This is a genomic window from Streptomyces sp. NPDC028331 (assembly GCF_055565775.1).
Genome location: NZ_JBVHTR010000023.1, coordinates 1 through 56231 on the forward strand (window position 1 = coordinate 1; position 56231 = coordinate 56231).

At 71.0% G+C, this 56231-nt stretch carries 52 protein-coding genes (1 of these 52 running past the window's edge); 32 read left to right on the plus strand and 20 right to left on the minus strand.

Annotated elements, in window-relative coordinates:
- Positions 1 to 205, minus strand: a 205-nt coding sequence (locus tag ACZ4SW_RS28270) for a biotin carboxylase N-terminal domain-containing protein (RefSeq protein ID WP_468251256.1), incomplete at its 3' end; no start/stop codon positions are given.
- Between the two features lie 351 nt (positions 206 to 556).
- Between ACZ4SW_RS28270 and ACZ4SW_RS28275 the strand changes: the two genes are divergently transcribed.
- Positions 557 to 1090 carry a hypothetical protein gene (locus ACZ4SW_RS28275; protein WP_468251258.1) on the plus strand — a complete coding sequence of 178 codons (534 nt, stop codon included), beginning with the start codon at positions 557 to 559 and terminating at the stop codon, positions 1088 to 1090.
- Between the two features lie 12 nt (positions 1091 to 1102).
- Here the strand turns inward: ACZ4SW_RS28275 and ACZ4SW_RS28280 are convergent, their stop codons facing one another.
- The 4 genes from ACZ4SW_RS28280 to ACZ4SW_RS28295 form a co-directional block, all read right to left on the minus strand.
- Positions 1103 to 1723, minus strand: coding sequence for a Maf family protein (locus ACZ4SW_RS28280; protein ID WP_468251260.1), 621 nt, complete (start codon positions 1721 to 1723; stop codon positions 1103 to 1105).
- A 22-nt stretch (positions 1724 to 1745) separates the two neighbouring features.
- Positions 1746 to 1874, minus strand: a complete 129-nt coding sequence (mmpB, locus tag ACZ4SW_RS28285; RefSeq protein WP_468251262.1) for a morphogenic membrane protein MmpB — start codon at positions 1872 to 1874, stop codon at positions 1746 to 1748.
- Positions 1875 to 2102: 228 nt separating this feature from the next.
- Positions 2103 to 2309 carry an acyl-CoA carboxylase subunit epsilon gene (locus tag ACZ4SW_RS28290; RefSeq protein ID WP_468251264.1) on the minus strand — a complete coding sequence of 69 codons (207 nt, stop codon included), beginning with the start codon at positions 2307 to 2309 and terminating at the stop codon, positions 2103 to 2105.
- Between the two features lie 24 nt (positions 2310 to 2333).
- Positions 2334 to 3917, minus strand: coding sequence for an acyl-CoA carboxylase subunit beta (locus ACZ4SW_RS28295; RefSeq protein ID WP_468251266.1), 1584 nt, complete (start codon positions 3915 to 3917; stop codon positions 2334 to 2336).
- Between the two features lie 159 nt (positions 3918 to 4076).
- Between ACZ4SW_RS28295 and ACZ4SW_RS28300 the strand changes: the two genes are divergently transcribed.
- The gene (locus ACZ4SW_RS28300; RefSeq protein ID WP_468251268.1) at positions 4077 to 4970 is read left to right on the plus strand and encodes a biotin--[acetyl-CoA-carboxylase] ligase; all 894 of its coding nucleotides are present in this window, start codon (positions 4077 to 4079) and stop codon (positions 4968 to 4970) included.
- Between the two features lie 289 nt (positions 4971 to 5259).
- The gene (locus ACZ4SW_RS28305; RefSeq protein ID WP_468251270.1) at positions 5260 to 6399 is read left to right on the plus strand and encodes an adenylate/guanylate cyclase domain-containing protein; all 1140 of its coding nucleotides are present in this window, start codon (positions 5260 to 5262) and stop codon (positions 6397 to 6399) included.
- 53 nt (positions 6400 to 6452) lie between these two features.
- On the opposite strand, the gene ACZ4SW_RS28310 is transcribed toward ACZ4SW_RS28305, so the two are convergent.
- On the minus strand, positions 6453 to 7034 hold the full coding sequence (locus ACZ4SW_RS28310) for a hypothetical protein (RefSeq protein ID WP_468251272.1): 582 nt from the start codon (positions 7032 to 7034) through the stop codon (positions 6453 to 6455).
- Between the two features lie 230 nt (positions 7035 to 7264).
- Between ACZ4SW_RS28310 and ACZ4SW_RS28315 the strand changes: the two genes are divergently transcribed.
- The 3 genes from ACZ4SW_RS28315 to hutH all read left to right on the plus strand — a co-directional run bounded on the left by ACZ4SW_RS28315 (position 7265) and on the right by hutH (position 10914).
- Positions 7265 to 8071 (plus strand): enoyl-CoA hydratase/isomerase family protein, encoded by an 807-nt coding sequence (locus ACZ4SW_RS28315; RefSeq protein ID WP_468251274.1) that lies wholly within the window; start codon positions 7265 to 7267, stop codon positions 8069 to 8071.
- A gap of 79 nt (positions 8072 to 8150) precedes the next feature.
- Positions 8151 to 9311 carry a GGDEF domain-containing protein gene (locus ACZ4SW_RS28320; protein WP_468251276.1) on the plus strand — a complete coding sequence of 387 codons (1161 nt, stop codon included), beginning with the start codon at positions 8151 to 8153 and terminating at the stop codon, positions 9309 to 9311.
- Between the two features lie 64 nt (positions 9312 to 9375).
- Positions 9376 to 10914, plus strand: coding sequence for a histidine ammonia-lyase (gene hutH / locus ACZ4SW_RS28325; protein ID WP_468251504.1), 1539 nt, complete (start codon positions 9376 to 9378; stop codon positions 10912 to 10914).
- 241 nt (positions 10915 to 11155) lie between these two features.
- Here hutH and ACZ4SW_RS28330 read toward each other — a convergent pair whose 3' ends face one another.
- Positions 11156 to 12193, minus strand: coding sequence for a LacI family DNA-binding transcriptional regulator (locus ACZ4SW_RS28330; RefSeq protein ID WP_468251278.1), 1038 nt, complete (start codon positions 12191 to 12193; stop codon positions 11156 to 11158).
- Positions 12194 to 12481: 288 nt separating this feature from the next.
- Between ACZ4SW_RS28330 and ACZ4SW_RS28335 the strand changes: the two genes are divergently transcribed.
- The 5 genes from ACZ4SW_RS28335 to ACZ4SW_RS28355 all read left to right on the plus strand — a co-directional run bounded on the left by ACZ4SW_RS28335 (position 12482) and on the right by ACZ4SW_RS28355 (position 19787).
- Positions 12482 to 13876 (plus strand): ABC transporter substrate-binding protein, encoded by a 1395-nt coding sequence (locus ACZ4SW_RS28335; protein ID WP_468251280.1) that lies wholly within the window; start codon positions 12482 to 12484, stop codon positions 13874 to 13876.
- Between the two features lie 94 nt (positions 13877 to 13970).
- The gene (locus tag ACZ4SW_RS28340; RefSeq protein ID WP_468251282.1) at positions 13971 to 14972 is read left to right on the plus strand and encodes a carbohydrate ABC transporter permease; all 1002 of its coding nucleotides are present in this window, start codon (positions 13971 to 13973) and stop codon (positions 14970 to 14972) included.
- The gene (locus ACZ4SW_RS28345; protein WP_468251284.1) at positions 14969 to 15868 is read left to right on the plus strand and encodes a carbohydrate ABC transporter permease; all 900 of its coding nucleotides are present in this window, start codon (positions 14969 to 14971) and stop codon (positions 15866 to 15868) included. Before ACZ4SW_RS28340 ends, ACZ4SW_RS28345 begins: the two co-directional genes overlap by 4 nt.
- A gap of 55 nt (positions 15869 to 15923) precedes the next feature.
- Positions 15924 to 17447, plus strand: a complete 1524-nt coding sequence (gene arfA / locus ACZ4SW_RS28350) for an arabinosylfuranosidase ArfA (protein WP_468251286.1) — start codon at positions 15924 to 15926, stop codon at positions 17445 to 17447.
- A 294-nt stretch (positions 17448 to 17741) separates the two neighbouring features.
- The gene (locus ACZ4SW_RS28355; protein ID WP_468251288.1) at positions 17742 to 19787 is read left to right on the plus strand and encodes an RICIN domain-containing protein; all 2046 of its coding nucleotides are present in this window, start codon (positions 17742 to 17744) and stop codon (positions 19785 to 19787) included.
- A 78-nt stretch (positions 19788 to 19865) separates the two neighbouring features.
- On the opposite strand, the gene ACZ4SW_RS28360 is transcribed toward ACZ4SW_RS28355, so the two are convergent.
- Entirely contained in the window at positions 19866 to 20222 is a 357-nt protein-coding gene (locus tag ACZ4SW_RS28360) for a hypothetical protein (RefSeq protein WP_468251290.1), read from the minus strand.
- Positions 20223 to 20332: 110 nt separating this feature from the next.
- Between ACZ4SW_RS28360 and ACZ4SW_RS28365 the strand changes: the two genes are divergently transcribed.
- From ACZ4SW_RS28365 to ACZ4SW_RS28385, 5 genes are all read left to right on the plus strand, one after another.
- Positions 20333 to 20686 (plus strand): hypothetical protein, encoded by a 354-nt coding sequence (locus ACZ4SW_RS28365; RefSeq protein WP_468251292.1) that lies wholly within the window; start codon positions 20333 to 20335, stop codon positions 20684 to 20686.
- A 238-nt stretch (positions 20687 to 20924) separates the two neighbouring features.
- On the plus strand, positions 20925 to 22175 hold the full coding sequence (locus tag ACZ4SW_RS28370) for a L,D-transpeptidase (RefSeq protein WP_468251294.1): 1251 nt from the start codon (positions 20925 to 20927) through the stop codon (positions 22173 to 22175).
- 166 nt (positions 22176 to 22341) lie between these two features.
- Entirely contained in the window at positions 22342 to 23793 is a 1452-nt protein-coding gene (locus ACZ4SW_RS28375; protein WP_468251295.1) for an ABC transporter permease, read from the plus strand.
- 32 nt (positions 23794 to 23825) lie between these two features.
- On the plus strand, positions 23826 to 24509 hold the full coding sequence (locus tag ACZ4SW_RS28380; protein WP_468251297.1) for an ABC transporter ATP-binding protein: 684 nt from the start codon (positions 23826 to 23828) through the stop codon (positions 24507 to 24509).
- A gap of 193 nt (positions 24510 to 24702) precedes the next feature.
- Positions 24703 to 27999, plus strand: a complete 3297-nt coding sequence (locus tag ACZ4SW_RS28385; protein WP_468251299.1) for a S8 family peptidase — start codon at positions 24703 to 24705, stop codon at positions 27997 to 27999.
- A gap of 152 nt (positions 28000 to 28151) precedes the next feature.
- Here ACZ4SW_RS28385 and ACZ4SW_RS28390 read toward each other — a convergent pair whose 3' ends face one another.
- On the minus strand, positions 28152 to 29075 hold the full coding sequence (locus tag ACZ4SW_RS28390) for a helix-turn-helix domain-containing protein (protein WP_468251301.1): 924 nt from the start codon (positions 29073 to 29075) through the stop codon (positions 28152 to 28154).
- Positions 29076 to 29243: 168 nt separating this feature from the next.
- Here ACZ4SW_RS28390 and ACZ4SW_RS28395 point away from each other — a divergent pair, with 168 nt between their 5' ends.
- The 4 genes from ACZ4SW_RS28395 to ACZ4SW_RS28410 all read left to right on the plus strand — a co-directional run bounded on the left by ACZ4SW_RS28395 (position 29244) and on the right by ACZ4SW_RS28410 (position 33513).
- Entirely contained in the window at positions 29244 to 30284 is a 1041-nt protein-coding gene (locus ACZ4SW_RS28395) for an NAD(P)-dependent alcohol dehydrogenase (protein ID WP_388991389.1), read from the plus strand.
- A 244-nt stretch (positions 30285 to 30528) separates the two neighbouring features.
- The gene (locus ACZ4SW_RS28400; protein ID WP_468251304.1) at positions 30529 to 30915 is read left to right on the plus strand and encodes a VOC family protein; all 387 of its coding nucleotides are present in this window, start codon (positions 30529 to 30531) and stop codon (positions 30913 to 30915) included.
- 266 nt (positions 30916 to 31181) lie between these two features.
- On the plus strand, positions 31182 to 31649 hold the full coding sequence (locus tag ACZ4SW_RS28405; RefSeq protein ID WP_468251306.1) for a hypothetical protein: 468 nt from the start codon (positions 31182 to 31184) through the stop codon (positions 31647 to 31649).
- A gap of 127 nt (positions 31650 to 31776) precedes the next feature.
- Positions 31777 to 33513: a S8 family serine peptidase gene (locus ACZ4SW_RS28410; protein WP_468251308.1), complete on the plus strand. Its 1737-nt coding sequence runs from the start codon at positions 31777 to 31779 to the stop codon at positions 33511 to 33513.
- Positions 33514 to 33601: 88 nt separating this feature from the next.
- On the opposite strand, the gene msrA is transcribed toward ACZ4SW_RS28410, so the two are convergent.
- The 3 genes from msrA to ACZ4SW_RS28425 form a co-directional block, all read right to left on the minus strand.
- Entirely contained in the window at positions 33602 to 34219 is a 618-nt protein-coding gene (msrA, locus tag ACZ4SW_RS28415; protein ID WP_468251310.1) for a peptide-methionine (S)-S-oxide reductase MsrA, read from the minus strand.
- Between the two features lie 132 nt (positions 34220 to 34351).
- A complete protein-coding gene (locus tag ACZ4SW_RS28420) occupies positions 34352 to 35074 on the minus strand; it encodes a DUF2637 domain-containing protein (protein ID WP_468251312.1) in 723 nt (240 codons plus the stop codon).
- A gap of 24 nt (positions 35075 to 35098) precedes the next feature.
- On the minus strand, positions 35099 to 35272 hold the full coding sequence (locus ACZ4SW_RS28425; RefSeq protein ID WP_468251314.1) for a hypothetical protein: 174 nt from the start codon (positions 35270 to 35272) through the stop codon (positions 35099 to 35101).
- Positions 35273 to 35670: 398 nt separating this feature from the next.
- Here ACZ4SW_RS28425 and ACZ4SW_RS28430 point away from each other — a divergent pair, with 398 nt between their 5' ends.
- Entirely contained in the window at positions 35671 to 36276 is a 606-nt protein-coding gene (locus tag ACZ4SW_RS28430; RefSeq protein ID WP_468251316.1) for a hypothetical protein, read from the plus strand.
- A gap of 128 nt (positions 36277 to 36404) precedes the next feature.
- On the opposite strand, the gene ACZ4SW_RS28435 is transcribed toward ACZ4SW_RS28430, so the two are convergent.
- On the minus strand, positions 36405 to 37523 hold the full coding sequence (locus ACZ4SW_RS28435) for a hypothetical protein (RefSeq protein WP_468251318.1): 1119 nt from the start codon (positions 37521 to 37523) through the stop codon (positions 36405 to 36407).
- A 161-nt stretch (positions 37524 to 37684) separates the two neighbouring features.
- Here ACZ4SW_RS28435 and ACZ4SW_RS28440 point away from each other — a divergent pair, with 161 nt between their 5' ends.
- The gene (locus tag ACZ4SW_RS28440; RefSeq protein ID WP_468251320.1) at positions 37685 to 38839 is read left to right on the plus strand and encodes a cystathionine gamma-synthase; all 1155 of its coding nucleotides are present in this window, start codon (positions 37685 to 37687) and stop codon (positions 38837 to 38839) included.
- Between the two features lie 21 nt (positions 38840 to 38860).
- On the opposite strand, the gene ACZ4SW_RS28445 is transcribed toward ACZ4SW_RS28440, so the two are convergent.
- The 3 genes from ACZ4SW_RS28445 to ACZ4SW_RS28455 form a co-directional block, all read right to left on the minus strand.
- Positions 38861 to 39109: a hypothetical protein gene (locus ACZ4SW_RS28445; protein WP_468251322.1), complete on the minus strand. Its 249-nt coding sequence runs from the start codon at positions 39107 to 39109 to the stop codon at positions 38861 to 38863.
- A gap of 88 nt (positions 39110 to 39197) precedes the next feature.
- The gene (locus tag ACZ4SW_RS28450; protein WP_468251324.1) at positions 39198 to 39701 is read right to left on the minus strand and encodes a sigma factor-like helix-turn-helix DNA-binding protein; all 504 of its coding nucleotides are present in this window, start codon (positions 39699 to 39701) and stop codon (positions 39198 to 39200) included.
- A 195-nt stretch (positions 39702 to 39896) separates the two neighbouring features.
- The gene (locus ACZ4SW_RS28455) at positions 39897 to 40412 is read right to left on the minus strand and encodes a MarR family winged helix-turn-helix transcriptional regulator (protein WP_468251326.1); all 516 of its coding nucleotides are present in this window, start codon (positions 40410 to 40412) and stop codon (positions 39897 to 39899) included.
- Positions 40413 to 40576: 164 nt separating this feature from the next.
- Here ACZ4SW_RS28455 and ilvA point away from each other — a divergent pair, with 164 nt between their 5' ends.
- The 3 genes from ilvA to ACZ4SW_RS28470 all read left to right on the plus strand — a co-directional run bounded on the left by ilvA (position 40577) and on the right by ACZ4SW_RS28470 (position 43878).
- The gene (gene ilvA, locus ACZ4SW_RS28460; RefSeq protein WP_468251328.1) at positions 40577 to 41806 is read left to right on the plus strand and encodes a threonine ammonia-lyase; all 1230 of its coding nucleotides are present in this window, start codon (positions 40577 to 40579) and stop codon (positions 41804 to 41806) included.
- Between the two features lie 213 nt (positions 41807 to 42019).
- Positions 42020 to 43030: an ATP-binding cassette domain-containing protein gene (locus ACZ4SW_RS28465; RefSeq protein WP_468251330.1), complete on the plus strand. Its 1011-nt coding sequence runs from the start codon at positions 42020 to 42022 to the stop codon at positions 43028 to 43030.
- Positions 43027 to 43878: an ABC transporter permease gene (locus ACZ4SW_RS28470; protein WP_468251332.1), complete on the plus strand. Its 852-nt coding sequence runs from the start codon at positions 43027 to 43029 to the stop codon at positions 43876 to 43878. The genes ACZ4SW_RS28465 and ACZ4SW_RS28470 overlap by 4 nt, the downstream gene beginning before the upstream one ends.
- A gap of 113 nt (positions 43879 to 43991) precedes the next feature.
- On the opposite strand, the gene greA is transcribed toward ACZ4SW_RS28470, so the two are convergent.
- Together greA and ACZ4SW_RS28480 are read right to left on the minus strand one after the other, a co-directional pair.
- Positions 43992 to 44489, minus strand: coding sequence for a transcription elongation factor GreA (greA, locus tag ACZ4SW_RS28475; protein WP_468251335.1), 498 nt, complete (start codon positions 44487 to 44489; stop codon positions 43992 to 43994).
- Between the two features lie 168 nt (positions 44490 to 44657).
- Positions 44658 to 45056, minus strand: a complete 399-nt coding sequence (locus ACZ4SW_RS28480; protein ID WP_468251337.1) for a DUF4307 domain-containing protein — start codon at positions 45054 to 45056, stop codon at positions 44658 to 44660.
- Between the two features lie 156 nt (positions 45057 to 45212).
- Between ACZ4SW_RS28480 and mca the strand changes: the two genes are divergently transcribed.
- The 7 genes from mca to ACZ4SW_RS28515 all read left to right on the plus strand — a co-directional run bounded on the left by mca (position 45213) and on the right by ACZ4SW_RS28515 (position 55335).
- Positions 45213 to 46085, plus strand: coding sequence for a mycothiol conjugate amidase Mca (gene mca, locus ACZ4SW_RS28485; RefSeq protein ID WP_468251338.1), 873 nt, complete (start codon positions 45213 to 45215; stop codon positions 46083 to 46085).
- A 12-nt stretch (positions 46086 to 46097) separates the two neighbouring features.
- On the plus strand, positions 46098 to 46361 hold the full coding sequence (locus ACZ4SW_RS28490; protein ID WP_468251340.1) for a hypothetical protein: 264 nt from the start codon (positions 46098 to 46100) through the stop codon (positions 46359 to 46361).
- A 181-nt stretch (positions 46362 to 46542) separates the two neighbouring features.
- Positions 46543 to 48591 (plus strand): thioredoxin domain-containing protein, encoded by a 2049-nt coding sequence (locus ACZ4SW_RS28495; RefSeq protein WP_468251342.1) that lies wholly within the window; start codon positions 46543 to 46545, stop codon positions 48589 to 48591.
- A 207-nt stretch (positions 48592 to 48798) separates the two neighbouring features.
- A complete protein-coding gene (locus tag ACZ4SW_RS28500) occupies positions 48799 to 50076 on the plus strand; it encodes a glycosyltransferase (protein ID WP_468251344.1) in 1278 nt (425 codons plus the stop codon).
- Positions 50073 to 51716 carry an ArnT family glycosyltransferase gene (locus tag ACZ4SW_RS28505; protein ID WP_468251346.1) on the plus strand — a complete coding sequence of 548 codons (1644 nt, stop codon included), beginning with the start codon at positions 50073 to 50075 and terminating at the stop codon, positions 51714 to 51716. Before ACZ4SW_RS28500 ends, ACZ4SW_RS28505 begins: the two co-directional genes overlap by 4 nt.
- Entirely contained in the window at positions 51713 to 52915 is a 1203-nt protein-coding gene (locus ACZ4SW_RS28510) for a glycosyltransferase (protein ID WP_468251348.1), read from the plus strand. The genes ACZ4SW_RS28505 and ACZ4SW_RS28510 overlap by 4 nt, the downstream gene beginning before the upstream one ends.
- Entirely contained in the window at positions 52912 to 55335 is a 2424-nt protein-coding gene (locus ACZ4SW_RS28515; protein ID WP_468251350.1) for a galactose oxidase-like domain-containing protein, read from the plus strand. Before ACZ4SW_RS28510 ends, ACZ4SW_RS28515 begins: the two co-directional genes overlap by 4 nt.
- Here ACZ4SW_RS28515 and ACZ4SW_RS28520 read toward each other — a convergent pair.
- Both ACZ4SW_RS28520 and ACZ4SW_RS28525 read right to left on the minus strand, forming a co-directional pair.
- Positions 55332 to 56063, minus strand: a complete 732-nt coding sequence (locus ACZ4SW_RS28520) for a Mut7-C RNAse domain-containing protein (RefSeq protein ID WP_468251352.1) — start codon at positions 56061 to 56063, stop codon at positions 55332 to 55334. The two genes, ACZ4SW_RS28515 and ACZ4SW_RS28520, sit on opposite strands and share 4 nt — an antisense overlap.
- A gap of 25 nt (positions 56064 to 56088) precedes the next feature.
- Positions 56089 to 56231, minus strand: partial view of a TetR/AcrR family transcriptional regulator gene (locus ACZ4SW_RS28525; protein ID WP_468251354.1) — the 3' end only. 496 nt of this gene lie beyond the right edge of the window; 143 of the gene's 639 nt are visible here — the last part of the coding sequence; its start codon lies beyond the right edge, outside the window; the stop codon is at positions 56089 to 56091.

A 56231-nucleotide genomic window follows, 5' to 3' on the forward strand; every position in this document is an offset into this window, starting at 1 on the left:
CGGCCTTCAGGACCTTGTCGATGTCCAGGTAACTGGTGGCCGGGGTGTCACCACCCAGGGCGAACGCCTCGTCCGCGGCGCGGACGTGCACCGCGCCCCTGTCCGGGTCCGCGTAAACGGCCACGCTGGCGATCCCGGCGTCCCGGCAGGCCCGGGCGACGCGGACAGCGATTTCGCCACGGTTGGCGATCAACACCTTGCGCACGTTGGCTCCCTCTCCTTGAAACAAGCCGAGTTTAGGGACTGCCGACACGACGTTTCGACCCGTCCCCAGTGGTGAGCTTGCCCACACGGAGCGTGAAACCAGGCTCACTCATCCTGCGAAGTCCCTTGTCGTGCCGCCGCACATGGGAATCCACCGGAAAACCCTAGCCTTCCGACGTGGCCGAGGTCTCTATGAAGTAGTCCCGCCGCACGTCGTGTTTCTTTGTGGAGTCCCTACTAATGGCCCAACGAAACTTTGCTCCTGCCGGGCCTCTTGTCCGAAGGTTTACCCGTTAGTAGCGTTCGCGATGCTGAAGGAAACCCCAGGGCACTCGAAGGTGGGTGGAGGCCGGTGGTCCGCAGACCGGTGGCATGGTTGCTGGCGATCGTCCTCTTCGCGGAGGCGTTCGGTGTCGCGCTGCTGAACTGGTTCCTCGGAGTGGTCGTCGACCGGCAGCGCATGTCCATGGCCGGCGTCGATCCGCACGCCATGTCGGTGTCGTCGAAGGCGGGCGGTGTCGTCTTCGGGGCCTACTTCGCGCTGTGCGGGCTGGCCGCCCTGCTGGTCGCCGTGCGCGACCGCTCGCCGTCCGGCATCTGGCGCATCCTGCTGATCAGCGCCGCCGTGGTGCACGGCCTGCTCGGGGCGTTCGTGGTCGGCCTGGTCGGCTGGCGCGCGTTCGCGTGTCTGATGGTGGTGCTCGGGCTGATCGTGCTCACCCTGATGACGTACGACCGTCCGGAGGGTCCGGCGGCCGGTGCGCCGCCCGCCGCGGGCGGCCCCGAGGACGGCGACAGGGCCGCGCGGCGCGCCCAGGAGCCCGCGGGGTCCCCGGAGCCGGCCGGGCCCTTGGAGGACGGCGGTCCGGCCCCGGCCACACCCTGAACGACGTCCCGCTCACCGCTCCCGCGGCGCCCACAACTCCGTGATGCCCACGCCCAGTTCGGCGAGCAGCCGGCGGATCAGGGGCAGCGAGATGCCGATCACGTTGCCGTGGTCGCCGTCGATGCCGTCGATGAAGGGCGCCGAGCGGCCGTCGAGGGTGAAGGCGCCGGCGACGTGGAGGGGTTCGCCCGAGGCCACGTACGCGGCGATCTCCTCGTCCGTCGGCTCACCGAAGCGGACCACGGTGGACGCGGTGGCGGACGCGTACCGGCCGCTGACCGTGTCGTAGACGCAGTGGCCGGTCTGGAGCGTGCCGGCCCGGCCGCGCATCGACTTCCAGCGGGCCGTCGCCTCCTCGGCGTCCACGGGCTTGCCGAGGGCCTCGCCGTCCAGGTCGAGCACCGAGTCGCAGCCGATCACCAGGGAGCCCTTGACCTCGGGCTTCGCCGCCACGACCGAGGCCTTGGCCTCGGCGAGCGCCAGCGCGAGTTCGGCGGGGGTCGGGGCGGTGACGGCGTCCTCGTCGACCCCGCTGACGATGACCTCGGGGTCGAGTCCGGCCTGTCGGAGCAGTCCGAGCCGGGCGGGGGACTGGGAGGCGAGAACGAGACGGCGGCGCGGCTGATCGGTCATGCGCTCAGCGTATAGGCGGCCCTCACCTGGTGCCGATGATGATCATCGAAAGCAGCATGGCCAGCGCCATGACGACCCCCAGCCGCCTCAACATCTCCTGCGCCCTGCGGAGTTCCTCGGGCGGTTCGTTGTCGGGGTCGGACCACAGCATGCGTTCCATCGTCCGGCGGTCGGCCGCGGCGGCGCCTGAGTACCCGTACTCAACTTCCGGCGCCGGTCCCCGCGCCGGGCCGCCCGTCCGGCCGCCGCCGACGGCACACGGCTGCGGCGGTCACCCGCACCCGAACGACGCGGGATGCGCGGTGACCGCCGAAGCCGTCCGGATGTGCCGGACGTGCCGGATGTGCCGGACGTGCCGACGTACCGGAGGTGGCGCGGGTCAGCCGGGCCAGTAGGTCCGGGCCCATGCCGTCGGCCCCGGCTGGGGGAGGCGGTGGGCGGCGATGCGGGCCGGGTCGGCCCAGGAGTCCCGCTCGGCCGCGCCGGACGGCACGGGGGCCGCCGCCGCGGCGCGGGCACGGACCACCGCCAGTGCGGCGGCCAGCTCCTCCGGGGTCGGATTGCCCCGTATGACCTTGATGTTCATGACGGCTCCCAAGGGTCCCGGGGGTTACAGGGGGATGTTGCCGTGCTTCTTCGGGGGGAGGGATTCCCGCTTCGTGCGGAGCTGACGCAGGCCGCGGACGATGTGGCGGCGGGTGTCGGACGGCATGACCACCGCGTCGATGTAGCCGCGCTCGGCCGCGATGTACGGGTTGAGCAGCGTGTCCTCGTACTCCTGGATCAGCCGGGCCCGGGTCGCCTCGGGGTCGTCGGCCTCGCCGATCGTGCGGCGGTGCAGGATGTTGACGGCGCCCTGCGCGCCCATGACGGCGATCTGGGCGGTCGGCCAGGCGAGGTTGATGTCGGCGCCCAGGTGCTTGGAGCCCATGACGTCGTAGGCCCCGCCGAACGCCTTGCGGGTGATGACGGTGATCAGCGGGACGGTGGCCTCGGCGTAGGCGAAGATCAGCTTGGCGCCGCGGCGGATGATGCCCTCGTGCTCCTGGCCGACGCCGGGCAGGAAGCCGGGCACGTCCACGAAGGTGAGGACCGGGACGTTGAAGGCGTCGCACGTCCGCACGAAACGGGCGGCCTTCTCGCTGGCGTCGATGTCCAGGCACCCGGCGAACTGCATCGGCTGGTTGGCGACGATGCCCACCGGGCGGCCCTCGACCCGGCCGAAGCCGGTGAGGATGTTCGGCGCGAACAGCGGCTGCGTCTCGAAGAACTCGCCGTCGTCCAGGACGTGCTCGACCACCGTGTGCATGTCGTACGGCTGGTTGGCGCTGTCCGGCACCAGCGTGTCCAGCTCGCGGTCCTCCTCGGTGACGGACAGGTCCGCCTCCTCCGGGAAGACCGGGGGCTCGCTGAGGTTGTTCGACGGCAGGTACGACAGCAACTGCTTGACGTACTCGATCGCGTCCTTCTCGTCCCCGGCCATGTGGTGGGCCACGCCGGAGGTGGAGTTGTGGGTGCGGGCGCCGCCCAGCTCCTCGAAGCCGACGTCCTCGCCGGTGACGGTCTTGATGACGTCCGGGCCGGTGATGAACATGTGCGAGGTCTGGTCGACCATGACCGTGAAGTCGGTGATCGCGGGCGAGTAGACCGCACCGCCCGCGCAGGGGCCCACGACGAGCGAGATCTGGGGGATGACGCCGGAGGCGTGGGTGTTGCGGCGGAAGATCTCCCCGTACGCGCCGAGCGAGGCGACGCCCTCCTGGATCCGGGCGCCACCGGAGTCGTTGATGCCGATGACCGGGCAGCCGGTCTTCAGGGCGAAGTCCATCACCTTGACGATCTTCTGCCCGTAGACCTCGCCGAGCGCCCCGCCGAAGACGGTGAAGTCCTGGGAGAAGACCGCGACCGGGCGGCCGTCGACGGTGCCGTACCCGGTGACGACACCGTCCCCGTACGGCCGGTTCTTCTCCAGGCCGAAGTTGGTGGAGCGGTGCCGGGCGAACTCGTCCAGCTCGACGAACGAGTCGTCGTCGAGCAGCAGTTCGATGCGCTCACGGGCCGTCAGTTTGCCCTTCGCGTGCTGTTTCTCGACCGCGCGCTCCGAGCCGGCGTGCGTCGCCTCCTGCACGCGGCGCTGCAGGTCCGCGAGCTTTCCCGCGGTCGTGTGAATGTCGATCTCTTCCGGCTCGGACATCGGGATGCGGCTCCCTGCCTGCTCAAGTGGGGACGTGAGGGTGAGGTGCTACCTGTACGTGCTGTAAGTGCTCAGAAGAAGGAACGGTTACTCATCCGTAGCGTAGTGGCGCGCCTACCGATCGGCAGTGCGGCGTTTACCACACCTAGGGTGGCTTGCATGATGCCGCGAGATTCCTCTGACGCGAACGACAGGTCGAACGCCGCCGCGGGCGGTGGCGGTCGCTGGTCCGACCTCGACCGCCCGCCGCTGAACGCCGCCGCGCTGCGCCGGGCGCTGGTGCGCGAAGGCGGGCTGTGGACCGGGGTCGACGTGGTGCAGCGCACCGGGTCCACCAACACCGACCTGGTCGCCCGTGCCACGGCCGGCGAGGCCGCCGAGGGTGCCGTCCTGGTCGCCGAGGAGCAGGACGCGGGGCGCGGACGGCTGGACCGCGTCTGGACGGCCCCGCCCCGCTCCGGGCTGTTCTTCTCGGTCCTGCTCAACCCGGCCGAGGTGCCCGTGGCCCGCTGGGGCTGGCTGCCGCTGCTGGCCGGTGTGGCGGTCGCGACCGGGCTCGCGCGGGCGGCCGGCGTCGACACGGGCCTGAAGTGGCCCAACGACGTGCTGGTCACCGTCGGCGAGGAGGAGCGCAAGACCGGCGGGATCCTCGCGGAGCGGGCCGGGAACGAGGGCGTGGTGATCGGCGTCGGCATCAACGTCACCCTGCGCCGGGACGAGCTGCCGGTGCCCACCGCGGGCTCCCTGGCGCTGGCGGGCGCCCGCACGACGGACCGCGACCCGCTGCTGCGGGCGGTACTGCGCTCCCTGGAGGACTGGTACGGGCGCTGGCGCGCGGCGGGCGGCGATCCGGCCACGAGCGGCCTGCAGGAGACGTACGCGGCGGGCAGCGCAACCCTGGGCCGCCTGGTCCGCGCCGAACTCCCGGGCAACCGCTCGATCACGGGCGAAGCGGTGGCGATCGACGGTGACGGGCGGCTCGTGCTGGCGACAAAGGAGGGGGTGCAGGAGCCGGTGGGGGCGGGGGACGTGGTGCACTTGCGGCCGGCGTGACGGAGGGTGCCCTTTCGGTGCGGCCGAGCACTGTCGGCCGGTCCGGCGTTCCCCGCCGCTCGCAGAACTTGGCGAGTCCGAGGAGCGGCCGAAGGCCGAAGGGGGCTCCGGTGGCGGAGCCGCCGGGTGGGGCACCCGGTAGGGGGGACCTCGACACCGGGTGCCCGGCGGACGCCGGTACGCACCGCCCCGCGCCCGCTGACCCCGCTGAGGAGTGAGCTACCGCACACCTGCCGTAGAGTTGACCGCGGTCGATACCTGACCGCGGCAGATCGGAAGGGCAGCACGCGTGACCGTCGACGACACGGGCTCGGGCACGGGCGTACCACCCGCCCCCGACGGTGAACCGGGGCGCGACGCACACGCCGAGTCCGAGGAGAACCCCCTGGCGCTCCGCCTCGAGCAGCTCATCCTGGGGGCCGAGCGCCGTTACACCCCCTTCCAGGCGGCCCGCAGCGCGGGCGTCTCGATGGAACTGGCGTCCCGCTTCTGGCGGGCCATGGGCTTCGCCGACATAGGCCAGGCCAGGGCCCTGACCGAGGCCGACGTCCTCGCCCTGCGGCGCCTGGCCGGTCTCGTCGAGGCGGGACTGCTCAGCGAGGCCATGGCCGTCCAGGTGGCCCGCTCCACCGGGCAGACCACGGCCCGCCTGGCCGAGTGGCAGATCGACTCCTTCCTGGAGGGCCTGACCGAGCCGCCCGAACCCGGCATGACCCGCACCGAGGTGACGTACCCGCTGGTCGAGCTGCTCCTGCCGGAACTGGAGGAGTTCCTCGTCTACGTCTGGCGGCGCCAGCTCGCCGCCGCCACCGGCCGGGTGGTGCAGGCCGCGGACGACGAGGAGATGGTCGACCGCCGCCTCGCCGTCGGCTTCGCGGACCTGGTCGGCTTCACCCGGCTGACGCGCCGCATGGAGGAGGAGGAACTCGGCGAACTCGTCGAGGCGTTCGAGACCACCGCGGCCGACCTGGTCGCCGCGCACGGCGGCCGGCTCATCAAGACGCTCGGCGACGAGGTGCTGTACGCGGCGGACGACGCCGGTACGGCCGCGGAGATCGCCCTGCGCCTGATCGAGACCATGGCGAACGACGAGACCATGCCGGAGCTGCGGGTCGGCATCGCCTTCGGCACGGTCACCACGCGGATGGGCGATGTGTTCGGCACGACGGTGAACCTGGCCAGCCGGCTCACCTCGATAGCGCCCCGCGACGCCGTCCTCGTCGACCACGACTTCGCGGAGGAGCTGATCCGCACGGCCGAGGCGCCGGCCTCCGAGACGGAGGCCGCCGAGGCCGCGGCCGCCGCCGAGAAGGAGGGCAAGGAGCCGCCCGCCTACCGCTTCGCTCTCCAGCCGATGTGGCAGCGGCCGGTGCGCGGTCTCGGCGTGATCGAGCCGTGGCTGCTGACCCGGCGGGACGGGCCGGCGTAGGCGGTCCTTCGGTCTGTTCCTCGCGGTCGGTGCGTTCACGGGATCGATTGCTCTCACAGGCCGTGGACGCACAGCCCCACGAGCGGTACGCACAGCTCCGCAGGGTCCGCGGAGGGCGGCGCCGACGGCGCCCGAGTGGTCGCCGTCGGGGACGGGGCGGGTGGCGGTGCGGCCGTCGTCGTGACCGGGGGCTCTGGCGTCCGGGAAGCCGTGGGACTCTCGGCGGCCTCGGGAATGCCGGTCGCCGGGTCCGTGACGCGCGGGGGCGCGCTGGACGGAGGCCCGGACGACGGGCTCGCGCCGTCCGTCCCGGCCGGTACCGCGCTCGCCCTTCCCTTGAGGGCGGTCGTCGAGGGCTCCCCGTGCCCCTTGGACGGCAGGTCCTCGACCGTCGCCGCGGTGTCGCTGGCGTCGATCCGGGGCTCGGCCTCCGCGGTGCCGCCCCCGCCCGTCACCGACTCGGGCGCCAGGCGTACGAGGCTCAGGGCTCCGGCGGCGAGCGCGAACCCGCCGACGGCGAGCGCCAGGCGCCGGTGGCGGGGCTTGCGGTGCCGGCCCGCCGGGCGGAACCAGAGCGGGCCCGAGTCGTGCCGCACCGTCGTCGTGGTGTCGTCGGTGGCCGTGTCCGTCGTCATGCCCATCCCTCCCCGGTCGCCCGCACTCCCCCGATGTGCCGTAGCGGTGCGCAGATTATGTGGAGGTGGGGGGCGGGTAACGCGGAGATGACTCGAATTCACCCGAACGAGGACAGAGGCCGGTGCATGGCACGCATCCGCCGAAGGTGTGCGGTGGCTTTCGCGGAGCCGCTGCGGCTGCGATGATCGGGGTCGTCGTGTAGTTAACCCGCGTTAACCGGGAGGGTGTCATGGCGGAACAGGGGGACGAGCGGCGGTTCGGCGAGTACGTCGTCGTACGGCGGCACGGGTATGTCGCGGAGCTGGCGCTGGACCGGCCCAAGGCGATGAACGCGGTGTCCACGGACATGGCCCGCTCGATCGCAGACGCGTGCGCGCACCTCGCCGCCGACCGGGACGCGCGGGTGACGGTGGTGACGTCGACGCACGAGCGGGCGTTCTGCGTGGGAGCGGACCTGAAGGAGCGCAACTCCTTCACGGACGCCGACCTGATGCGGCAGCGCCCCCTCGCCCGTGCCGCCTACACCGGCGTCCTGGAGCTGCCGATGCCGACGATCGCCGCCGTGCACGGCTTCGCGCTGGGCGGCGGCTTCGAGCTGGCCCTGTCCTGCGACCTGATCGTGGCGGACACGACGGCGGTGGTGGGGCTGCCCGAGGTGTCCGTGGGGGTCATCCCGGGCGGCGGCGGCACGCAGTTGCTGCCCCGCCGGGTGGGCGCAGCGCGCGCCGCGGAGCTGATCTTCACGGCCCGGCGCCTGGAGGCGGCCGAGGCGCGGGAGCTGGGGCTGGTCGACGACCTCGTACCGGAGGGCCGGGACCGGGAGGAGGCCCTCGACCTCGCCGCCCGTATCGCCGCCAACTCCCCGGTCGGCCTGCGCGCCGCGAAGCGTGCCCTGCGGCTCGGCCACGGCCTTGACCTGCGCACCGGCCTGGAGGTCGAGGACGCGGCGTGGCGCTCGGTGGCGTTCTCCGGCGACCGCGCGGAGGGGGTGGCCGCCTTCAACGAGAAGCGCACCCCGCAGTGGCCGGGGGAGTAGCCGCGGGCGCCGGATCCCCGGCGCACCTGATCGCCGCACCGATGTCTCACATACCGCTGATCGTCCCTAGCCTGGAGTCGTGGCTGAGGACAGTCGGCTGAGGGCCGTGGTGGCGCTGGCGCAGGGCATGGCGGCGGCGCACACTCCGCGCGAGGCCTGGCGGGCCGCCGCGCTGGGCGCGTGCCGGGCGCTCGCCGGGAACTTCGCCGCGCTGTCGGTGTGGGAGCGGGACGCCGGGCGGCTGCGGGTCCTCGTCAACGTGGGGGAGCGGGCGCCGGAGGAAGAGGAGTTCCCCGAGCACGAGGCGTACCCCGTGCACCAGTTCCCGGAGATCACCGAGTTCCTGCACGAGCGCTGGGCGGGTGGCGGCGGCCCGAGCGCCTGGGTGGAGACCGCCGAGGGGCCGGCCGCGGGGCAGGCCGGGTACTGCCACCAGCGGGTCGCGGCCCTGCGCCGGCGCGGCCGGGGCTGCTGTGTCGTCGCGCCGGTGGTGTTGCACGGCCGCGCCTGGGGCGAGCTGTATGTGGCGCGCGCGGCCGGCGAGCCCGTCTTCGACAGGGGCGACGCCGACTTCGCCACCGTCCTCGCCTCCGTCGTGGCCGCCGGCATCGCGCAGACCGAACGTCTGGAGGAGGCCCGCAGGCTCGCCTTCACCGACGCCCTCACCGGCCTCGCCAACCGCCGGGCCGTCGACGTACGCCTGGAGGAGGCGATCGAGGAGCACCGGGCCGACGACGGGGTGGTGGTCTCGCTCGTCGTCTGCGACGTCAACGGGCTCAAGCGGGTCAACGACACGCAGGGGCACGCCGTGGGCGACCGGCTGCTGGAACGTTTCGGGTCGGTGCTGTCGCTGTGCGGCGCCATGCTGCCGGGGGCGCTGGTCGCCCGGCTCGGCGGCGACGAGTTCTGCCTGCTGGCGGTGGGCCCGTCGGCCGACGAGGTGGTGCGGGCGGCGGACGAGGTGTGCCGCCGGGCCGCCGAACTGGAGATCGGCGACGGCGTCGCCTGCGGGGTCGCCTCCACCCAGGACCCGATCGGTCCCGTCCGTTCGGCCCGCCGGCTCTTCCGGCTCGCCGACGCCGCCCAGTACCGGGCGAAGGCGCTGCACGCCGCGAAGCCCGTGGTCGCGGGCCGCGAGGGACCGGACGACCCCGTCGTCCGGCTGGCCGACGCGCCGCCGCCCACCGGAGAGCGCCGCAGGTTCCGCGGCCGGCACTCCGAGCCGCCCGGGGATCGGTAAGGGGCGAACGGCCACCCCACTGGTGACATCTTCGAATTCACTGCGTACGCTCCTGAATATGGATATGCATACTGTGGTGGTGGGGACGTCCGGGGTGACCGCGTCCGACGTTCTCGCCGTGGCGCGCGCGGACGCCCGGATCGAAATCTCCGAGGAAGCCCTCACGGCCCTGGCGGCGGCCCGCGGGATCGTGGACGCGCTGGCCGCGAAGCCGGACCCCGTCTACGGGGTCAGCACCGGCTTCGGCGCGCTGGCGACCCGGCACATCGGCCAGGAGCTGCGCACCCGGCTGCAGCGCAACATCGTCCGCTCGCACGCGGCCGGCATGGGCCCCCGGGTCGAGCGGGAGGTCGTGCGCGCCCTGATGTTCCTGCGGCTGAAGACCGTCTGCTCCGGGCACACCGGCGTCCGCCCCGAGGTCGCGCAGGCCATGGCCGACCTCCTCAACGCCGGCATCACCCCGGTCGTGCACGAGTACGGCTCCCTCGGCTGCTCCGGCGACCTGGCCCCGCTGTCGCACTGTGCGCTGACCCTCATGGGCGAGGGCGAGGCCGAGGGCCCCGACGGCGTCGTACGGCCCGCCGCCGAACTCCTCGCCGAGCACGGCATCACCCCCGTGGAGCTGCGCGAGAAGGAGGGCCTCGCGCTCCTCAACGGCACCGACGGCATGCTCGGCATGCTGCTCATGGCCCTCGCCGATCTGGACACGCTGTACAAGTCGGCCGACATCACGGCCGCGCTCTCCCTGGAGGCGCTGCTCGGCACGGACAAGGTCCTCGCGCCGGAGCTGCACGCCATCCGCCCGCACCCCGGGCAGGGCGCGTCGGCCGCGAACATGCTGGCCGTGCTGAAGGGCTCCGGCCTGACCGGGCACCACCAGGACGACGCGCCGCGCGTCCAGGACGCCTACTCGGTGCGGTGCGCCCCGCAGGTAGCCGGCGCCGGACGCGACACGCTGGCGCACGCCCGCCTGGTCGCCGAGCGCGAGCTGGCCTCGGCCGTCGACAACCCGGTGGTCCTGCCCGACGGGCGGGTGGAGTCCAACGGCAACTTCCACGGCGCGCCGGTGGCGTACGTGCTGGACTTCCTGGCGATCGCGGCGGCCGACCTGGCGTCCATCGCGGAGCGCCGCACCGACCGCCTGCTGGACAAGAACCGCTCGCACGGCCTGCCGCCGTTCCTCGCGGACGACGCGGGCGTGGACTCGGGTCTGATGATCGCCCAGTACACGCAGGCGGCCCTGGTCAGCGAGATGAAGCGGCTCGCCGTACCGGCCTCCGCCGACTCGATCCCGTCCTCCGCGATGCAGGAGGACCATGTCTCGATGGGCTGGTCGGCCGCCCGCAAGCTGCGCACGGCGGTGGACAACCTGACCCGTGTCCTCGCGATCGAGCTGTACGCGGCGACCCGCGCCATCGAACTGCGCGAGGGCCTGACCCCGGCCCCCGCCAGCCAGGCGGCGATCACCGCCCTGCGCAAGGCGGGGGTCGAGGGCCCCGGCCCGGACCGCTTCCTCGCCCCCGACCTCGCGACGGCGGACACGTTCCTGCGCGACGGCCGCCTGCTCGCGGCGGTGGAGTCGGTCACGGGACCGCTGTCCTGAGCACCCGGAGGGGGCCGTCACCCCGGGCGGCCCTCCCGAACACACGCCACCGACCGGTCGGCGCCTGCGCGCGGGTGTCCGGCACCGGCCCGGGGGCCGGGCACCGCACGGCGGGCCCGGCGGGTCGCGCGGCGGCCCCGGCGGGTCGCGCGGCGGCCCCGGCGGGTCCGGGGGCAGCAGCTCCTGGTGACAGGACGGGCGGGCGCGGGGGGCGCGGCGGGGCGAGCACCCCTCCCGTCGGCTACTCCGCCCGCGTCGCCCCCCGCCCCACCGTGCTCTCCCGTACCAGCAGCCGGTGCGGAGCCCGGATCTCCACTCCCGCCACGGGCGTCGCGTTGCCGATGCGTATCAGCAGTCGCTCCACCGCCGTCTCCGCGATCATCTTCTTGTCCGGGGAGATCGTGGTGACGGGCGGGTTGGCGTAGCGGCCGTCCTCGATGTCGTCGTAGCCGACGATCGCGACGTCCTCGGGAACGCGCAGCCCGCGTGAGGCCAGCGTGTGCATCGCGCCCAGCGCCACCAGGTCGCTGTAGCAGAACACCGCGTCCGGCGGCTCGTCGAGGTCCAGCAGGTGCGCCATCGCGGTGGCGCCGTCGGAGCGGTTGAAGCGCGGGGTGGAGATGATCAGCTCCTCCCGGACGGGGATCCCGGCGCGCTCGTGCGCCAGCCGGAAGCCCCGGGTGCGCAACTGGGCCGCCTCACCGGTGCGGTAGGGCTGGTCGCCGATCGCCGCGACCCGCCGCCGGCCGAGACCGAGCAGGTGCTCGGTGGCCTCGCGGGAGGCGGAGACGTCGTCGATGCCGATGTGGTCGAAGCCGCCGTCGCTGACCCGCTCGCCGAGCACCACCAGCGGAAGGCTCGGGTCGCGGACGGCCAGGTCGGACTGGGCGAGACCGAGCGGGCTGAAGATGACCCCGTCGAACAGCAGGTGCTGGGAGCCGCGGCTGAGGAACAGCCTCTCGTGCTCCGCGTCGCCGTCGGTCTGGTCGATCAGCACGTTGTAGCCCTGCACCCGGGCCGCGCGGATGATGCCCTGCAACAGCTCGGCGAAGTACGGCGTGTCGAGATACGGCACGACCACCGCGATCTGGCCGGAGCGCCCGGCGGCGAGATTGCGGGCCAGTACGTTCGGCCGGTAGCCGAGCTCGTCCACGGCCTGCTGGACGCGGGCACGGGTGGCCTCGGAGACCGGCGCGTAGCCGTTCACCACGTTGGACACGGTGCGGCTGGACACGCCCGCGCGGGCCGCGACATCGCGCAGGGTCACGCCTCTTCCCATATCTCACCTTCGTCCGGTGCAGCCGGGTTCGAGCCGGTTGAAGTTTCCGCTGCGTTACCTCTTGCAGCGCGGCAAGTTGTCGGTTAACACTTCTGCAGCGCTGCAAAAGCGTAGCAGAGACGGACTCAACCGAACCCCGGCCCACTCCCGCCCGTCCCTCGTCACAACCTGACGATCGAATGCCGTTCGGAATACCGAACCTTTCTCCTCCCTCCTCCGTTTCCCTTCCTCCCTGCCCTCCCAGGCCTCGGCCTCCGCTCCCCAGGCACCTCACCCAGGAGAATGCGCATGTCCACCAGCAGACAGCATCCGATAGGCGACTCCCGCCGCGTGGCCCGCCGACAGCCCCGCCTCCTCCGCCGGGCGCTCGTGACGGCGTCCGCCGCCCTCGCCGGCGTGCTCGTCGCGGCCTGCGGTTCCGGCGGCTCGGGCGGCGGCAGCGGCTCCGGCGCGGCGGGAGGCGGCCCGGTGCACATCAAGGTGTGGGCCTGGTACCCGGACTTCAAGCAGGTGGTGGACCAGTTCAACAAGACCCACAAGGACGTCCAGGTCGACTGGGTCCAGGCGGGCGTCGGCCAGGACGAGTACACCAAGCTGAAGACGGCCCTGAAGGCCGGTCAGGGCGCCCCGGACGTCGTCATGCTGGAGTTCCAGGAGCTGCCGACGATCCAGCTCACCAAGGGCCTGCTGGACATCGGCAAGTACGGCGCGAACGACGACAAGAAGAACTACGTCCCCTGGGCCTGGAACCAGGTCTCCGACGGCGACCACGTCTACGCCATCCCCGTGGACGGCGGCCCCATGGCCATGCTGTACCGCGAGGACATCTTCAAGAAGTACAAGCTGAAGGTCCCCACCACCTGGGACGAGTTCAAGCAGGAGGCGGCCAAGCTGCACGCCGCCGACCCGAAGGCGTACATGACCGACTTCGGCAGCGACGAGTCCGCCGCGGGCTGGCTGCAGGGCCTGATGTGGCAGGCCGGTTCCCGCCCGTACACCTACTCGGCGAGCAAGCTGCCGAACATCGGCGTCAAGACGAACGACGAGGGCGCCAAGAAGGTGTACGACTACTGGGGCGACCTGGTGAAGAGCAAGCTGGTCGACACCGCGTCCTACGCCACCACCGACTTCTACAACGGGCTCAGCAGCGGCAAGTACGCCACCTACCTGGCCGCCGGCTGGGGCCCCGGCTACCTGCAGAGCGTGGCCAAGAAGACGGGCGGCCTGTGGCGCGCGGCCCCGCTGCCGCAGTGGACGGCGGGCGGCAACGCCCAGGGCGACTGGGGCGGTTCGACCTTCGCGGTCACCAGCCAGACCAAGAACCCCAAGCAGGCCGCCGAGGTCGCCCGGGAGCTGTTCGGCACCTCCGAGGCCGCCTGGAAGATCGGCATCGACCAGGCGTACCTGTTCCCGCTGGCCACCCCGATCCTGAACGGCGCGTACTTCCAGAACAAGAAGTACGACTTCTTCGGCGGCCAGCAGGTCAACAAGATCTTCGGGCCCGCGGCGAACAACATCGGCACCTTCGACTGGAGCCCGTTCCAGGACTACGCCTACAACACGCAGACCAGTGAGGTCGGCAAGGCCCTCCAGGGGCAGACCCCCTGGTCCTCCGTGGCGGACAACATCCAGCAGCAGGTGACGGACTACGCGTCCAAGCAGGGATTCAAGGTCAGCCAGTAACCCTCCGGGGGCTCGCCCCGCCTACCGCCCCCGCCGACCGCCGCGCGCCTCCTCACCGTCGGCGGGGGCCCTGCCCAACGCTCAAGGAGATCTGATGAGCCTGCTCCGACAGGGATCACCGGCCGCCGCCGCGGCCGTGCCCTCGGCAGCGGCGGCCGGCAAGGGCCGTGATGTCCCGGCGGCCGGCCGGAGCGCCGGACCGCGGTCCGGACGGCTGAAAGCCCGGACCCGGCACCGCGGCATGGGTCTGCTGCTGGTCACCCCGTTCACGCTGCTGTTCCTCGCCTTCCTCATAGCCCCGCTCGGCTACGCCTTCTGGCTCAGCCTCAGGACCTCCACCCTGGTGGGAGGGGACCACTTCAGCTGGTTCGCCAACTACAAGCAGGCGTTCACCGACCCGCAGTTCCTGTCCGGCGTGCGCCGGGTGGTGCTGTTCGGCCTGGTGCAGATCCCGGTCATGCTCGCCCTGGCCCTGCTCGCCGCGCTGATCATCGACGAGGTCACCAGCCGCCTCGCCAAGGTCTTCCGGATGACGCTGTTCATGCCGTACGCCGTGCCCGCGGTGATCGGCGCCCTGATGTGGGGCTTCCTGTACAGCCCGACGTTCGGTCCGGTGAACTCCATCGGCAACGCCCTCGGCCTCGGCTCGGTCAACCTGCTCTCGCACAACCTGATGCTGACCTCGCTCGGCAACATCGTGACCTGGCAGTGGACCGGCTACAACATGATCGTCCTCTACGCCGCCCTCCAGGGCCTGCCCCGCGAGGTCTACGAGGCGGCGCGCATCGACGGCGCCGGCCCGATCCAGACGGCGCTGCGCATCAAGGTCCCGATGATCTCCTCGGCCCTGGTGCTCACGCTGATGTTCACCATCATCGGCACCCTGCAGTTCTTCACCGAGCCACGGGTCCTGCAACCGACCGCCCGCTCGGTGATCACCCCGGACTACACGCCGAACCTGTACGCCTACAACCTGGCGTTCCAGTACTCCGAGTTCAACTACTCCGCCGCCATCTCCTTCGCCCTCGGAGCGGTGGTCTTCATCGGTTCCTACATCTTCCTCTTCCTCACGCGCCGAAGGAGCGGACTGAAGTGACGACCGCCGCTGCCACCGCCGTCGCCGTCCCGGCCCCCCGTCGGCGCCCCGCCCCCGCCAAGGGGCGCGTCACCGTCAACGTCGTGATGGTGGCGATGATCCTCTATTTCCTGCTGCCGTTCTGGTGGCTGCTGGTGGCCTCCACCAAGGACAACGACGCCCTGTTCACCACCGCCGCCCTGTGGTTCCGCTCGCCGGGCTCCTTCTTCACCAACCTCCAGCAGCTTTTCACCTACGACGACGGCGAGTACCTGCGCTGGCTCGGCAACACCGCGATCTACGCGGGGGTCAGCGGGCTCGGCGCCACCGCCGTGGCCACCCTCGCCGGCTACGCCTTCGCCAAGTACCGCTTCCCCGGGCGGAACCTCCTCTTCTCCAGCCTGCTCGGCGCCATCATGGTGCCCGCGACCGCGCTGGCCATCCCCACCTACCTGCTGCTGAGCAAGGTGGAGCTGACCAACACCATGTGGGCGGTCATCCTGCCCTCGCTGCTCAACCCGTTCGGCGTCTACCTGGTGCGGGTCTACGTCCAGGAGTCCCTGCCCGACGAACTGCTGGAGGCGGCCCGCGTCGACGGCGCCGGCGAGATGCGCGTCCTGCTGTCGGTCGCGCTGCCCACGCTCAGGCCGGCCCTGGTCACCGTGCTGCTGTTCTCCATGGTCGGCACCTGGAACAACTTCTTCCTGCCGCTGGTGATGCTCAACAACGACAAGCTGTTCCCGCTCACCGTGGGCCTGCAGTCCTGGTACCAGGGCGCGATGGTGCAAAGCGGCGCCAACGCGCTGTTCAGCCTGGTCGTCGTCGGCTCGCTGGTGGCGATCCTGCCGCTGGTCGTGGCCTTCCTGCTGCTGCAGCGGTACTGGCGCGGCGGTCTGACCGTCGGAAGCCTCAAGTGATCCCTCCCAGCCCCCCTCTCCCGGCCACCCCGCGCACCCCCCGGAGCGACCTTCCATGCTGCACGCTTCCCTGACCGTCGACCCCGCCTTCCGCGTCGCCGACGTCAACCCCCGCACCTTCGGCTCGTTCGTGGAGCACATGGGCCGCTGTGTGTACACCGGCATCTACGAGCCCGGCCATCCGCAGGCCGACGAGGACGGCCTGCGCCGCGACGTCCTCGCCCTGGTGCGGGAACTCGGTGTGACCACCGTGCGCTACCCCGGCGGCAACTTCGTCTCCGGGTTCCGCTGGGAGGACGGCGTCGGTCCCGCGGCCGAGCGCCCCACCCGCCTGGACCTGGCCTGGCACAGCACGGAGACCAACGCCTTCGGGCTGCATGAGTTCCACCGCTGGAGCGAGAAGGCAGGCGTCGAGCCCATGATGGCCGTCAACCTCGGCACCCGCGGCGTCCAGGAGGCGCTCGACCTGCTGGAGTACGCCAACCACCCCGAGGGCACGGCCCTGTCCGACCGGCGGCGGGCCAACGGCGCCAAGGAGCCGTTCGGCATCCGGATGTGGTGCCTCGGCAACGAGATGGACGGTCCCTGGCAGACCGGGCACAAGACCGCCGCCGAGTACGGCCGGCTGGCCGCCGAGACAGGGCGGGCCATGCGCATGGTCGACCCCGGGCTGGAACTGGTGGCCTGCGGCAGCTCCAGCTCCTCGATGCCGACGTTCGGCTCGTGGGAGGCGACCGTCCTGGAGCACGCCTACGACCAGGTCGACTACATCTCCTGCCACGCCTACTACGAGGAACGCGACGGCGACCTGGGCAGCTTCCTCGCCTCGGCGGTGGACATGGACCAGTTCGTCGAGGCGATCGTGGCGACCGCCGACCACGTACGGGCCAAGCAGCGCAAGAAGAAGCGGATCAACCTCTCCTTCGACGAGTGGAACGTCTGGTACCAGTCCCGCTTCGAGGGCCAGGAGAAGCCCGCCGACTGGCCGGTGGCGCCGCGGGTCATCGAGGACGAGTACAACGTCGCCGACGCCGTCGTGGTCGGGGGCCTGCTGATCAGCCTGCTGCGGCACAGCGACCGCGTCACGGCCGCCTGCCTCGCCCAGCTCGTCAACGTGATCGCACCCATCCGCAGCGAACCCGGCGGCCCGAGCTGGCGCCAGACCACCTTCCACCCGTTCGCGCAGGCCGCCCGGCACGCCCGTGGCACCGTGCTGAGGGTGGAGCCGGTGGCGCCGGTGTACGAGACGGCACGCTTCGGTGAGGTTCCCGTCCTCGACGCCGTCGCCACGCATGTCTCCGAGGGCGACGGAGCCGACGAACTCACCGTCCTCGCGGTCAACCGGCACCAGAGCGAGGCCGTGGAACTCGCCCTGGACCTGCGGGCCTTCCCGGGCTACACCCCGGTGGAGCACTCCGTCCTCGCCGACCCCGACCTGCGCGCGACGAACACCCTGCACGACCCCGAGAGGGTCCGTCCGCGCGGCGTGGACACCGGCGCGGTCACCGACGGCCGCCTCACCGTGAACCTGCCGCCCGTCTCCTGGAACGTCGTCCGGCTGCGCCCCACCGCCGGCTGACGCACCACCAGCAGCCCCCCGCCGTCGCCGCTCAGTCCTCGGTGACGGCGGGGCCCGCACCTCCGCCGCCGCCCCCGCGGCGGCAGGGCGGCCGGACACGCCGGCCGCCGCCACGGACGCCGGGACGCCGCTCCGCGCCGCGCCGTCCCCCGCACGCCGGCGCCTCCCGTGCGCCCGCACCACCGCCGCTCCGGCATCCCACCAGACGCCCGCCGCCACCGCCTTCCGGTCCCCTCGTGGCGGCGGAGCCCCTTGCACCACCCTTCCCTGCCCCGAAGCACAAGGGAGCCGCACATGTCCACCGTCAGGGAAGGCGCCAGACGCGCCGTTCCACGTCCCCACGCCCTCACGCTGCTGCTCGCGCTGCTCGCGGCGGCCTTCGCCCTGGTCCTGCCCGCACCGGGCAAGGCCCACGCCGTCTCGCGCGCCTCGCAGACGATGTACACCCCGCCGTCGGGCGCTCCGTCGCCGGGCTCGCTCTACCCGCGGGCGGTACGCCTGCAGTACAGCGGCTCGTCCAACGGGACGCTGCTCGCCACCTTCGAGCAGTACTCCTCGGGCACTCCCGTCTTCCCGATCTACCGCAGCACCGACAACGGCAACAGCTGGACCCAGATCTCCAGCATCAGCGACACCCACAACGGCTACGGCATGCGCTACCAGCCGTTCCTGTACGAGCTTCCCACCGCCATCGGCAACTTCCCGGCCGGCACGATCCTCGCCGCGGGCAACTCCATCCCGAGCGACCTGTCGACCACCGAGCTCGACCTGTACGCCAGCACCGACCACGGCAGCACCTGGTCCTTCGTCAGCACCATCGCCACCGGCGGCAAGGCGGAACCGACGAACGGCCAGACCCCTGTGTGGGAGCCGTTCCTGATGGTCTCCGGCAACAGGCTCATCGTCTACTACTCCGACCAGCGCGACCCGGGCCACGGCCAGAAGATCGTGCACCAGGTCACCACGGACGGCCTCACCTGGGGCTCCGTGGTCGACGACGTCGCCACGCCCACCTACGGCGACCGCCCGGGCATGCCGACGATCGCGAAGCTCCCCAATGGCAACTACGTGATGACGTACGAGTACTGGGGCGCGCCCGAGGGCGGTTTCGCGGTGTACTACAAGATCTCGTCCAACCCGGAGGCGTTCGGGTCCGCGACCGGCATCGCGCTGAAGACCACCGACGGCTACGTCCCCACCAGCTCCCCGTACATCGTCTGGCTGCCCACCGGCGGCCCCAACGGCACCCTGGCGGTCAGCGCCAACAGCAGCACCGACATCTTCCTGAACACGCAGAACGGCGCGGCGGGCACCTGGACGCGCATCGCGTCGAACGTCCCCGGCGGCTACAGCCGCGGCATGGTCCCGCTGGCGGACGGCCACAGCCTGGAGATCTTCAGCGGCGGCCATCTGACGAGCACCGGACTCAACCCCGTCACCTACGGCACCATCGATCTGGGCGGCGGCATCTCGGACGGCGCCACCTACACGGCCACCAACGCGAACAGCAAGCTGCTGCTCACCATCGCGGGCGGCTCGACCACCAACGGCGTGAACGCCACCCAGCAGAACGCCGACAACGCCACCGACCAGCAGTGGCGCTTCGTCCAGCAGACCTCCGGCTACTTCAAGATCTTCAACGTGGCCGGCGGCAAGGTGCTGGGCGTGCAGAACGCGTCCACCGCCAACGGCGCCGCGGTCCTCCAGTGGGACGACAACGGCACCCTGGACCACGAGTGGGCCGTCGCCCCCAACCCGGCGGGCGGCTTCACGGCCGTCAACCGGAACAGCGGCAAGTACCTGGAGATCCCGAACGCCTCCACCACCGTCGGCACCGCCGCCGGCCAGTGGGACAACACCGGCTGCGCCTGCCAGCGGTGGACACTCGCCCAGACGGCCCTGCCCACGCTGTCGACCGGCCAGTACGTCCTCGTCAACAAGAACAGCGGCAAGTACCTGGAGATCCCGAACGCCTCCACCAGCGCGGGCACCGCGGCCGACCAGTGGCAGAACACGGCCTGCGACTGCCAGCTCTGGACCTTCCAGTCGGCGGGCGGCGGCTCCTGGACGCTCAGGAACGTCCACAGCGGTCTCTACCTCGACGTGCAGAACGGCTCGACCTCGACCGGAGCCTCGCTCGTCCAGAGCGCGTCCTCCGGCGCCGGCTCCCAGAAGTGGACGCTGACGGCCGCGGGCGGCGGCTTCTACAAGCTGGCCGACGTCGGCAGCGGACTGCTCGCCGACGTCTCCGGGGCCTCCACCGCCAACGGCGCATCGGTCATCCAGTGGACCGACAACGGAGGGAACAACCAGCTCTGGCAGGTCGTGCGCGTCAACTGACCCTCCTCGGCGGGGAACCGGCGTCACGGGCGGCCCACGGCCGCCGGTGCGCCGGTTTCCGGCTTTCCCGGGGGCGGGTCAGAAGCCCTCCGTGCGCTGCCGTCGTACCGAGTAGGTCACGAAACCCGCTCCCAGGCCCAGGAACAGCGTCCCCCCGATGACGTACGGCGTCGTGTCCACGCTGCCGGTGTCGGCCAGCTCGGTGTGGACCGTCGTGCCCGTGATGTCCGTAGTATCCGCCGTGTCCGTTGTGTCCGTGGCGCCCGACGTCGTCCGGTCCGTCGTCGTCGACGTCGCGGTCTGCGGGCGCTCCGGTGTGTTCTGGGTCGCGTTCGCGGACGGCACGAACCACAGGGCACCCAGCAGGGTCCCCGCGGCGGTGGCGGTCAGCAACGTCCGGCGGGTGGTGGACGACGATCGACGTGCGGCGGACACGAAATACCGATCCCCCTGGGGCGCTTACGAATTGGCCGTGTGGAGCGATGCTAGTGAAAGGCGCGGGTCGTGGGAAAGTCGCGAGCTGTTCGGGCCGTACGCTGCGCGCCATGAGCACTTCTGAGACATCACGGTATGTCCGGCTTCGTGTGGAACTGGTCGTGGAGGTCGGCGACGTCGACGCCGTCACCAAGGCCGCCCTGCGCCGGATCGCGGACGACCCGGGCATGCCCGACAGTGAGCGCGCCTACACGGAGAGCGCGGTGACGGAAGACACAGCCGAGGCCCTCGCGTATCTCATCGAGCCGTCCGACCTGTTGGGCGACGTGCCGGGCATCGAACTCGCCCAGGCCTCCTGGAGCAGCGAGATCGTCGACTACGACCCCGATTCGCCGGACTGGGCGCTCGGCGAGGATGATGAGCCCGGGGGCGGCGAGGACGACGAGGAGGTCCGACTCGGCTGACGTTCCTGGGGAGAATGGTGACCCCGGGCGGCAACCGGCGCCCGGGGTTCCGTCGTCTCAAGGGACGTTCCCCGGTGTCCCGCATGGCACCGGGGCTCCTCGGGCACCCGTCGGGCCGGCGTGGTGTGTCCCACACCGGCCACCGATGTGGAACCGGACGAACCGGTCGTAGCGTTGAGGGTTCCTACGGGGGACTCAACGGGGTTTTGGGGATTCGGCAACCATGGAGAAGCGTGTGATGACGAACAGTAAGCGGCGCAAGGGCCTGATGGTCGCGTCCGCACTGCTCGGCGGGGTGCTGGTGCTCTCCGCGTGTAGCGGAGGCAACTCGTCGGCGAGCGGCAGCGGGGACGACAAGGACTCGCAGGCCTCGGTCGACGAGGCGGCCGCCAAGAAGACCTCCGAGGCACAGATCAAGATCACGCCGGCGGACGGTTCCGACAACGCCTCCATCAACAACGCCGCCAAGGTCACGGTCGCCAAGGGAACGCTCACCAACGTCACGATGACCACCTCGTCCGGCACCCCCGTCGCCGGGCAGATGTCCGCCGACAAGACGAGCTGGGCGCCCACCACCCAGCTCGAGCGGGCCACGACGTACAAGGTCGCCGTGACGGCCAAGGACTCCGCCGGCCGCGACGCCCACGAGAACGCCTCCTTCACGACCGTCGCCCCGGCGCACTCCTTCATAGGCAACTTCACACCGGACAACGGCGCGACCGTCGGTGTGGGCATGCCCGTCTCGATCAACTTCGACAAGGCCATCACCAACAAGGCCGCCGTGCAGAAGGGGATCACCGTCACCTCCAGCAGCGGACAGGAGGTCGTCGGTCACTGGTTCGGTGCGAACCGCCTCGACTTCCGTCCCGAGCAGTACTGGAAGGAGGGCTCCACCGTCACGATGAAGCTGAACCTCGACGGCGTCCAGGGCGCGAGCGGCGTCTACGGTGTGCAGCAGAAGACGGTCACCTTCAAGATCGGCCGCAACCAGGTCTCGTACGTCGACGCGAAGACCAAGCAGATGAAGGTCACGCAGGACGGCAAGGTCGTCAAGACCATACCGATCTCCGCCGGCTCCCCGGAACACACCACGTACCAGGGCCAGATGGTGATCTCCGAGAAGTTCACCCAGACCCGGATGAACGGCGCGACGGTCGGCTTCAAGGACTCCGACGGCAAGGGCGAGTACGACATCAAGGACGTGCCGCACGCCATGCGCCTGACCAGCTCCGGCACCTTCATCCACGGCAACTACTGGGGCGCCCCGTCCGTCTTCGGCAACGTCAACACCAGCCACGGCTGTGTCGGCCTGCAGGACAAGAAGGGCGCGAACGACCCGGGCACGCCGGCCGCGTGGTTCTACAACCACTCGCTGATCGGTGACGTGGTGGTCGTCGAGAACACCGGCGACAAGACGGTCGCCCCGGACAACGGCCTCAACGGCTGGAACATGAGCTGGGCCCAGTGGAAGGCGGGTTCGGCCGTCTGACACACCGGCGGACGCCTCCCCGAGATGCCGCCGGCCGCCCGACGCGGGCAGCCGGCGGCATCGTCGTGTCCGGGGGGGTGGGGGGAGAGACCGGCTGCACGGGCTTCTCATCGTTCTTTTATGTCCGGTTGATGGGTTCATCACGGTGCTTTCCTAGCGTGCGGCCATGTTCTTCACCTACCTGAGGCGCGAGCTGCGCCGCCGGAGAAAGGCGGCCCTCGTCGTCGCCTCCGGGCTCGCGCTGGGCATCGCACTGGTCATCGTGGTCAACTCCGTGTCCTCCGGCATGGGGAAGGCGCAGGACAAGGTGCTCCAGTCGCTGTACGGACTCGGCACCGACATGACCGTGACCAAGGCGGCCGACCCCACCTCCGGCAGCTCGCAGCGACCGCGCTTCAACTTCGACGCACGCGACAGCGACTCCAAGGAGACGCAGAGCAGCGACCGCGTCATGGTGCAGGGCTTCCAGACGCTGGCGAGCAGCACGGTCGCCAAGGTGGGGACGCAGAAGGGGGTGTCCCAGGCCGTCGGCGGGCTGAGCCTGCGGGTCATCAAGATCAGCGGGCAGTTCACGCGGGGTCAGTTCCGGCAGAACCAGAACAGCGGCGAGCAGGGCGGGCGCGGCGGCTTCGGCGGCGGGCAGCCGCAGGGCCAGGTCGAGGGCGGCGGCGCCGACTTCGACGTCAACAACTACTCCGTCTACGGCACCGACGTCACCAAGCCCGCGCTCGGCCCCTTGACCTCCTCCAAGATCACCAGTGGCCGCACCTTCAAGACGTCGGAGACCGACGCCGAGGTCGCCGTCGTCGACTCGGCGTACGCCAAGGAGAACAAGCTCTCGGTCGGCGGCTCGGTCACCGTCAAGAGCGTCAAGTTCCAGATCATCGGCATCGCCACGGCCGACAGCGGGGACTCGGCGGCCAACCTCTACATCCCCCTCCAGCAGGCCCAGACGCTCGCCGACGCGAAGGACAAGGTCACCACGATCTACGTCAAGGCGACCGACTCGCAGCAGATCGCCGGCGTCAAGAAGACCATCCAGAAGAACGTCCCGGGCACGACGGTCACCACCTCCGCCGACCTCGCGAGCACCGTCTCCGGTTCGCTGTCCACCGCCTCCAGCCTCGCCGACAACGTCGGCAAGTGGCTGTCCGTCGTGGTGCTGGTGGCCGCGTTCCTGGTGGCCGGTCTGCTCACCTCCTCCGCCGTCTCCCGCCGGGTACGCGAGTTCGGCACGCTCAAGGCGCTCGGCTGGAAGTCCGGCCGGGTGACCCGGCAGGTGGTCGGCGAGGCCGTCGTCAACGGCCTGGTCGGCGGCGTCCTCGGCATCGCGCTCGGCCTGGCGGGCGCGTACGCCGTCACCGCGATCAGCCCCACGCTTCAGGCGCAGCTCGGTGGCGGTGGCGGTGGGGGCGGCTTCGGCGGTGGCGGCGGCTTCGGCGGTCCCGGGCGGCAGGCCGCGCGGACGCTCGAGGTCGCGCTCACCGCACCGGTCAGCGCCACCACCATCGCCCTCGCCGTGGCCCTCGCCGTGGCCGGCGGTCTGATCGCCGGTGCCTTCGGCGGCTGGCGCGCCTCCCGGCTGCGCCCGGCGGACGCCCTGCGCCGCGTCGAGTAGTCCCGGCCCCACTCATCCCAGGAGTTGCACCCATGTACGAACTCAGAGGCGTCACCAAGCGCTACACACGGGGCAAGGAGACGATCAACGCCCTGGACGGCGTGGACCTCACCATCGGCGACGGCGACCGGCTCGTCATCCAGGGCCCCACCGGGGGCGGCAAGTCCACGCTGCTGCAGATGCTCGGCGGACTCGACAAGCCGACCTCCGGCCAGGTCGAACTGGACGGCGTCGACCTGGCCAGGCTCCCCGAGGCCCGGCTCACCAAGGTGCGCAGCGAGAACATCGGCTTCGTCTTCCAGTCCTTCAACCTCATCCCCACGCTCACCGCGCAGGAGAACGTCGAAACCGCCCTCGTCCCCCTCGGGGTCAAGCCCGCCGAGCGGCGCGAACGGGCCGCCGAGGCGCTGAACTCGGTGGGACTCGGCGAGCGGCTCGGGCATCTGCCGGGCGAGATGTCGGGCGGTCAGCAGCAGCGCGTCGCGATCGCCCGCGCCCTGGTGAAGCAGCCGAAGGTGCTGCTCGCCGACGAACCCACGGGAAACCTCGACGAGTCGATGCGCGACGAGATCATGGACGTGCTCGAACGCATGTGGAAGGAGCACGGGCTGACGTTCATCATGGTCACCCACGACTCGTCGATCGCGAAGAAGGCCCCGCGGCTCGCCACCATCCGCAAGGGCAGGATCACCGTTGAGGAGAACGCGGCCCCGTAGGCCGTTCGACGGGTCGTCTCCCGGTCGCCCGGCCGTTCCAAGTCGTTACGGCCCCCGTATTGAGGCGTTGATCACCCCCCGGCATACTTCCTCACCCGGGGGGCTGACGTATGTGTGTACGAGACCACCCCCGGTCGGGTGAATGGGGAATTCGCCCGGTACTCCATCTCCAGGGGGAGTCTTGCGCAGACAAGTGAAAAGAGCATGCGCGGCGACCGTCGCCACGGCGGCCGCCGTGGCGTTGGCGGCGGGTATGACCAGCCCGGCGTCGGCGAAGCCCGCGGCCGGGGCGCGCGCCGCGGCGGGCGCTCTGACGGCCCAGCACCGGATCACGCTCATCACCGGTGACCGCGTCGTCGTCGACGCCAAGGGCCGTGTCGTCGGCCTGCAGCGGGCCAAGGGCCGCGAACACGTTCCGGTTCAGGTCCGCAAGACCGCCGGACACACCTACGTGGTGCCGGCCGACGCGGCCGGTCTGATCGCCGACGGAAAGCTCGACCGGCGGCTGTTCGACATCACCGAGCTCAACTCGTCACGGACCCGCGCGGACCAGAAGAACGGCCTGAAGGTCATCGTCGGCTACCAGGGCGCCGCCCGCAGCGCGAAGGCCGGCGTCCGCGAGGCGGGCACGATCCGCCGGACCCTCACGTCCCTGAACGCGGACGCGGTCCTCACCCCCCAGCGCGACGCGAACGAGCTGTGGAAGGCCGTCACCGACGGCGACGCCACCGCCTCCGGCATCGCGCACGTCTGGCTCGACGGCGTCCGCAGGGCCAGCCTCGACAAGTCCGTCCCGCAGATCGGCGCCCCGACGGCCTGGGCCGCGGGATACACCGGCAAGGGCGTCAAGGTCGCCGTGCTGGACACGGGCGTCTACGCCGACCACCCGGACCTCAAGGGCCAGGTGATCGAGGCCAAGAACTTCTCGACCTCCGCCACCACGGCCGACAAGGTCGGCCACGGCACGCACGTGGCGTCCATCGTGGCGGGCACCGGTGCGAAGTCGCACGGCAAGTACAAGGGTGTCGCGCCCGGCGCCAAGATCCTCAGCGGCAAGGTCCTCGACGACGACGGGTACGGCGACGACTCCGGCATCCTCGCGGGCATGGAGTGGGCCGCCCAGCAGGGCGCCGACATCGTCAACCTCAGCCTGGGCGGCGCCGACACGCCCGACATCGACCCGCTCGAGGCCGAGGTGAACAAGCTCTCCGAGCAGAAGGGCATCCTCTTCGCCATCGCCGCGGGCAACGAGGGCGAGGCCGGCGAGAAGACCATCGGCTCCCCGGGCAGCGCGGCCGACGCGCTCACCGTCGGGGCGGTCGACGACAAGGACAGGCTGGCGGACTTCTCCAGCCGTGGCCCCGGCCTCGACGGTGCCATCAAGCCCGATGTGACCGCGCCCGGCGTGGACATCACCGCGGCCGCGGCGCCGGGCAGCCTCATCGACCAGGAGGTCGGCGAGAACCCGGCCGGATACCTGACCATCTCCGGTACGTCGATGGCGACTCCGCACGTCGCGGGCGCCGCCGCCATCCTCAAGCAGGAACACCCCGACTGGACGTTCGCCGAACTGAAGTCCGCGCTGACGGGCTCGGCGAAGGGCGGCAACTACACCCCGTTCGAGCAGGGTTCGGGCCGTATCGCCGTCGACCGGGTGATCAAGCAGACCGTGCTCGCCCAGCCGTCGTCCCTGAGCTTCGGCACCGCCCGGTGGCCGCACACCGACGACACGCCGGTCACCCGGCAGCTCACCTACCGCAACACCGGCAAGTCCGCCGTCACCCTCACGCTGTCGCTGACGGCCACCAACCCCAAGGGCCAGGCGGCGCCTTCGGGCTTCTTCACGCTGGGCGCCAAGACGGTCACCGTCCCGGCGGGCGGCACGGCCTCGGTCCCGGTCGTGGTCAACAGCAAGCTGGGCGGCACCGTCGACGGCGCGTACTCGGCGTACGTGACGGCGACGGGCGGCGGCCAGAGTGTGCGCACGGCCGCGGCCGTGGAGCGCGAGGCGGAGTCGTACGACGTCACCCTGAAGTACGTCGACCGTGCCGGACAGACGCCCGTCCACCTCAGCGACCTGGTCGCCGCCGCGGGTGCCGAGCCGGGCAAGGAGTACTTCTCCCAGAGCTCCGCGGACACGGTGAAGATCCGCGTGCCCAAGGGCACGTACCTGCTGGACTCCCTGTCCATGAAGGACCCCACCTCCACCGAGGGCGGGGTCGACTGGCTGGTCCAGCCCAAGGTGAGCGTCACCAAGGACACCGCCATCACCCTCGACCTGAACAAGACCGAGGCCGCCGACATCACGGTCCCGGACGCGTCGGCCAAGCCCAGGTCCGCGGCGGTCTCCTACGCCTACTCCCCGGTGGGCACCGGCCTGGCCCTGTACGCGCCGTCCTTCGCGGACATCCGCCTGGCGCAGGTCGGCCCGGCGGTCCCCTCCGGTCTCTCCCAGTCCTGGTTCGGCCAGTGGACCAAGGGCGGCACCGCCGAGTACGACGTGTTCACCGGCTCCGCGGTCAAGCAGCTTCAGGGCGCGCACGTGCGCCACTACAAGGCGGGCGAACTGGCCACGCTGAAGCTGAACCTCGGCGCCGCGAGCAACGGCAAGACCGGCGCGGTCGGCGTCTACGCCGAGATACCGACCGACATCGGCTCCAACATCCCGGTCGAGCAGAACCTGCGCGGCACGCGCACGGTATACGTGTCCGCGGGTGACAAGGCGGCGTGGACGTTCGACTTCTCGCAGTACGGCGGCAAGAAGGACGCCGAGGGCTTCCCGGTCCCGGAGGCGTACTACACGCTGGGTGCCCCGCAGGTCTTCACGGCCGGCAAGACCTACGGCACGACCGTCAACACCGCCGTCTTCGGGCCGGTGATCAATGCGGACTACGGCGTCTTCCGGAACGGCAACGAGATCTACGGATACGTGCCGCTGTTCGCGGACGCGCAGGGCCACGCCGGATCCTCCGACTTCATGTCGGTGAAGACGACGCTGTACCGGGGCGGCACCGTGGTCGGCTCGAACGACGATCCGCTGTTCGGCGTCAAGACCTTCAAGGTCCCCTCCGCGGAGGCCACGTACACGCTGACGACCTCGGTCATCCGCAGCGTGAAGGTCGCGGCGGCGTCCACCCGCATCGACGCGAGCTGGACGTTCAAGTCCAAGAAGGTGGACAGCGCCCGACTGCCCGCCTCCACCGTCCGCTTCGGCGCCACCACCGGGCTGGACAGCCGCGTCGAGGCCGGCAGGAAGGTCACGATCCCGGTCACCGTGCAGGGCGCAGCCGCGGGCCGCAACCTCCAGTCGCTCGGGGTGTGGGTGTCGTACGACTACGGCAAGACCTGGACCAAGCTGACGGTCAAGAACGGCACGATCACCTACAAGAACCCTGCCCAGGGCCAGGGCCTGTCGTTCCACGCCAAGATCGCCGACAAGAACGGCAACAAGTCGACGATCTCCATCTACAACGCGTTCTACGCCAAGTGAGCCGGTAGACAACCCGTAACCGGCAACCGGTAACCGGCAGACAGCCGGCAGACGGCGGACGGCCCACCGGAGGCGATGCCTCCGGTGGGCCGTCGTGTAGTGCGCCGGAGCCCGCGGCCGTCAGGCGTGCGGTGCGGTCGTGCCCTCGGCCGTCAGGGCTTCGGTGTGGTCGCGCCCGCGCGGGTGGCGTCCGTGCCCCAGCTCGCCAGCAGCCGCAGCGCCTCCGCCGACGCCGACCCCGGCTCGGCGTGGTATGTCACCATCGCCAGCTCACCGTCGCCCGGCACCCGGAACGACTCGAACTGCAGCGCGAGGTCGCCCACCAGAGGATGCCGCAGCCGCTTCACCCCGTGGCTCTTCTCCTTGACGTCGTGCGTCGCCCACAGCCGCCGGAACTCCTCGCTCTTCACCGACAGCTCCCCGACCAGCGACGACAGCCGCGGATCGTCCGGGTGGCACCCCGCCTGGTAGCGCAGTTGGCACACGATGTCGATGGCCTTCTGCTCCCAGTCCACGAACAGGTCCTGGTACTCGGGCTTGAGGAACGTCATCCGCGCCCAGTTCCGCTCCTGCGGCGGGAGCTGCGCCCAGTCCCCGAAGACGGCCGCGGCCATCCGGTTCCACGCCAGGATGTCCGCGTGCCGCCCGACGATGTACGCGGGCACCCCGTCGAAGGAGTCCAGTAGCTGCCGGAGCGGCGCCCGCACCGGCTGCGTCCTGACCGACGGCTTCTTCTTGTGCGCCTTCGGCTTGGCCAGATGCGTCAGATGCGCGTGCTCGGCGTCGGTCAGCCGCAGCGCGCGGGCGATCGCGTCGAGGACCTCCGCGGACACGTTCCGTCCGTTGCCCTGCTCCAGGCGCGTGTAGTACGCCACGGACACGCCCGCGAGCTGCGCCAGCTCCTCGCGCCTGAGCCCCGGCACCCGGCGGTGGCGGCCGAAGTCCGGCAACCCCACGTCCTCCGGCTTGAGCCGGGCCCGGCGGGTGCGCAGGAACTCGCTGAGCTCGGCGCGCCGGTCCAGGGCCTGGCCGGCTCCCGCGGCGGGCTCCGGCACGGAGTCGAGCTGTTCGTTCATATGTCCAGTATTCCCGGTCGTACGACCGGGAGCCTGACCCCGCCAGTAGTAGGACCGCTGGTCGTAGGCAGAGCCGTGGTCTGGGTGACTCCGCTGCCGTCCGGCAGGCTGGACGCCGTGCCCGGTGAAAGGCAGCCGGGCGCGCGCGACCCCTAGGAGAAACTCCGCATGACCACCGTTGCCGCATACGCCGCACCCGCCGCGAAGGCCCCGCTCGAGCGCACCACGATCGAGCGCCGCGAGGTCCGCGAGTTCGACGTCCTGATCGACATCAAGTTCGCCGGCATCTGCCACTCGGACATCCACCAGGCCCGTGAGGGCTGGGGTGAGGCGATCTTCCCGATGGTTCCCGGCCACGAGATCGCGGGCGTCGTCTCCGAGGTCGGCCCCGGCGTGACCAAGTTCAAGGTCGGCGACCGCGTGGGCGTCGGCTGCATGGTCGACTCCTGCCGCGAGTGCGAGAACTGCCTGCGCGGCGAGGAGCAGTACTGCCTCAAGGGCATGGTCGGCACGTACAACGCCATCGGCAAGGACGGCGAGCCCACCTACGGCGGCTACTCCGAGAAGATCGTCGTGGACGAGAACTACGTCGTCCGCATCCCGGACGGCCTCTCCCTGGACGTGGCCGCCCCGCTGCTGTGCGCGGGCATCACCACGTACTCGCCGCTCGCCCACTGGAACGCGGGCCCCGGCAAGAAGGTCGCCGTCGTCGGCCTCGGCGGCCTCGGCCACATGGCCGTCAAGATCGCGCACGCGATGGGCGCCGAGGTGACCGTGCTCTCGCAGTCCCTGCGCAAGAAGGACGACGGGCTGAAGCTGGGCGCCGACCACTACTACGCCACCAGCGACCCGAAGACCTTCGAGGAGCTGCAGGGCTCCTTCGACCTGATCGTCTCGACCGTCTCGGCCCCGATGGACTTCGGCGCGCTGCTGTCGCTGCTGAAGGTCGACGGCGCGCTGGTGAACGTGGGCGCCCCCGAGGAGCCGATCTCCCTCAACCTGTTCTCGGTGATCGGCGGCCGGAAGACCCTCGCGGGCTCCATGATCGGCGGCATCCGCGAGACCCAGGAGATGCTGGACTTCTGCGCGGCGCACGGCATCGGCGCCGAGATCGAGCTCATCAGCGCCTCCGAGATCAACGAGGCGTACGAGCGGGTGCTGAGCAGCGACGTCCGGTACCGGTTCGTGATCGACACGGCCACCATCTGAGAATCCCCGTCACCCCACGTGAGGCGGCCCCTGCGGCCGCCTCACGTGCATTGTCCGCACCAGGTCCGCACCAGGTCCGCACCAGGACCGGGCCCGTGCGGCTGATCGGCGGCCTCCGGGTCGTGCCGGATCCCGCCCCGGCCGGAAGTCGCAGCGAGGTGGGCCCCAAGACCGATGTGCCGGCCCCTTTCCGCTGCCTAGCCTGGAAAGTGGTTCCGGCAACCGGGGACAGGAGGCCCGACCCATGTCCGTACAGCTCAACCACACGATCGTCGCCGCGCACGACAAGGAAGCGTCCGCACGTTTTCTCGCCGATCTGCTGGGGCTGGAGGTGGCGCCGCCGCTGGGCCCGTTCGCCCCGGTGGAGATCCCCAACGGCGTGACGCTGGACTACATGGAGAGCACTGACTCGATCACCCCGCAGCACTACGCGTTCCTGGTCTCCGAGGACGACTTCGACGCGATCTTCGCCCGTATCCGGGACAGGGGCCTGAGCTACTGGGCGGATCCGTACCACCACCGCCCCGGCGAGATCAACCACAACGACGGCGGACGGGGCGCGTACTTCGACGACCCGAACGGCCACAACCTGGAGATCCTGACGAGGCCGTACGGGAGCGGCGGGGACTGAGGCGGGGACCGAGGTTCATCCGGTTGGAGGTGCGATCACGCGGCGGGGCCGGACCACGGTCGACGCCGCGCCGGCCTTGGGACGCGGGGCTCGACGCCCACCGGACGCGCCGCGGGACCGATCCCACCGTGCGGTCGGCCGAGATGATGATCGGATTGCGATCGTGAGTGCACCACCTTAGCTTCAGGGCGTCGGGATCTTCCGGCAAAGTCCGCATAGGTTCTCTATGTCGGCTTTCTCCCCTGGTGCCATCGAATGGAGCATTCATGTCGGTGATGACCGGTACCCCGCCCCTGCAGCAGTTCGGGCAGCAGATCGGTGCCCCGCAGCAGCAGATCGGGCAGGTGGTCCATCAGGCGATCCAGCAGGCCTGTCAGCAGGCGGGCCAGCAGATCGCACAGCGCATGCAGCAGACGCTGCAGCAGATCCAGCAGGTCCAGCAGCAACTCCAGCAGCAGGGCCTGGCCCACCAGGCGCACCCCTACCTGGCCATCGCGCTGCACACGACGCTGCGCCAGGGCGTGCGGCACGCGGTGGAGCAGTCCGTGCAGCAGGCGCTGCCGATCGCGATCCTGACGCTGGTCCAGCAGAGCCAGCAGGGCATGCAGGGCCAGCAGGGCATGCAGCCGTGGGGCCCCGGCGGGATGGGCGGCCAGCAGTTCGGCCAGCCGTACCAGCAGCAGTACCAGCAGCCCGGCTTCGGCTTCGGCCAGATGCCCTTCGGCATCGGCTGACGTCCGGCGGCGCGCGATGCGGTGTGCCCAGGAGGTTCCCGGGCACACCGCATCACCGTGGAAGCGCGGCCGCCCGTCACCGGATCAGGAGCAGACGAACGACGCAGGCGTGGTGAAGGTGGACGCAATGGTCAAGGAAAGACCCGGAAACAACCGGGAGAGCGGGTCCGAGGGAGCGGGAGCCGGCGGGACGGGACCCGAGGGCAGGGAGACGGGGCCACGCAGGAAGAGCGGCACCTCACCGATCACGGTGCAGCCGCGCCGCGCCCGGTACATGGTGACACCCCTGCCGCAGAGTCTTCTCCCCCCGGGAGTCCCCGAACTCGGCATGGACGCGCTGTGCGACCGGCTCGAGGGCATGCCCGAGGTCACCGTGACCCGCAGACTCCGGGCGCCGGAGAAGCTGAAGTCGGCCGGGGTGCAGCCCTCCTGTCCGGAGATCGCGGTCGTCGAGGCGGCCGATGCCCAGGTGCCGGCCATCCGGTCGCTGCATGTGCACATCGAACCGGACCTGCCGCTGTCCGGAACCGGACCCGCCGCCGCACCGACCGCGGGCGTGCTGCCGCTGCGCGATCCGGGGCTGGTCATGCCCCTGGAGGAACCGGTGCAGATCGCGCTGCGCGTGTGCGGCCCCAACGGCGAACCGCTGGTGGGCGCGGGGGTGTTCCTCATCGGGGCGACCTGGCCGAGCCAGGGCGTCACCGGGGCCGACGGGACGGTCACGCTCACGCTCGCGACGGAGACCGCGCAGACCGTCCAGTCCCTCTACGTCCGCCCCGCGGGCGGGTACGCCGACCGCTGGATCCACCGCCCCGACCTGTCGGCGACGCAGGAGAACCTGGTCACCCTCACCCCGCTGGCCCAGGTGTACCCGGAGCTGGAGCACCGGCAGCAGTACGGCTGGGGCCAGCAGGCCATGCGGCTGGACCGGCTGCCGCCCACGTTCCGCGCCTTCGGCGTCCGGGTCGCGGTCATCGGCTCGGGCGTCAGCACCGAGCACCCGGATCTGAGGCAGCGCGTGCGCTCCGGTGTCGATCTCGTGCACGGCACCGACAGCGGCTGGGCCCACGACACGCTGGGCACCGGCACCCACGCGGCGGGCGTCATCGCCGGCGCGGACACCGGCAAGGGGATCATCGGCATCGCCGTCGACGCCGAGATCGAGGTCTGCCAGGTGCTGCCCGACGGGCACTTCAGCGACCTGATCGCCGCTCTGGACCACTGCATCGAGCGCGAGGTCGACGTCGCCCATCTCGCGGTGGCCACGCCGTACCCCTCGACGCTGGTCTCGCACAAACTCGCCGACGCCTACGCCGCGGGCATCGCCTGCGTCGCTCCCGCGGGCGACACCGGCGGCCCGGTCGCCTTCCCGGGCACGCTGCCCACCGTGTTCACCGTCGGCGCGCTCGGAGTCCTCGGCTCGTACCCGCAGGACACCTCCCAAGCCACCCACACCGGCCCGCAGTTGACCCCCGAGGGGCTGTTCGCCGCACCGTTCAGTTGCTACGGCCCCGGCGTGGACGCGGCCGCGCCCGGCGTGGCCGTCCTGTCGTGCGCCCCGCGCGGCGGGTACACGGCTCTGGACGGTACCGGCACGGCCTCGGCCCACGTGGCCGGCCTCGCCGCCCTCGTTCTCGCCCACCACGAGGACTTCCACGGTCAGTTGCTGCCGCGCGGCCCCGGCCGGGTGCAGCACCTGTTCCAGACCATCGCCGGGAGCTGCCGCCAACTGGCCGTCCCCGGAACGCCGGAGGCCAACCGCGTCGGACGCGGTCTGCCCGACGCCCTGGTGGCCCTCGGCCTGGCTCCCGGAGTGCAGCTCGCCGCGGCACTGTCGCCGTACGCCGCGTCCATGGCGGGCTGAACGCGAACCCGCCGCACGTGCACCGACCGGCACCCGTCCCGAGGGGGCGGGTGCCGCCCCGTGCGCTCGGCAGGCGCCCATCCGCGCACTACAGGGGCAGCGAGACCCCCGTCCCGCCGAGGCCGCAGTACCCGGCCGGGTTCCTGTGCAGGTACTGCTGGTGATGGGCCCGCGCCGGATAGAACGGGTGGGCGTCGGCCGGAAGGATCTCCGTGGTGACGGCGCCGTGACCGAAGGACGCCAGCGCCTCCTGGTAACGGTCCCGGGTGCGCTCGGCCGCGGCGCGCTGCGCGGGGGAGTGAGTGAAGATCACCGACCGTACGTGGGTGCCGATGTCGTTGCCCTGGCGGAAGCCCTGCGTGGGGTCGTGGCCCTCCCAGAACACCTTCAGCAGGTCCATGTAGGAGACCCTCGCGGGGTCGAACACCACGCGTACGGTCTCCGCATGCCCGGTGCGCCCGGTGCGCACCTCGTCGTCGACGGGGAACGGCGTGAACCCTCCCTGGAAGCCGGTCAGCGTCGTCCACACCCCGGGAACCTCCCAGAACCGCCGCTCGGCACCCCAGAAGCACCCGAGCGCGAAGTCGCCGGTCTCGTACCCCTCGGGGTAGGGCCCCTGCAATGGAGTGCCCAGCACGGCGTGCGTCCTGGGCACCTCGTACGCCGGGGCCGCCCGCCCCGCGGGGGCCTCCTCGGGCGTGGGCATGCGCAGCGCACGACTCCGCGCGAACAACACGACGACCCCCTCCGTCCGCGGTCATGGGCCTGCGTCCATGACCATGCCACTGAGGGGGCCGGTTCCGCCACGGTGCGTGGGGCGCGGTGCGTGTGGGGCGGGTCAGCCGCCGCCGGCCGGCTCCTTGCCGGGCGCGGCGTGCCGGGGGCGGTACTTGCACGACACCTGGCCGACGAGCTCCCGGAAGCACACCAGGGCGGTGATCGGCGGAATCCCGACGATCACCATCGAGAGCACGGAGTACGAGGAGTGGCTGATGCACAGGGCCACTGCCGTCGCGGAGGCGATCAGGATGACGCACCAGGACCGCCGGGCGGTGCGGTGCTGCACGGCCGCCCGCAGGATGGACAGGGCGGCCACGAACCACGGCCCGTACACCGTCAGCGGCCACCACTGGGCGAGCGGCGCGGGCAGGACGGTGGCCGCGATCTCGCGTAGCTGGTTGTAGGAGTAGGCGGTGGACCAGCCCAGCATGGCCACCGCGCACGCGGCGATCGTGGCGACCAGGAGCGTGACAGGGGTGAGCCGCTGGCCGCCGTCGAGGATGTGGGAGGCCGGCCGGTGTCGCCGCCGGTCGATCCGGTGGCGGTGCTGGCCGTCCAGCGCGGGCGGGGCGGGGTCCACGGCGGACACGGTGGAGAGCATCTGGGCCAGCTCTTCGTCCGGGTCCCAGCCGTTCGGCGCGATGTCCGGGCCGGGGGTGCTCCAGACGGGATGCGTCTCGAGGGGGTCGGCGTGGTACGAGGGCTGGCCGAGCGGGTCGTAATCGGATCTCAGGGCGAACTGAATGTCGTAGAGGCTTGGCTCGCCTTGAAGCCTGTCCATTCTCAAGCTCCTCCGAGCTCTGCTTCAGGATGCTCCGTCCAGAGCCCGCAGGTATTCGCTCTCCATGTCGCTGATCTTCTTGAGGAAATCTTCAAGAAGGTCCGAGCAGCCCTTGAGGCGCACGTCACCGCCGACCGACTCGTGCCGGCCGGCGCCAACTCCGACGGGGATCTGATCTTCCGGTTCGTTCCAAGTCACGATCACCTAACGAGCACCACGGGGCGCCCAGGTATCCGGCATTTGGGGGAATAAATCGACGGAGAATCGTTTCCGCAGTCTGATGACAGTACCCGATCGGCGTATTTCCCAAAATCCGTGCAGCGGTATTTCGGTGAATAGTATTTGACGCTGTGTGAGGCGTCGGGGTGAGCCGTCCGGGGAGCGCACTCCACGGGGTGACCGGGCGAAAACGTGCTCGCCGGTGGGCCCTGTCGCCGGTCGAGCGGCGGTGCCTCGTCCGGCGGTATGACGCTAGTCCGATTTGTTGATATCCGTGCGTGTTGAAGCTGGTTGTGGCTAAAAGTCCCGCTTCGGCGGGTAAGGCTCACACCGGATTCGGGGAATCGCCCGACACGCCTGGAACAAGGAGCACACATATGAGTCCTGAGCTCAGGACAGCCAAGAAGGTCGGCAAGCTCGCCTCGATCGCGCTGGCGGTGACGGTCGGAATGGTCACGCCCGCCGCTGCCGTGGCACAGACCATGACGGCTCACGGGGGCGTCACCGTACAGCAGCCGTGCGACCCGCACGGTGGCGGTGGCGGTGGCGGTAACGGCGGCCACCGCGACGGCAAGTGCGACCCGAGCGGTACGGCCAGGCCATCGACCACGGCCGCCTGTGCGGACATCGACGCCGCCCAGTTCAACACGTCGTTCGAACTCAGGGCCGTTCTGACCGGTGGCAAGACCTACGTGGGAATTCGGGACGTCAGCGTGGCCAACCCGCTCGTGCCGGGCTTCCTGTGGACGGACCTCAGCGGACTGCCCGGCTACCCCGCGAACGCCTGCGGCGTGGCCATCCCCGAGAACAGCACCGAGACGGACCACACCATCGAGATCGACGTGGTGACCACGAACGGGCGCGTGTTCGAGACGACCTGCACCGAAGGGGTCTCCCCGACGGCGCCGATCCACCCCATCCTGACCTGCAACGGGTCGTGGACCGAGCAGCACGCCCCGACTCCGGGCGCGACGAACGGCTGACGGTTCCCACCACCTGAGGGGCGTCCGGCACGCGACGAGCGCGTCGGACGCCCCTCAGCCACGCAAGGGGTGCTCGCACCGTCATCCCGGCGCCCGGACCGGGTCGCGTGCCGTCCCGCCCGGCCCGGTCAGCGCGGCAGCGTCGCCGGGGTGCCCCCGTTCGCCTCGAATCCCGCGACCGCCAGCGCCCGGTACACCGCGTAGTCCGCCGCCGGGTCGGAGGTCAGGGTCCAGGGCAGCGCGCCCACGTGGCCGTCGACATGGACGAGTTGGGCCATCGCCTCGGCCCAGCGCTCGCTGCGGACCAGGAAGAACACCAGCAGATGGCGGACGTGCGCCAGCATCGGATCGTCGGGGCGGGCCGAGTGCACCGCGTGCAGCGCGCCGTGGATGGCCTTCGTCACGGTCTCGCTCTGGTAGAAGCTGCGGACCAGGTTCACCTCGGGGAGGTGCTCGAAGACCGCGAACAGGGGCATGGCCGCGAGGAGCGAGCCCTGCGGGGCGCGGGCGGCGGCCGCCTCCGCGAAGGAGTAGGCCAGCTCGCGCGAGCCGTGCCACTTCTCGCACCAGTAGTGCAGTGCCGCCAGGTGCGCCCCCATGTGCGTGGGCGCGCGGTCCAGGATCTTCAGCCACAGCCGCTCGAACTCGGGCTGCGGATAGCCGAGTCCGCGCGCCACGGAGAGCTCGACGATGTACGGGACCGGGTCGCCGGGGGCCAGCAGCGCCGCCTCCGCGCACGCGGACCTGGCCTCCTCCATGATGATCCGGAACTCGTCCGTCCCCGGCGTCGACGTGCGCCACGCCTGCTGGACCAGGAACTCGGCGTGCACGGCCGCGCCTCCCGCGTCCTTGGGCGCCTCGGCGCGCCAAACCCGCAGCCACTGACCGCCCGGCGTCTCGCTCACTCCGCCGGGCCGCTGCTGCAGCTCCAGGGACGCGGCGCCCGCGAACGCCTGCACGCGCTGCCAGCGCGTCTCGCCCTCCGCCTCCGTGCCGGCCAGGAGCTGCGCGGCCGCGCGGTAGTCCTGCGTGTGCTGCACCACGTCCAGGACGTCCAGCAGGTCCTGGTCGGGACCGGGCATGCGGACGTCCAGCTCCTCCTGGCGTAGGAACCCGTAGTTCGCCGGGTCCGCGGCGTCCGGGTCGCCCGGCGAGACCTGCTGGATGCCCGCACGCCTGCGCATGAGGACGGGGAGCAGGACCATGCTGAACAGAGCCAGCGCCATCAGGACCCAGAGAATCACCATGGGCCAAGCGAACCAGACCGGTCCGACACTTGGCCAACCTGGCCGCCACGCCTGTGGAAAACCCCCGCCCGGCTTCTCACCCGGGGCGCCGCCGACCCGCTCCGTGGGGTCCGGCCCCGCGATCCGTCGTCCGGGCCGCGGGCGCACTACCCTCGGAGCACATGAGCGACAGGCACATCAGTCAGCACTTCGAGACCCTCGCGATTCACGCGGGGAACACCGCCGACCCCCTCACGGGCGCGGTCGTCCCGCCGATCTACCAGGTCTCCACCTACAAGCAGGACGGCGTCGGCGGGCTGCGCGGCGGCTACGAGTACAGCCGCAGCGCCAACCCCACCCGCACCGCCCTGGAGGAGAACCTCGCCGCCCTGGAGGGCGGCCGGCGAGGCCTCGCGTTCGCCTCCGGACTGGCGGCCGAGGACTGCCTGCTGCGCACGCTGCTTGCCCCCGGCGACCACGTGGTGATCCCGAACGACGCCTATGGCGGTACGTTCCGCCTGTTCGCCAAGGTCGTCTCGCGGTGGGGCGTGGAATGGTCGGTGGCCGACACCGGCGATCCGGCCGCCGTGCGGGCCGCCCTCACGCCGAGGACGAAGGCCGTGTGGGTGGAGACCCCCTCCAACCCGCTGCTCGGCATCACCGACATCGCCGCCGTCGCTCAGATCGCCCGTGACGCGGGCGCCCGGCTCGTCGTCGACAACACGTTCGCGACGCCGTACCTCCAGCAGCCGCTCGCGCTCGGCGCGGACGTCGTCGTGCACTCCCTGACCAAGTACATGGGCGGCCACTCCGACGTCGTCGGCGGGGCGCTGATCGTGAACGACCAGGAGCTCGGCGAGGAGCTGGCGTACCACCAGAACGCGATGGGCGCGGTCGCCGGCCCGTTCGACTCCTGGCTGGTGCTGCGCGGCACGAAGACGCTCGCCGTCCGCATGGACCGGCACAGCGAGAACGCCACCAAGATCGCCGACATGCTCAGCCGGCACGCGCGCGTGACGCGCGTCCTGTACCCGGGCCTGCCGGAGCACCCCGGTCACGAGGTGGCCGCGAAGCAGATGAAGGCGTTCGGCGGCATGGTGTCCTTCCGGGTGGAGGGCGGCGAGGAGGCGGCCGTCGAGGTCTGCAACCGGGCCAAGGTCTTCACGCTCGGCGAGTCCCTCGGCGGTGTCGAGTCCCTGATCGAGCACCCGGGGCGCATGACGCACGCGTCCGCGGCCGGCTCGGCCCTGGAGGTCCCCGGCGACCTGGTCCGGCTCTCCGTGGGCATCGAGAACGTCGACGACCTCCTGGAGGACCTGAAGCAGGCCCTCGGCTGAGGCGCGGCCCGACCCGCGGCCTCACCAGTCGCTGATCGGTGGAGTCGTCGTCGAGGGCGGCTCCACCCAGGGACGCGCGACCGACGCCCAGATCACGAAGGCGAGCGCCGCGGCCGCCACGGCCAGCCACAGCAGCCGCAGGGCGACCCTGCGGCGGCGCAGCATCCGGCCGCCGCGCCGTACGACGTCCGCGTACAGGTCCGGCGGTACCGGTGGCGGCGTCCGCTCCAGCATCCGCCGCACGGCCGCCTCGCGTTCCGACAGGTTCACCGGGCACCCCCTGTCGCGTACGGCCCGGGGAGGACGGTCCCGCGGTGCGCGCCGGTCCCGGGGCCGGGTGCGTCCCGGTGCGGCCCGGTCACGACGGCGCCACCTTCGCCGCCGGTATCACCGGTGCCCTCTTGCGCGGGGGATGCAGCAGTGCCGCCGTCGCCCGGGCGCAGATCGCCCGCACCCGCTCGACGGGCAGGCCGAGCAGCGCCGCCGTCTGTTCCTCGGCGACCCCCTCGTACATCCTCAGGACGAGGATCAGCCGTTCCTGCGGCGACAGGTGCACCAGCGGGCTGCCCGGGGCCGGCCGGTGCCGGCCGAGCGCCCCGTACCGGTGCCACGCCTCGCGTGCGAAGCGGGTGGCCAGGTGCTGGCGTGCGCGGTCATAGGGGTCCTCGCCGCGCAGCCGGTCCCAGGAGGCGTAGGTCTGGGCGAGGGCCAGCGTCAGCAGGCGCCGTGCGCGCGGGTTGTCGTCCGGGGCCTCGGCGGTGAGCAGGGTCGCGGTGTGCAGCAGCCGCCCGGCGGCGCCCGCGACGAACGCCTCGAAGTCCCGGGCCCGGCGGGCGCCGGGGGACGCATGCCGTTCTCGCACCGCGCCTCCCGCCTGAGGGTGACCGTGAGCGGCGGGACCCGTCGTCCGCGTACGGCGTCAAGGGCGTGCGGCGGTCCGGACGGCGTACGGACGAGAGGGACCCGCTCTCATGGGAGACCGGCGGCGCCCCCCGGGTCAAGAGCCGGGGAGCACCGTACGCGCGTGTGTCGGCGTCACGGCGTACGGGTGCCGGGCTCAGGACGCGGGTTGGGACTCCGGTCCGGTGATCCCCTGCGTGGCCTGCCGGGCGGACAGCGCGACGTTGAAGCGGGTGAGGAGCGCGGTGAACGTCTCGCGCTCCTCAGGTGCCCAGTCGTGCGTCAGTTCGGCCATGAGCTGGCGCCTGGAGGAACGTACCTCCTCGAGCCGGGACAGCCCGCGCGGGGAGAGCTGGAGGACCACCGCGCGTCCGTCCTCCGGGTGCGAGGTGCGCTTGACCAGACCGGTGTCGACCAGGGGGGCGACCTGCCGGGTGACCGTCGAGGAGTCGATGCCCATGCTCGCGGCGAGCGCCTTGACGCCCATGGGACCTTCCTTGTCGAGGCGGTTGAGCAGCAGGTACGCGGCACGGTCCATGGAGTTGCGCACCTGCCCGACCCCGCCGAGCCGCGTCTGCTCGGCACGGCGTGCGAACACGGCTACCTCGTGCTGCAGCGTGTCCAGAAGACCGGGGTCACCGACAGCGCTCATATCGGGCATGTCCATCGACATTTCAGGTGTTGTGGGCATCGCCGGGGGCTCACTTCGTGCGTGGGGAGCTGGGTTGGGGGACAGGGTACGCGGCCGGGGCGCAAGGTGTACCAGGGCTGTGCAAACCCGTTCCGAGGCGTGGTCGGGGCCGCTGTGGACGAGCGTGAACTGCGAGACTGGTGGTCATGAGCTACAGCACGGCCGACTCCTTGCCGACGGTGACGCCGGACGACGTCCGAGGCGCCCAGAAGATGCTCTCGGGCGTCGCACGTGTCACCGCCATGGAGGGCAGCAGGCACCTGTCCCAGCTGGTCGGTGCCCCGGTGCACCTGAAGTGCGAGAACCTCCAGCGGACCGGGTCGTTCAAGCTGCGCGGCGCGTACGTGCGCATCGCGGGGCTGCTGCCCGAGGAGCGTGCCGCGGGCGTCGTCGCCGCGAGCGCGGGCAACCACGCGCAGGGCGTGGCGCTCGCCTCCGCGCTGCTCGGTGTGCACTCCACGGTCTTCATGCCGAGGGGCGCCCCGCTGCCGAAGATCAGCGCGACCCGCGAGTACGGCGCGGACGTACGGCTGCACGGCCAGGTGGTGGACGAGACGCTGGCCGCCGCGCAGGAGTACGCGGCCGAGACGGGCGCTGTGTTCATCCACCCGTTCGACCACCCGGACATCATCGCGGGGCAGGGCACCGTGGGCCTGGAGATCCTGGAGCAGTGCCCCGATGTGCGCACGATCGTCGTCGGCACCGGCGGCGGCGGGCTGCTCGCGGGCATCGCGACCGTGGTCAAGGCGGTGCGCCCCGAGGTGCGGGTGGTGGGCGTGCAGGCGGAGGGCGCGGCCGCGTATCCGCCCTCGCTGGCGGCCGGGCGTCCGGTGCCGGTCGTCAGCGCGGCGACGATGGCCGACGGCATCAGGGTGGGGCGACCAGGGGACGTGCCGTTCCGCATCGTCCGCGACCTGGTCGACGAGGTCCGTACGGTGTCCGAGGACGCGCTGTCGGCCGCGGTGCTGCTGTGCATGGAGCGGGCCAAGCTGGTCGTCGAGCCGGCCGGCGCGAGCCCCGTCGCGGCGCTGCTCAGCGACCCGGGCGCCTTCGAGGGCCCGGTGGTCGCGGTGCTGTCCGGCGGCAACGTCGACCCGGTGCTCCTGCAGCGCATCCTGCGGCACGGCATGGCCGCGCAGGGCCGTTACCTGGCCGTACGGCTGCGGCTGACCGACCGCCCGGGCGCCCTGGCCACCCTTCTCGGGGTGACGTCGGCGGTGGACGCCAACGTCCTCGACGTGAGCCACGTGCGGACCGACCCCCGGCTCGGGCTCACGGAGGCGGAGGTCGAGCTGCACCTGGAGACGAAGGGGCCGGAGCACTGCGTGGAGGTGGGACGGGCGCTGCGGGAGGCGGGTTACACCGTCATCGGCTGAGGTCGGGCGCGGTGTCGGAGCGGTCGGGCGGAAATCCGTTGAGCTACGCGATACATCGCGTTATGGTGTGTGTGGCTCGTCACCTTGTGGCGGTCTCGCCATCATCGCGCTTTGCGCGTACTTTGCGATATCCCCTGTCCCGACGTTTGCCTGTCCCCGACGCTTGCCCGTCCCCGGACGGCTCGCTCTTCCCCGACGACGTGGAGAACTCATATGCCAGGCGCCATCCATGCCGAAGGCCTGGTCAAGACCTTCGGAGACGTAAGGGCTCTGGACGGCGTCGACCTCGACGTCCCGCAGGGCACCGTGCTCGGCCTCCTCGGCCCGAACGGCGCGGGCAAGACCACCGCGGTCCGCTGCCTGACGACCCTGCTGCGCCCCGACAGCGGCCGGGCGCTCGTCGCAGGCATCGACGTACTGAAGGACCCGGACGCGGTGCGCCGCTCGGTCGGTCTGTCCGGGCAGTTCGCCGCGGTCGACGAGTACCTCACCGGCCGGGAGAACCTCCAGATGGTGGGCCGGCTCTACCAGATGCGGGGCAGGGCGGCGAAGCAGCGGGCGGCCGAGCTGCTGGAGCAGTTTCACCTCACGGACGCCGCCGACCGCCCCGCCAAGACCTACTCCGGCGGTATGCGCCGCCGTCTCGACCTCGCCGCCGCCCTGGTGGTCCGGCCGCCCGTGATGTTCATGGACGAGCCGACGACGGGCCTCGACCCGCGCAACCGCCAGCAGCTCTGGGAGGTCATCAAACAGCTCGTCGCCGGCGGTACGACGCTGCTGCTGACCACCCAGTACCTCGAAGAGGCCGACCACCTGGCGCACGACATCGCCGTCGTCGACCACGGCCGCGTCATCGCCCGCGGCACCTCCGACCAGCTCAAGGCGCGAACGGGCGGTGAGCGCGTCGAGATCGTCGTGCACGAGCGCGAGTACATCGCGACCGCCGCCGAGGTGCTGAGCCGCTTCGGCAAGGGCGACACCACCGTCGAGGAGCACACCCGCAAGCTCACGGTCCCGGTCACCGGCGGCGCCAAGCTCCTCGCCGAGATCATCCGCGAGCTGGACGGCCGCGGCATCGAGATGGACGACATAGGGCTGCGCCGCCCCACCCTCGACGACGTGTTCCTGTCCCTGACCGGCCACGCCGCCGAGGAGAAGCCCGAGGACGACGGGGCCGCCGGGAAACCCAAGGCCCGCAAGCGCACGAAGGAGACCGCCAAGTGACTGCCGGAACCGACACCGTGCCCGTCGCGGCGCCCGCCAACCGCGTCACCCAGTCCGTCCGCGACTCCCTGGTCGTCGCCCAGCGGAACCTGATCCGCATGGGCCGCATTCCCGAGATGCTCATCTTCGGGCTGATCCAGCCCATCATGTTCGTGGTGCTGTTCACCTACGTGTTCGGCGGCTCGATCCAGGTCGGCTCGTCCAGCTCCACCCAGGCCTACCGCGAGTTCCTGATGGCCGGCATCTTCGCCCAGACCGTCACGTTCGCCACGGCGGGCGCGGGCGCGGGCATCGCCGACGACATGCACAAGGGCCTCATCGACCGCTTCCGCTCCCTGCCGATGGCACGCGGCGCGGTGCTGACCGGCCGTACCATCGCCGACCTGGTGCAGACGGCGCTCACCCTCGTCGTCCTGGCGGTCGTCGCCCTGATCGTCGGATGGCGCACGCACGAGAACTTCGGCAAGGTGCTCGTCGGATTCGGTCTGCTCCTGCTGCTCGGGTACGCGTTCTCGTGGATCGGCGCGCTCATCGGCCTCTCCGTGCGCACCCCGGAAGCGGCGACCTCGGGCGGCCTGATCTGGCTGTTTCCGCTGACCTTCATCTCGAACGCGTTCGTGGACGCCAACCAGATGCCGTCCTTCCTGCGGCACATCGCGGAGTGGAACCCGTTCAGCGCCACCGTGCAGGCGTGCCGTGAGCTGTTCGGCAACCTTCCCCCGGGCTTCCGGACGCCCGACGCCTGGCCCATGCAGCACCCCGTGTGGGCCTCGCTGATCTGGTCGGTCGCGATCATCCTGCTCTTCCGCACACTGGCGGTCCGCAAGTACCGCAGCGCGACGGCGTGACACGGCGGTGAGCCCCGCGGCGAGGCCGGAGGCCCGCCGCGACGCCGCCCGAACGCGACGCGGCCCCAGGGGCGCACAGGAGGCGCCCTGGGGCCGCGGAGCGTCGGGAGGGCTCAGCCCTGGTAGGGCTCGGCCTTGAGGATCTTCACCATGGCCTTCTTGCCGTTCGGCAGTTCGTACTCGGCGTCCTCGCCGACCTTCTTGCCGTTCACGCCCGTGCCCAGCGGGGACTGCGGCGAGTAGGTCTCGATGTCCCCGCTCGCGTACTCGCGGGAGGCCAGCAGGAAGGTCAGGGTGTCGTCCTCGTCACCGTCGAAGGCGATCGTGACGACCATGCCCGGCGCCACCACGCCCTCGGCCGCCGGAGCCTCGCCGACCTTGGCGTTCTCCAGGAGCTGGGTCAGCTGGCGCACACGGAGCTCCTGCTTGCCCTGCTCCTCCTTGGCCGCGTGGTACCCGCCGTTCTCACGCAGGTCGCCCTCCTCGCGCGCGGCCGCGATCTTGGCGGCGATCTCCGTGCGCGCAGGACCAGAAAGGTACTCCAGCTCGGCCTTGAGCTGGTTGTACGCCTCCTGGGTCAGCCAGGTGACGTTCTCGCTGGTCTGGGTCACAGGTGCTCCTCGTCGGTACTGGGAATACAAAGCATCGCCCTACCCAGAAGCATGTTCCTTCACGGGTGGGCGAAACCACGAGCCTAACAATTCACCGGCGAAAGGGGGAGGACATAAGCCATCAGAATTACGTCACCGCAGGTCAGCGCCTACGCGACACGAGTGACGTCAGTCGGCGTGACAGCCCAGCAGCTCCGCCGTCGTCCCCGGCGCGGTGGTGCGCAGCGTGACGACCTTGTCGATCCGCGTGGCGTGCCCGCCGAACCGGAAGTCCGCGCGGCCCACCTCGGTGCCGTCCGCAGCCTGGGACCGCAGGGTGCAGTAGCCGTCGGCGTCCGCGTCCTTGCGTACTTCGAGATGGGCCTTGACCGTGTCCTGCGAGGTCTCGAACGTGATGACCTGGCCGCTGATCTTGTTCTGGCCCACGTAGTGGTACCCGAACCAGCCGACCAGCACGAGCAGCGCCGCCCCCAGCACACTGCCGACGATCTTGAGTGTCCGGTCGGCGCGCTCGTCCGCGGAGCGCCCGTAGCGGCCCTCGGGCGGCCGCGTGCTCACCGTAGTCATGATCGTCCTCTCGGCCGGGGCGGGACGGATGTCCCGAAACGGACGTCCGGGGACCGCACCCGGAATTTTTCACCCCACGATTCGGTCACTATAGAAGCCGCCCATCGCGCCGCATCACACCGGGCGCCGACTTGCCGACTTACCGAGGATCGAGTCTTGACTGACCAACTGCGACTGATGGCCGTGCACGCCCACCCCGACGACGAGTCGAGCAAGGGGGCGGCCACCATGGCGAAGTACGTGTCCGAGGGGGTGGACGTGCTGGTGGTGACCTGCACGGGCGGGGAGCGCGGCTCCATCCTCAACCCGAAGCTGCAGGGCGACAAGTACATCGAGGAGCACATCCACGAGGTACGCAAGAAGGAGATGGACGAGGCCCGGGAGATCCTCGGCGTCAAGCAGGAGTGGCTGGGCTTCGTCGACTCGGGTCTGCCCGAGGGCGACCCGCTGCCCCCGCTGCCGGAGGGCTGCTTCGCGCTGGAGGACGTCGACAAGGCGGCCGGCGAGCTGGTCCGCAGGATCCGCGCGTTCCGCCCGCAGGTGATCACCACCTACGACGAGAACGGCGGCTATCCGCACCCCGACCACATCATGACCCACAAGATCTCGATGGTGGCGTTCGAGGGCGCGGCGGACACCGAGAAGTACCCGGAGGGCGAGTTCGGCCCGGCGTGGCAGCCGCTCAAGCTGTACTACAACCAGGGCTTCAACCGTCCCCGCACCGAGGCGCTGCACAAGGCGATGCTCGAGCGGGGCCTGGAGTCGCCCTACGGGGAGTGGCTGAAGCGGTGGGACGAGTTCGAGCGCGCGGAGCGCACGCTGACCACCCACGTCCCGTGCGCGGACTTCTTCGAGATCCGCGACAAGGCGCTGATCGCGCACCGCACGCAGATCGACCCCGACGGCGGCTGGTTCCGCGTCCCGCTGGACCTGCAGAAGCAGGTCTGGCCGACGGAGGAGTACGAGCTGGCGAAGTCCCTCGTGGACACGTCGCTCCCGGAGGACGACCTCTTTGCAGGCATCCGCTAGCCCTGAGGGACAATGCCTGACATGAGCGCAAGCGTGAGCCTGGCCGTGACGCACCTCGTGCCGCTGGCCGAGGTCGATCAGAACAAGGTCACCCCCGGCGTCCTCGGCTTCATCGTCTTCGCGGTGATGGCAGTGGCGGTGTGGGGACTGATGAAGTCCATGAACAAGCACATGGGGAAGGTGTCCTTCGAGGAGGACCCGTCCGCCTCCGGCGAGGAGGCCGGGAAGAAGGGCCCGGGCGCGGCGAAGGGGGCCCCGAAGGCCCAGCAGGGCTGACGGTCCTCCGGCCCTTCGCCCCCTTCCCCTGCTCGGACGGGCTTGCGGTCCGCGGTGCCGCGAACGGTTTCGGCCGATTCGGCACCGCCGGGCGGCGTCGTCGTGACGGCCGGAAAAGGGTCGTAGGTGCGGAAAGCACCCCAGGCCCGCCCGGTGGGCCTGCTCTTCTCCGCGGCGCCCGATGCCGTGGGAGAGTGGAACGGTGAACCGACTGGCCCATGAGACGTCCCCGTATCTGCTCCAGCACGCCGACAACCCCGTCGACTGGTGGCCCTGGTCGGCCGAGGCCTTCGACGAGGCCCGCAGGCGGAACGTGCCCGTCCTGCTGAGTGTCGGGTACAGCAGTTGTCACTGGTGCCACGTCATGGCGCACGAGTCCTTCGAGGACCGGCGCACCGCCGACTACCTCAACGAGCACTTCGTCAGCGTCAAGGTCGACCGCGAGGAGCGGCCCGACGTCGACGCCGTCTACATGGAGGCCGTGCAGGCCGCCACCGGCCACGGCGGCTGGCCCATGACCGTCTTCCTCACCCCCGACGCCGAGCCCTTCTACTTCGGTACCTACTTCCCGCCCGCCCCCCGCCACGGCATGCCCTCCTTCCGGCAGGTCCTCGAAGGCGTCCGGCAGGCCTGGGCCGATCGCCGGGACGAGGTGACCGAGGTCGCCGCGAAGATCGCGCGGGACCTCGCCCAGCGCGAGATCAGCTACGGCGACACCCGCACACCCGGCGAGGAGGAACTCGCCCAGGCCCTCCTCGGACTCACCCGCGAGTACGACGAGCAGCGCGGCGGCTTCGGCGGGGCGCCCAAGTTCCCGCCGTCCATGGTCATCGAGTTCCTGCTGCGCCACCATGCCCGCACCGGTTCCGAGGGCGCCCTGCAGATGGCGCGGGACACCTGTGAGCGCATGGCCCGAGGCGGTCTCTACGACCAGCTCGGCGGCGGTTTCGCCCGCTACTCCGTCGACCGGGAGTGGGTGGTTCCGCACTTTGAGAAGATGCTCTACGACAACGCCCTGCTGTGCCGTGTCTACGCGCATCTGTGGCGTGCCACCGGCTCGGACCTCGCCCGCCGGGTCGCCCTGGAGACCGCCGACTTCATGGTGCGGGAACTGCGCACCGCCGAGGGCGGGTTCGCCTCCGCGCTCGACGCCGACAGCGACGACGGCACGGGTCGGCACGTGGAGGGCGCCTACTACGTGTGGACCCCGCAGCAGCTTCGCGAGGCACTGGGGGACGACGACGCCGAACTTGCCGCCCAGTACTTCGGGGTGACCGAGGAGGGTACGTTCGAGCACGGTTCCTCCGTCCTGCGACTCCCGCAGCAGGAGGGCGTGTTCGACGCCCGGCGGATCGAGTCGATCCGGGGCCGCCTCTTCCGGAAGCGGGCCGAGCGCCCCGCCCCGGGCCGTGACGACAAGGTGGTCGCCGCCTGGAACGGCCTCGCGATCGCCGCGCTCGCCGAGACCGGCGCGTACTTCGACCGCCCCGACCTCGTGGACGCCGCACTCGGCGCCGCCGACCTGCTCGTACGCCTGCACCTGGACGAGCACGCCCGTCTGTCCCGTACGTCGAAGGACGGCCGGGCGGGCGCGAACGCGGGCGTGCTGGAGGACTACGCGGACGTCGCGGAGGGGTTCCTGGCGCTCGCCTCCGTCACCGGCGAGGGGGTGTGGCTGGAGTTCGCCGGTTTCCTGCTCGACCATGTGCTCACGCGGTTCACCGACGGCAGCGGCGCGCTCTACGACACCGCCGCGGACGCCGAGCAGCTCATCCGCCGCCCCCAGGACCCCACCGACAACGCGACCCCGTCGGGCTGGACCGGCGCCGCGGGTGCCCTGCTGTCGTACGCGGCCCAGACCGGTTCGGAACCCCACCGGGCCGCCGCCGAGCGGGCGTTGGGCGTTGTCAAGGCGCTCGGGCCGCGGGTGCCGCGCTTCATCGGGTGGGGGCTCGCGGTCGCCGAGGCGCTCCTGGACGGGCCGCGCGAGGTGGCGATCGTCGGTCCGGCGCTCGACGACCCCGCCACAAGGACCCTGCACCGCACGGCACTGCTGGGCACGGCGCCCGGGGCGGTGGTGGCGCTCGGCACTCCGGGGAGTGATGAGCTGCCGCTCCTGGTTGACCGGATTCTGGTCGATGATGAGCCGACCGCGTACGTCTGCCGTAACTTCACGTGCGATGTCCCGACCACCGACCCGGACCGTCTCCGCAACGCGCTGAGCGGCTGAAACGCCCCATCGGGCGATTGGCGCCAGATGGTCGGATTGAGCGGGTGTTCCTGTAGATCCCCGTAAGGAACTGGCCGTTCCGAAACAAGCTATTTATCTGAAGAGCTCCCTGCCTTCACAGTTCCCTCCTAGTCTCTCCATGGTGACGCGACAGCAGTAACTCGCTGTCGCGACAGGGGGTTTGGGGATCTGGGGGGGGGGATCTTTTTGCTGACGTCTGTCTTCGTTGCCGTCGTCTCACTCGCCTTGTTCTGGATGGCGGCCTTCACTCTGTGGTGGCAGATGCACGCGTGGCGTACGCCCGAGGTGCTCGCCTCCACCCGGTTCAGCAGCCCGGACGGCGGGGAGCACGTCTCGTTCTCGCTGCTGCTGCCCGCGAGACACGAGCAGGCCGTGCTGGACCACACGATCCAGCGGCTGCTCGAGTCGACCCACACCGACTTCGAGATCATCGTCATCGTGGGACACGACGACCCCGAGACCACCGCGGTCGCCCGCAGGGCCGCGGCCCGGGACGCACGGGTCCGTGTCGTCGTCGACCACCACGAGAAGAAGAACAAGCCGAAGGCCATGAACACGGCGCTGCCGCACTGCCGCGGCGACGTCGTCGGAGTCTTCGACGCCGAGGACCAGGTCCACCCGGAGCTGCTCGCCCACGTCGACCACGCGTTCCGCACCACGGGCGCCGACGTCGTCCAGGGCGGGGTGCAGCTCATCAACTTCCACTCGAGCTGGTACAGCCTGCGCAACTGCCTGGAGTACTTCTTCTGGTTCCGCTCCCGGCTGCACTTGCACGCGCAGAAGGGGTTCATCCCGCTCGGCGGCAACACCGTCTTCGTACGGACCGACGTGCTCAGGGAGGCCGACGGCTGGGACCCGAACTGCCTCGCCGAGGACTGCGACCTGGGCGTCAGGCTCTCCAGCGTCGGCAAGAAGGTCGTCGTCGCCTACGACTCCGACATGGTGACCCGGGAGGAGACCCCCGGCTCGCTGATGTCGCTGCTCAAGCAGCGCACCCGCTGGAACCAGGGCTTCCTGCAGGTCTACCGCAAGAAGGACTGGCAGCAGTTGCCCGGCTTCGGGCGGCGGATGCTCGCCCGCTACACCCTCATGACGCCGTTCCTCCAGGCCTTCTCCGGCGTCATCATCCCGCTCAACGCCGCGATCGCCCTCTTCCTGGACGTGCCCGTCGGCATCGCCTTCCTCACCTTCCTGCCACTGGTCACCGCGGCGGTCACCTTCGTCTTCGAGGTCGTGGGGCTGCACGACTTCGGCAAGCAGTACGGGCTGCGCGTGCGCTTCGTCCACTACGTGAAGCTCGTCCTGGGCGGCCCCTTCTACCAGGTGCTCCTCGCCGGCGCCGCGATCCGTGCCGTCTGGCGCGAGCAGCGCGGCCGCAACGACTGGGAGCTGACCAGCCACGTCGGCGCCCACCTGACCACGGCGGGCGTGATCCGCGAGTCCCGAGAGGACGTTGCTGCGTGACCTCCACTCTTCCCGCGGTGACCGGCTCCAAGGTCCCCGCGCAGGGCACACCTGTCCCCGAAGCCGTCCCCGCCGCCGGCCCGGCGTTCCGTTTCCGCGGCTCCCGCCCGGATCTGGCGCTGTGCGCGGTGCTCCTCGCGGTGATCCTGACGGTGCAGGGCTGGAACATCGCCGACTATCCGGCCCTCAGCGACGACGAGGGCACCTACCTCGCCCAGGCGTGGGCCGTGCAGAACGGCCACGGGCTGGCCCACTACACGTACTGGTACGACCACCCGCCGCTCGGCTGGATCCAGATCGCCCTGCTCACCTGGATCCCCGCCCGCCTCGACGCCGGCCTGATGACGGTCGGCTCGATGCGGTCCGTGATGCTGCTGGTCAGTGCGGTGAGCGCGGTCCTGGTGTACGTCCTCGCCCGCCGTCTGAGGCTGCCGATGTGGGCCGCGGGGCTCGCCATGGTGCTCTTCGGGCTCTCCCCGCTGTCGGTGGTGCTCCAGCGGGAGATCTTCCTCGACAACATCGCGGTGATGTGGACGCTCCTCGCGTTCACCCTGGCCGCGTCCCCGAGCCGCCACCTCTGGCACCACTTCGGCGCCGGCCTCGCCGCCGCCGCGGGCGTCCTGACCAAGGAGACGATGCTGGTCGTCCTGCCCGCCGTCTTCCTGACCATGTGGCGCCACAGCCACCGCGACACCCGGAAGTTCGCGCTCACCGGCGCGATCACGGCGTGCGCGCTGATCGGGCTGTCGTATCCGCTCTTCGCCCTCCTCAAGGGCGAGCTGCTGCCGGGCGCCGGCCATGTCTCGCTGTGGGACGGCATCCGCTACCAGATGAGCCGGGCCGGCTCCGGATTCATCCTCGACCCGGGCTCCGGCTCCCACGGCGTCCTGCACTCCTGGCTCTACTACGACCGGGTCCTGCCGCTCGGCGGTCTCGCCGGGGCGCTGCTGATCCTGCTCACCTGGCGCTGGTCGGTCACCGCGCGGGCGCTCGCCGGGCCCGCGCTCGCCGTCGCCGTCCTGGCCCTGGTCGCGATGCGGCCGAGCGGTTACCTGCCCGCGATGTACGTCATCCAGGCGCTGCCGTTCCTCGCACTGGTCCTGGCGGGCGCCACGGCGAGCGTCGTCCACCTGGTGCTGCACCGGTGGCGCGGCGGGTCCGAGAGGCCGTACGTCACCTGGGCGCGGTACGGCGTGGCGGCGCTGCTCGTGGCCGCCGCCGGGGCGTATGTCGTGCCCCGCTGGTACGACGGCGACCGCACCGCCGTCACCGCCGACGCGGGCGCCCCCTACCGGGCCGCCTCGCACTGGCTCGGCAGCGAGGTCAGCGACCCGGAGGACACCCGGGTCCTCGTCGACGACGCCCTCTGGCTCGACCTGGTGCACGCCGGGTACCGGCCCGGGCTCGGCGTCGTCTGGTTCTACAAGGCCGACCTCGACCCGGCCGTGACCAGGACGATGCCGCGCGGCTGGCGCGACCTCGACTACGTGGTCGCCTCCCCGACGGTGCGGCGCGACGCGGTGAACCTGCCCAACGTCAGGGCCGCGCTCCAGCACTCCACACCCGTCGCCACCTTCGGCAGCGGGCCGGACCGGATCGAGATCCGCCGGATCGACCGGGCCGAGGGAGGAGCCCGATGAGCCACGAATCCACCGTCCCCGGCGAACTGGGCGATCCGGCGGTCCGGGCCGCGGAAGTCGCCGAACCCGGTGCGGTCACCATCGTCGTCCCGACCTTCAACGAGTCCGGGAACATCCGCGAACTGCTGCGCCGGATCACCGAGTCGGTGCCCGCCCGGCTGCCGTGCGAGGTCGTCTTCGTGGACGACTCCACCGACGACACCCCCGACGTGATCGCCCGCGAGGCGCAGGACTGCCCGTTCCCGGTCACCGTGCTGCACCGTGAGGAGCCGGTCGGCGGGCTCGGCGGGGCCGTCGTCGAGGGCATGAAGGCGGCCGGCTCCGACTGGATCGTCGTCATGGACGGCGACCTCCAGCACCCGCCGTCCCTGGTCCCGGAGCTGATCGGCACCGGTGAGCGGGCGAACGCCGGGCTCGTGGTCGCCTCCCGCTACCTCGAGGGCGGCAGCCGTGCCGGACTCGCGGGCGGGTACCGCGTCGCCGTCTCCCGGGGCGCGACCTGGCTGACCAAGACGCTCTTCCCGCGCAGGCTGCGCGGGATCAGCGACCCGATGAGCGGCTTCTTCGCGATCCGCCGCAGCGCCGTCACCGCGGAGGTCCTCCAGCCGCTCGGCTACAAGATCCTCCTGGAACTCGCGGTGCGCGGCAGGCCGCGTGAGGTCGCCGAGGTGCCGTTCGTCTTCCAGGAGCGGTTCGCGGGGGAGTCCAAGTCGACGGCGCAGGAGGGGTTCCGCTTCCTGCGCCACCTGGCGGGGCTGCGCACCGCCTCGCCCCTCGCGCGCATGGTCGCCTTCGGGCTGATCGGCGCGTCCGGCTTCGTACCGAACCTGGTCGGCCTGTGGGCGCTGACCGGGCTCGGAATGCACTACCTGCCGGCGGAGATCCTCGCCAACCAGCTCGGCGTCGCCTGGAACTTCCTGCTCATGGAGCACCTGCTGTTCCGCGAGCGGCGCCGGCACCGCCGCTGGTGGGACCGGGCGGGCCGGTTCGGGCTCCTCGCCAACGCGGACCTGGTGCTGCGCATCCCGCTGATCGCGCTGCTGGTCGGCACGTTCGGCGTGGGCGTACTGCCCGCCACCGCGCTCGCGCTGGTCATGACCTTCGTTCTGCGCTTCTTGGGGACCGAGGCGCTGGTCTATCTGCCGCGCCGGGGCCGGGGGGCTCGGGCCGGACGCCGCACAGCAAGGAGAGCCGTATGAGAACCGTCCGCAGACTCCGCTCGTCCCGCAGACGCAGAACCGCCCTGCTCGCCGTGACCGGCCTGACCGCGGCCCTGCTCCTGACCTCGCCGCAGCCCGCCTCGGCCGCCAACCTCGTCAAGAACCCCGGTTTCGAGACCGACGGCACCGACGGGATGCCGTACTGCTGGGAGAGGTCCGGCTGGGGCGACAACGACTTCACCTTCACCACCACCGGTGACGCCCACTCGGGCGGCAAGGCCATGAAGGTCGCGCTGACCCGCCGCGTGAGCGGCGACCGCAAGGCGCTCATCACCGAGTCCGCGAGCTGCGCCCCGGTGGTGACGCCGGGCAAGCAGTACGACCTGTCGCTCTGGTACAAGTCGACGACCCCGGACACCTCGGTCACCCTGTTCCGGCACGACAAGACGGCGGGCTGGCAGTACTGGACCGACCTCAAGACGCTCGACATGAGTTCCGCCTGGGCGCAGGCGAGCGTGCGCACCCCGGCGGTCCCGGACGGCACCGACCTGATCACCTGGGGTGTGTCGGTGTACGGCACCGGGTCCGTCACCACCGACGACTACACCATGGAGCAGGTCGCCGACCCGCTGCCGCCGCCGCAGTGCACCGGCACGGCGGACCAGTGCGCCAACGGAAGCTGGACGGTCCTGCCCACGCAGAACCCGGTCCGCTCCATGCACTCCGTCGTCCTGAACAACGGCAAGGTGCTGCTGATCGCCGGTTCCGGCAACAGCGAGGAGAACTTCGCGGCGGGCTCGTTCACCAGCGCCGTCTACGACCCGACGAACGGCTCGTACAAGGTGATCCCCACCCCGAAGGACATGTTCTGCGCCGGGCACATCCAGCTCCAGGACGGGCGGGTGCTGGTGCTGAGCGGCAACAAGGCGTATCCGGTTCCGGGCGGGCACGGCTACGAGGGGTTCAAGGACTCGTACATCTTCGACCCCAAGACGGAGACGTACTCCAGGACGAACGACCTCAACGACGGCCACTGGTACCCGTCGGCGACCGAGCTCGGCAACGGTGACGTGATCTCGTTCGGCGGGCTGCGCGAGGACTCCACGGGTTCGGTGACCACCGAGTACTGGTCGGACAAGGACCAGCAGTGGCAGCCGCTGTGGAAGGTCAACCAGACCTGGTCGTACTGGGGCCTGTACCCGTCGATGATCCTGATGCAGGACGGCCGCCTCTTCTACTCGGGCAGCCACGTCTTCGGCAACAACATCCCGGGCACCGGCTCGGCGATCTACGACTACCACGCCAACACCATCACGCAGGTCCCGGGCCTGCAGAACAAGGACGAACGCGACCAGTCGGCGAGCGTGCTGCTGCCCCCGGCGCAGGACCAGAGGGTCCTCACCATCGGCGGCGGCAACATCGACTCCAACCCGGACGCGGGCCGGCTGACGGACATCATCGACCTCAAGCAGGCCAACCCGTCCTACGTCGCCGGGCCGCCGCTGCCGCAGGGCACCGTCGACCTCGGCAACGGCAAGGTCGCGGAGACCGGGAACCAGGGCAAGATGTACGTCTCGGCGGTCCTGATGCCCGACGGCAAGGTGCTGGAGACGGGCGGTGCCCTGCACAACCGGGCCAACCCGGTCTACGAGTCGTCGATCTTCGACCCGAACACCTCCACGTTCGACCCGGTGGCCGCCGACCCCGAGTCGCGCGGCTACCACTCCTCCGCGTTCCTGCTGCCGGACGGCCGCATCATGGCGACCGGCGACAACCCGGGCAACGGCACGTGGAACCACAACGTGTCGATCTACTCGCCGCCGTACCTGTTCAAGGGCACCCGCCCGACGATCACCTCGGTGATCACCAACGAGTGGACGTACGGCACCACGCAGCGCATCACGGTCGACCGGCCCATCGCCAAGGCGGAGCTGATCCGGCCCGCGGCGGTCACCCACTCCTCGGACCCGAACCAGCGGTTCGTGGACCTGCCGCTGTCGGTGGACGGCAACAACGTCGACCTGAACGTGACGAGCAACCCCGACCTGGCCCCGCCCGGCTGGTACATGCTCTTCGCGGTCGACGCCAACGGCGTCCCCTCGGTGGCCAAGTGGGTCCACCTCCAGGGCCCGGCGGCCCTGTCCGCGGAGGTGGCCTCGCCCCACGTCCACTCCTTCGCCGACTCGCTTCAGGGGAAGACGACGGGCGCCGGCACCAGGCGCACCTCGCAGAAGGTCAGCCCGACGATCTCCGGCTGCGACCGCCACTACGGCTCGGTCAACGTATGCGTGCCGACGGTGTTCCCGCCGCAGGTGAGGAAGACGACGGCCGCCCGCTGCGCCTGGCTGAAGGCGAACGACTACGGCCGCCTGGAGGTCAACGGCAAGGACGACCCGCTGGGCCTGGACCCGAACGCGGACGGGGTGGCGTGTTCCAGGGGTGACATGAAGAGGCGTTAGCCCGGGCTCGACACCTGCGCGAGGGCGCGCTCCACGATCGCCTCCAACTGGTCGTGGTGCGCGCCCTTCCAGTACGCGCGGCCGCAGTCGAGGCAGCGGGCGAAGACGTCGTACGTCCGCCGGGTGCCGTGTTCGAGCTGGTCGGCGACCTCCTCCTTGGTCGCGTCGCGGAGCAGCCCGTTGCAGGCCGTGCAGCGCGTCCACGGCCGCAGCTCGGGTGCGAACCGGTCCAGGACGTCCCGCAGTTGCTCCTCGGGCCGGGTGCTGTAGACGAACGCGCCCGCCCACAGCTCGCGGCGGCGCAGCAGCCCCCGGTCACGGCTGAGCATCACCCGGCGCTCGGCGGCGGACCGGGCCGCGAGGGCCGCGTCGCCGATGTCCGTGGACTCGTACGCCGCGTCCACGCCGAGCAGTCGCAGCCGGCGGGCCAGGGTGCCCAGGTGGACGTCGAGGAGGAAGCGGAGCGGGGCGCCGGGGACCTGCTGGGGCCGCTCGACGGGACGCACCTCGACGGTCTCCCCGGCGGCCGGCACATGGGACGCGGCCACGGCACGGCCGTCCACGACGAGCGCCCCGACCTCGGTGAGCGGCACACCCAGCGACTCGACGACGTGACCGAGCGTGGACGCCCCGTCGGTGACGACCTCCGTGGGGCGACCGCGCCGCGCGTGCGGGACGAAGAGCCCCAGCTCGGGGGCGAACTCGATGTGGATCTCGGGTCCGTTCACCTGGTCAGGATGGCACGCGGGCGGCTCAGGAGCCTTCGGGTTTCCGCTCCAGTCCGTGTTCCATGACGTCCAGCGCCCGGTCCATCAGGTCATGGAGCTCGCCCTCGAAGCCGTTCTCCGCCCAGTACATGGAGACCTCCATCATGCCGCCGATGAGGGCCATCGCGC

What these genes read in the sequence shown, in the direction of transcription:
- ACZ4SW_RS28280 (WP_468251260.1), bottom strand. Translation starts at nt 1,723, where the DNA reads ATGACCGATCAGCCGCGCCGCCGTCTCGTTCTCGCCTCCCAGTCCCCC.
- mmpB (WP_468251262.1), bottom strand. Translation starts at nt 1,874, where the DNA reads ATGCTGTGGTCCGACCCCGACAACGAACCGCCCGAGGAACTCCGCAGG.
- ACZ4SW_RS28290 (WP_468251264.1), bottom strand. Translation starts at nt 2,309, where the DNA reads ATGAACATCAAGGTCATACGGGGCAATCCGACCCCGGAGGAGCTGGCC.
- ACZ4SW_RS28295 (WP_468251266.1), bottom strand. Translation starts at nt 3,917, where the DNA reads ATGTCCGAGCCGGAAGAGATCGACATTCACACGACCGCGGGAAAGCTC.
- ACZ4SW_RS28300 (WP_468251268.1), top strand. Translation starts at nt 4,077, where the DNA reads ATGATGCCGCGAGATTCCTCTGACGCGAACGACAGGTCGAACGCCGCC.
- ACZ4SW_RS28310 (WP_468251272.1), bottom strand. Translation starts at nt 7,034, where the DNA reads ATGACGACGGACACGGCCACCGACGACACCACGACGACGGTGCGGCAC.
- ACZ4SW_RS28315 (WP_468251274.1), top strand. Translation starts at nt 7,265, where the DNA reads ATGGCGGAACAGGGGGACGAGCGGCGGTTCGGCGAGTACGTCGTCGTA.
- hutH (WP_468251504.1), top strand. Translation starts at nt 9,376, where the DNA reads ATGCATACTGTGGTGGTGGGGACGTCCGGGGTGACCGCGTCCGACGTT.
- ACZ4SW_RS28330 (WP_468251278.1), bottom strand. Translation starts at nt 12,193, where the DNA reads ATGGGAAGAGGCGTGACCCTGCGCGATGTCGCGGCCCGCGCGGGCGTG.
- ACZ4SW_RS28335 (WP_468251280.1), top strand. Translation starts at nt 12,482, where the DNA reads ATGTCCACCAGCAGACAGCATCCGATAGGCGACTCCCGCCGCGTGGCC.
- ACZ4SW_RS28340 (WP_468251282.1), top strand. Translation starts at nt 13,971, where the DNA reads ATGAGCCTGCTCCGACAGGGATCACCGGCCGCCGCCGCGGCCGTGCCC.
- arfA (WP_468251286.1), top strand. Translation starts at nt 15,924, where the DNA reads ATGCTGCACGCTTCCCTGACCGTCGACCCCGCCTTCCGCGTCGCCGAC.
- ACZ4SW_RS28355 (WP_468251288.1), top strand. Translation starts at nt 17,742, where the DNA reads ATGTCCACCGTCAGGGAAGGCGCCAGACGCGCCGTTCCACGTCCCCAC.
- ACZ4SW_RS28365 (WP_468251292.1), top strand. Translation starts at nt 20,333, where the DNA reads ATGAGCACTTCTGAGACATCACGGTATGTCCGGCTTCGTGTGGAACTG.
- ACZ4SW_RS28370 (WP_468251294.1), top strand. Translation starts at nt 20,925, where the DNA reads ATGACGAACAGTAAGCGGCGCAAGGGCCTGATGGTCGCGTCCGCACTG.
- ACZ4SW_RS28375 (WP_468251295.1), top strand. Translation starts at nt 22,342, where the DNA reads ATGTTCTTCACCTACCTGAGGCGCGAGCTGCGCCGCCGGAGAAAGGCG.
- ACZ4SW_RS28380 (WP_468251297.1), top strand. Translation starts at nt 23,826, where the DNA reads ATGTACGAACTCAGAGGCGTCACCAAGCGCTACACACGGGGCAAGGAG.
- ACZ4SW_RS28390 (WP_468251301.1), bottom strand. Translation starts at nt 29,075, where the DNA reads ATGAACGAACAGCTCGACTCCGTGCCGGAGCCCGCCGCGGGAGCCGGC.
- ACZ4SW_RS28395 (WP_388991389.1), top strand. Translation starts at nt 29,244, where the DNA reads ATGACCACCGTTGCCGCATACGCCGCACCCGCCGCGAAGGCCCCGCTC.
- ACZ4SW_RS28400 (WP_468251304.1), top strand. Translation starts at nt 30,529, where the DNA reads ATGTCCGTACAGCTCAACCACACGATCGTCGCCGCGCACGACAAGGAA.
- ACZ4SW_RS28405 (WP_468251306.1), top strand. Translation starts at nt 31,182, where the DNA reads ATGTCGGTGATGACCGGTACCCCGCCCCTGCAGCAGTTCGGGCAGCAG.
- ACZ4SW_RS28410 (WP_468251308.1), top strand. Translation starts at nt 31,777, where the DNA reads ATGGTCAAGGAAAGACCCGGAAACAACCGGGAGAGCGGGTCCGAGGGA.
- msrA (WP_468251310.1), bottom strand. Translation starts at nt 34,219, where the DNA reads ATGCCCACGCCCGAGGAGGCCCCCGCGGGGCGGGCGGCCCCGGCGTAC.
- ACZ4SW_RS28420 (WP_468251312.1), bottom strand. Translation starts at nt 35,074, where the DNA reads ATGGACAGGCTTCAAGGCGAGCCAAGCCTCTACGACATTCAGTTCGCC.
- ACZ4SW_RS28430 (WP_468251316.1), top strand. Translation starts at nt 35,671, where the DNA reads ATGAGTCCTGAGCTCAGGACAGCCAAGAAGGTCGGCAAGCTCGCCTCG.
- ACZ4SW_RS28435 (WP_468251318.1), bottom strand. Translation starts at nt 37,523, where the DNA reads ATGGTGATTCTCTGGGTCCTGATGGCGCTGGCTCTGTTCAGCATGGTC.
- ACZ4SW_RS28440 (WP_468251320.1), top strand. Translation starts at nt 37,685, where the DNA reads ATGAGCGACAGGCACATCAGTCAGCACTTCGAGACCCTCGCGATTCAC.
- ACZ4SW_RS28455 (WP_468251326.1), bottom strand. Translation starts at nt 40,412, where the DNA reads ATGTCGATGGACATGCCCGATATGAGCGCTGTCGGTGACCCCGGTCTT.
- ilvA (WP_468251328.1), top strand. Translation starts at nt 40,577, where the DNA reads ATGAGCTACAGCACGGCCGACTCCTTGCCGACGGTGACGCCGGACGAC.
- ACZ4SW_RS28465 (WP_468251330.1), top strand. Translation starts at nt 42,020, where the DNA reads ATGCCAGGCGCCATCCATGCCGAAGGCCTGGTCAAGACCTTCGGAGAC.
- ACZ4SW_RS28480 (WP_468251337.1), bottom strand. Translation starts at nt 45,056, where the DNA reads ATGACTACGGTGAGCACGCGGCCGCCCGAGGGCCGCTACGGGCGCTCC.
- ACZ4SW_RS28490 (WP_468251340.1), top strand. Translation starts at nt 46,098, where the DNA reads ATGCCTGACATGAGCGCAAGCGTGAGCCTGGCCGTGACGCACCTCGTG.
- ACZ4SW_RS28495 (WP_468251342.1), top strand. Translation starts at nt 46,543, where the DNA reads ATGCCGTGGGAGAGTGGAACGGTGAACCGACTGGCCCATGAGACGTCC.
- ACZ4SW_RS28510 (WP_468251348.1), top strand. Translation starts at nt 51,713, where the DNA reads ATGAGCCACGAATCCACCGTCCCCGGCGAACTGGGCGATCCGGCGGTC.
- ACZ4SW_RS28515 (WP_468251350.1), top strand. Translation starts at nt 52,912, where the DNA reads ATGAGAACCGTCCGCAGACTCCGCTCGTCCCGCAGACGCAGAACCGCC.